Below are 55,050 nucleotides of genomic sequence, written 5' to 3' on the forward strand. Positions count from 1 at the left end.
AGCCGAGGCCGAAACTGTGGCCGGGCGACACCAGCGTGCCCTGGATCTTCACGCCGGCGCCGAGGTGATCGGAGGCCATGAATTCGAGCGTCTTGCGGCCGATGATCCTGGTGCCGTCGAGCGAGCCGCCGTTCAGCAGCATCTGCGCGAAGCGGGCATAGTCCATCGTGGTCGAAACCAGGCCGCCGCCGCCGGATTCCATCGCCGGCTTCTCCAGCATGTTGAACAGCTGCACCTTGTCGTTGGTCCAGGGATCGTTGGCAAAGGCCTCGGCGAGGCGGCCGGCATTGGCTTCTCCGGTGTGGAAGGCGGTCTCGGTCATCTGCAGCGGCGAGAGGATGTGCTCAGTGAGGTACGCGCCGAGCGTCTTGCCGCTGACGACCTCGATGATGCGGCCGAGTATGTCGGTGGAGCGGCTGTAGTTCCACTCGGCGCCGGGCTGGCAAACCAGCGGCATGCCGGCGAGCATGGTGGCGTGCTCGGCATTGGTGATCTTGCGGCTGCGCAGCCGCGACTGCTGGTAGAGCTGCTGCACCGGGCCGTTGCCGGTGTGGTCATAAGTAAGCCCAGACGTGTGGCGAAGCAGGTCCTGGATCGTCATCTGCCGCTGCACGGGTACCAGCTCGAGCTTGCCGTTGTTGTCGACGCCGACCTTGGTCTCGGCGAATTCGGGGATGAATTTCGCGACTGGGTCGTTGAGCAGGAAGTGGCCGTCCTCCACCAGCTGCATGATGCCGACCGAGACGATCGGCTTGGTCATCGAGAAGATGCGGAAGATCGTGTCATGGGCCATTGGCGCCGAGGCGGTCGGGCTTTGCCGGCCGATCGCGTCGAACCAGCCGATCTGGCCGCGCCGCGCCACCAGCACCGTCACGCCGGGCACGGTTCCCTTGTCGACCTCGCGGCGGAAGGTGTCGGACATCGCCTGCAGCCGCACGCTCGACAATCCGATCGATTCGGGCTTGGCGAGGGGAAGAGAGGGGGTGGTCGGGCTGGCGGCGTGCTTGGTGGCGGTTTGGGCGTTCATGGTCTCTCCCTGGTTCTTGATTCTTGCGGCGAGGTGCCGACACGGGGTGATCGCCGAAGTCTGGCGCAGAAGTTTTGCAATGAACAGAAGCTTCACCGCTTCGCCCTTGCAAACCGGCCATGCCCTGTGCTTGAAACGGCGCGAACCGGCGGCGACGCGGGTTCCCTGCAGGAGTGTAGCTCAATTGGTAGAGCACCGGTCTCCAAAACCGGGGGTCGCAGGTTCGAGCCCTGCCACTCCTGCCAGCCTTTTCCCAATCATTTGAATGCCTTGGCCGAGGTCCCGGACCCCGGCCATGATCCTGTTCGCCTACTTGATGAGCGGGCAGCCGCCGTCCTTCAGCGGCCGGAACGCCTGGTCGCCGGGCACTTCGGCGAGCACCTTGTAGTAATCCCACGGCGCCTTCGATTCCTCGGGCTTCTTGACCTCGAACAGGAACATTGAGTGCACCATGCGGCCGTCCTCGCGCACCAGGCCGTTGTCAGTGAAGGCGTCGCGGACCGGGGTCGCGCGCATCTTGGCCAGCACCGGCTTGGTCTCCTTGGTGCCGGCGGCCTTCACCGCGTTGAGGTAGTGCAGGGTGGCGCTGTAGGTCGCGGCCTGGTTCATCGTCGGCATCCGCTTCATGCGCTCGAAGAAGCGCTTGCCGAAGGCGCGGGTGCGGTCGTTGAGATCCCAGTAGTAGGCCTCGGTGATGATCAGGCCCTGCGCGAGCTTGAGCCCGAGGCTGTGGATATCCGAGATGAACATCACGATGCCGGCGAGGTTCTGCCCGCCCGCGACGATGCCGAATTCGGAGGCCTGCTTGATGGTGTTGATGGTGTCGGCGCCGCCATTGGCCATGCCGATGATCTTGGCCTTCGAGGCCTGCGCCTGCAGCAGGAAGGACGAGAAGTCCGGCGTGTTGAGCGGATGCCGCGCGCTGCCGAGCACCTTGCCGCCGGCGGCGCGGACCACGTCGCCGGTGTCGCGTTCGATCGAATGGCCGAACAGATAGTCGGCGGTGATGAAGAACCAGGTATCGCCGCCGTTCTTCACGATCGCGCTGCCGACGGTGTGGGCGTTGGCGTAGGTGTCGTAAGTCCAGTGCAGCGTGTAGGGCGAGCAGGACTTGCCGGTGATGTCGGAGCTCGCCGCATCCGTCACGATCATGATCTTCTCGAACTGCTTCGACATCTCCATGCCGGCGAGCGCGGTCGCCGAGGTCGGCAGGTCGATGATCATGTCGACATTCTCGGCCTCGTACCATTTGCGGGTGATGGTGGCGGCCACGTCGGCCTTGTTGAGGGCGTCGGCGGTGACGAGCTCGATCGGCTTGCCGAACATCGACCCGCCGAACTCCTCGATCGCCATCTTGGTGGCCTCGACATTGCCGGCGCCGCCGATGTCCGAATAGACCGACTGGAAATCCGTGAGCACGCCGATCTTGAGCGGCGCCTGCTGCGCGAGCACCGGCCCTGCCAGCACAGCCGCGATCAGGCCGGCGGCGGACAGACTCGTGACGATGGATTTCATGATGGTGTGCCTCCCCGAGGTGTTATGTCAGTTTGTCCGACAAAGCTAGATTTGCCCGGTTCCGGTGTCAATTCCGACCGCCCGGGTGCGACAATCAGGCCGAATATTGCCCGTTTGACGCCCCAAGGGCCTTCGCCTATCTTTTGTCCGACAAACGACAATCGGGGTCCGGGGGAGCTGAAGATGCCCACCACGCCGCTGTTCCGGCGTATCGATGTCGCGCCGGCCTATCAGAAGGTCGCCGACGCGATCGAACGCGAGATCATCAACGGGCGGATCAAGCCGGGCGAGCCGATCGGCACCGAGCAGCAGCTGGTTGCGCAGTTCGGCGTCAACCGCTCGACGGTGCGCGAGGGCATTCGCGTGCTCGAGGAGGGCGGGCTGATCCGCCGCGATTCCAGCCGCCGGCTGCAGGCCTGCCTGCCGCGCTACAACAAGCTCGCGACGCGACTGTCCCGCGCGCTGATCCTGCACGAGGTGACGTTCCGCGAATTGTTCGAGACCTCGATGACGCTGGAGGTCGCGAGCGTCGAGGGCGCGGTGGAGCGCGCGACCGAGGAGAACATCGCCGAGCTCGCCGGCAATCTCGAGCGCAGCGCAGCTGTCTTCGGCAATCCCGCGGCGCTGGCCGAGCTCGATGCGGAATTCCATGTGCTGATGGCCAAGGCTTCGCAGAACCGCGTGCTGCAACTGGCGCGCGAGCCCGCCGCGCAACTGTTCTTTCCGACCACCGAGATGATCGTGGGCGGCGTGCCCGAGGGCGGCGCGCGGCTGGTCGAGGCGCACCATCATCTGCTCGACGCGATCAAGCGGCGCGACAAGGAGGCCGGCGTGCTGTGGACGCGGCGGCACCTGCAGGACTGGCGGCGCGGTTTCGAGAAGATCGCCTCGCTCGATCGCTCGGTCGAGCACACCTACATGGAACACGCTTACGCCGCCCGGCAATAGCGACGGCGCGGCCAAGACAAGACGAAAACAACGACAACAAGCACATTTGGGAGGGACAAATGAGCGGAGACATCGCAGCAACCATCCAGCGCGCCCGCGGGCACAGCATCGGCGATCTGCTGCGCCGGTCGGCGAAGCGCTACCCCGGCAAGACCGCGCTGATCTGCGGCGCGGTGAGCTGGAGCTTTGCGGAGATGGACGCGATCTGCAATCGGCTCGGCCGTGGCTTGCTCGCGCTTGGCGTTGCGAAGGGCGATCGCGTCGCGGTGCTGTCGCGCAACTCGCACGGCTTCGCCGCGCTCCGCTTTGCGGTGGCCCGGATCGGCGCGATCCTGGTGCCGATCAACTTCATGCTCAATCCGGACGAGATCAATTTCATCCTCGCCAATTCCCGCGCCAAGCTGCTCGCGGTCGGCCCCGATTTCGTGGAGACGGCGCACGCTGCGGCCGCCAAGGGCTCGGTGGTCGAGACCTTGATCTGGCTGCCGGGCGAGGATCCGGCCACCGCACCCGACGGCATCACGACGTTCGACACCCTGCTGCACAGCGACGCCTCGGCGCCGGAGGTGTCGGTGGACAGCCGAGATCCCGCGCAGGTCATCTACACCAGCGGCACCGAGTCGCTGCCGAAGGGCGCGATCCTCACCCACGAAGCCGTTATGTGGCAGTATGTCAGCTGCATCATCGACGGCGGCATGGCGACCGACGATACGGTGCTGCACGCGCTGCCGCTCTATCACTGCGCGCAGCTCGACGTTTTCCTGGGGCCCGCGATCTATCTCGGCGCCACCAGCCTCATTACCGGCAAGCCGGTGCCCGACAATGTCCTGGCGCTGATCGCGGCCCACAAGATCAATTCGTTCTTCGCGCCTCCGACGATCTGGATCGCGATGCTGCGCTCGGGCGCGTTCGACCGCACCGACCTGTCGACCCTGCGCAAGGGCTATTACGGCGCCTCGATCATGCCGGTAGAGGTGCTGCTCGAGTTGCAGCGCCGGCTGCCCGAGGTGAAGTTCTGGAATTTCTACGGCCAGACCGAGATCGCGCCGCTCGCGACCGTGCTGTCGCCGGAGGACCAGCTGCCGAAGGCCGGCTCGGCCGGCAAGCCCGCGATCAATGTCGAGACGCGGGTGGTCAGGCCTGATATGACCGACGTCGGGGTGGGGGAGGTCGGCGAGATCGTGCATCGCTCGCCGCATCTGTTGTCAGGCTATTACAACGATCCGGTCAAGACTGCGGCCGCGTTCGCCGGCGGCTGGTTTCATTCCGGCGATCTCGCGACCATCGATGCCGACGGCTACATCACCGTCGTCGATCGCGTGAAGGACATGATCAAGAGCGGCGGCGAGAATGTCGCGAGCCGCGAGGTCGAGGAGATGATCTACCGGTTGCCTTCGGTGTCGGAGGTCGCGGTGGTCGGGCTGCCTGATCCGCGCTGGATCGAGGCGGTGACCGCGATCGTCGTGGTCAAGGCCGGCCAGAGCCTCGAGGCCGACGCCGTCATCAAGCATTGCGCGGCGTCGATGGCCCATTTCAAGGTGCCGAAGCAGGTCATCTTCGTGGATGCCTTGCCGAAGAATCCGAGCGGCAAGCTGCTCAAGCGCGAGCTGCGCCAGCGCTATCTCGGCGGCGCCACGCTCGACCAGGCGGTGCAGAAGAGCTTCGCCGGCTAGGCTGTCTATTGGCCAGCTGTCGCCGGCGCCTTGTCCGACCATTCCGGCGGCAAGCCGAGCTTGCCGGCGGCCATTCCGACCAGGCCGGGATTGCGGCCGAACGCCTCGCAGGCCGCGTATTTCGGCTTGCCGCCGAGCGTTGCGCCAATCTTGTCGAACGATGGCAGCTCCGGCGCCTTTCCGAATGGCGTCGCGCCGGTGACGACGAGCTTGCTGAAATCGTCGCTGAAGGAAGGGGCGAGATCGTAGGCGTCACCGGCGCTCGAGACCATCGGCGAGTTGGTGAAAGAATTCGCCCCGCGGGCCCAGATCATCGCCGCCTGCTGGCGGCTGGCCTGATCGCGCACCTCGGCTTCGACGGTCAGGCTGCCAAGCCCGACCGGCAACCGCGGCACCGGCACCGGCACGCCCGCGCCGAGCGCGCTCGGCAGGAAGCTGACCACCTTGGAAGTGCCCGCCGCGACCTCGTCGGTGGGCGCCGCCTGGGTGACAAGCGCGTGCAGGGACAGATCCGCAGGCTGATCGGGACCAACAACCTGCAGCCGCTCGCTCAGGCCGACGCACAGCGAACGATCGATCGCGTTGGCCACCAGGTGCCGCTGCTCCTGGGACAGCGTCGGCGACGCTGCCTGCGAGAAGTTCGTCGGGACGATCCGCACCGTCTTCGCGGCGAGGACCTCGTCCTTGTTGACGCGAACCAGCGATTTCGCCAGCACTCCGTCGGACGGCGTGAGATTGTCGTAGGATGCCAGTGACCCGCCTCGCGTCATCGGTGCGCTGGCACAGCCCGACAACAACACCATCGCAACCGCAGCGCCGGCAAGCAGGGATGACCGATTGGGCTGACCGTTGCGCGACGCCCGGCCCGTGCTCCGCGCATCAGTCGCAGCGCCCGGCAGAAATTCGATTCTCATGTACCCCTCGAACGACCGCTCACCCCACGAACGATCGAAGGTCACGATAGAGCAGGGCCGCCGGGGTCGGGATTAAGAGATATTAAGTCAGATGTAGCTCGCGAAACCGCGCGACCTATTTGAGCCACATTTGGCCGTGCAGGCTTAACAAAACGCTATATTTGCGTACTGCGCATCCGGGGCCGAGGCCTCTAAAATGCCGTGATGCAAATCCTGGAATACGACCTCGTGGCTTTCCCCGTCACCAACGCACGCATCCTCTGCGTCGAGGACGATGCCGATATCGCGCGCATGCTGGCTGAGGTGCTTGAGGACAACGGCTTCCGACCGGTGCTGGTCGGCTCGGCCGTGGAGATGGATGCGCTGCTCAAGCGCGAGAGCTTTGATCTCGTCGTACTCGACGTGATGCTGCCGGGCGAGGATGGGCTGAGCATCTGCCGGCGCCTGCGCATGTCGTCTTCGATTCCGATCATCATGGTCACCGCGCGGGGCGAGGACATCGACCGCATCCTCGGCCTCGAGCTCGGTGCCGATGACTACGTCACCAAGCCGTTCAATTCGCGCGAACTGGTCGCCCGCATCCGGGCGCTGCTGCGCCGCGTCGAGAGCGGCGCCACGTCGCGGTCACGGCCGCGTCCGCTGACCTTTGCCGGATGGCGCATCAACCCCACCACCCGTGAGCTGCATGACCCCGCGGGCGTCCGGATCACGCTGACCGGTGCCGAGTTCGATCTGCTGCTGGCGTTCTGCCGCAATCCTGGGCAGGTGCTGTCACGCGAGCAATTGATCGAGCAGGCCTTCGGCGGCCTGATCGCCTCAGTCGAGCGCAGCGTCGACGTTCATATCAGCCGCATCAGGCAGAAGATCGAACCGGATCCGAAGGACCGCTCGATGATCAAGACGGTGCGGCTCGGCGGCTACCTCTTCACGCCTGCGGTCGAGCAGATATGATGGGATGGGCGCAGCGGCTGATGCCGCGCAGCGTCGCTGCGCAACTCATGAGCCTCGTCGCGCTCTCGGAACTGATCGGCATCACGCTCGCGGCGGTGACCATCATTTTTCTGTTCGATTCTCCCTCGATCACCGACACGCAGAAGTTTCTTGCCGGGCGGGTCGCGGAGCTCACGCAGCTCGTGCGTTCCACGAAGACGCCGGCAGACGCGGATGAACTGCTGGCCGCAGCCAGGCGCGGCGGTCTCGACGTCAGGCGCGTCGCCTTGGGCGAACTGGTGCCTCGAACAGCCGCAGAGACGCGGTCGTTTTCCATGCGAGCGTTCCGGCAACTGGCTGCCGAGCCCGGAATTGAATTGATGGAGGATCTGCGCCATCCCGCAGGCTCGTCGTCACAGGTGATCGTGAGACTCGACGATGGCCACGCGCTGATGGCCGATGTTGCGGTCAAAGGCGGCCTTTGGTCCACTTTGCTCCGCCCGCTGGCCGGGGGGACGATCATCGTGCTGATCTCGATGCTGCTGCTGTCGGTCTATGCGGTGCGTTGGGTGATCGCGCCGCTGGCCGATGTCGCGCGTGCCGCGACCTCGTTCGGCCGCTCGCCGCGGGCTCCCGAGGTGCTGCGCCGGCGCGGTCCGCTCGAGATCGCCCAGGTCGCCGACGCGCTGAACGACATGCGCACGCGTATCGCAGCGCTGCTCGACGACCGCACCCGCATGCTCGCCGCCATCAGTCATGACCTGCGGACGCCGCTGACCCGGCTCAGGCTGCGCACCGAGCGCGTCGGCGACGACACCCTGCGCCCGGCGATGCTGGGCGATATCGCCAAGATGACGCGCATGATCAACGAGACCCTGGAGTATCTGCGCGAGGATGCCCGCTCGGAGGCGGCGTCGTTCATCGACCTGCCGAGCTTCCTGCAGACCATCTGTTCGGACTTCGCCGACATGGGCCACGCGGTATCCTATGCCGGGCCGGCGCGTCTGCCTTATGCCTGCCGGCCCCGCGCGCTGTCGCGCGCCGTCACCAATATCGTGGAGAATGCGGTCAAGCACGGCAGCAAGGTCGCGGTGACGCTTCGCCCCATGGAGGTCGGCCACATCGAGATCGAGGTGGCGGATGACGGTCCGGGCATCCCAACTGCGCTGCACGACAAGGTATTCGAGCCCTTCTTCAAGGCCGACAGCGCCCGGCAGGAGGGGGGCTTCGGGCTGGGGCTATCGATCGCGCAGGATATCGCCAAGCGCCATGGCGGCAGCATCGCTTTGAGGCTGCGGGAGCCGAGCGGACTGCTCGTATCGATGCTGCTGCCGCCAAAACCCGGCCTGGCCTAGAGGGGCGAGACGAACGACGCTGATCCCGCCAGGACGCCAGGGGATCGCAGGGCGCCGGCTAAGCCCTTGATTTGGAGAGACCAATGCCCGATCTCCCCGAACCGGGCGGGAGCCGGACCCGACCCCGCCGACCTTGACGTTTGGCCGGTCTCGCAGTAGATACTCGCCACTCGCAGCCGGCCCGCTTTGATGGCGGATATCCGGCGCGGCCTAATTCCCCGAACATTCGAGCTCGTTTATCGGCTCAACCTTCCAAACGAGGGCTGGGTCCGCAAGGTCGGCTGTTCGGATTCCTTGAAACGTTGCAATCGTCCGGAGACGGACGCGGATCTCACGATGGCTTTCAGCCCGTTCAAATTCCTGCAGGAAGTGCGCTCGGAGACCGCCAAGGTCACCTGGCCGACGCGCCGCGAGACGACCATCACCACCATCATGGTGTTCGTGATGGTGGCGCTGGCCTCGGTCTTCTTCTTCGCCGCAGATCAGATCATCCGCTATCTGATTACCCTGATACTGGGCATCCACTGATGAGCATGGGAACTCAATTGATGGACAAGCGCTGGTACATCGTCCACGCCTATTCGAACTTCGAGAAGAAGGTTCAGGAATCGATCCGCGAGCAGGCCAAGCAGCGTGGGCTGGAAGAACTGTTCGAGCAGATTCTAGTGCCGACCGAGAAGGTCACAGAGGTGCGCCGCGGCCGCAAGATCGACGCCGAGCGCAAGTTCTTCCCGGGCTATGTGCTGGTGAAGATGAAGCTGACCGACGAGGCGTTCCATCTGATCAAGAACACCCCGAAGGTGACCGGCTTCCTCGGCGCGGAAAACAAGCCGATGCCGATCTCGGAAGCGGAGGCGATGCGGATCCTGCACCAGGTGCAGGAGGGCGTGGAGCGTCCGAAGGCGTCGGTGTCGTTCGAGATCGGGGAGAACGTACGCGTGGCCGACGGCCCGTTCGCTTCGTTCTCCGGCGTGGTGGAAGAAATCGACGAGGCGCGCTCGCGCGTCAAGGTCGCGGTGTCGATCTTCGGCCGCGCGACGCCCGTGGAACTGGAATTCGGTCAGGTCGAAAAGGTGGTCTGACCGGACGGCGCGGGGTATATGCCTCGCGTCAAGTCGAGAGGCCGTGGGAGGGAGGAGGCGGTCGCCAGCCCCTTCAACCGAACCACGGAACCTGAAACCGCCGGCACGTCCGGCACAACAGGAGTGATAAATGGCAAAGAAAGTGACCGGATACCTGAAGCTTCAGGTCCCGGCCGGTGCGGCGAATCCTTCGCCCCCGATCGGCCCCGCGCTTGGTCAGCGCGGTCTCAACATCATGGAGTTCTGCAAGGCGTTCAACGCGCAGACCCAGAAGGAAGAGAAGAACACCCCGATCCCGGTGATCATCACCATCTATGCGGACCGGTCCTTCACCTTCGAGATGAAGACCCCTCCGATGTCCTACTTCCTCAAGCAGGCCGCCAAGATCCAGTCCGGATCGAAGGCGCCGGGCCGTGACAAGGCCGGCCAGGTGACCAAGGCGCAAGTGCGCGAGATCGCCGAGAAGAAGATGAAGGACTTGAATTGCGACACCATCGAATCGGCCATGAAGATGGTCGAGGGCTCTGCCCGTTCGATGGGTCTGGAAGTTGCGGGGTAACGGGCCATGTCAATCGGAAAGCGTTTGAAGAAGGCCCGCGAGGGCGTCGATCGCGAGAAGCTCTATCCGCTCGCGGATGCCATCAAGATGGTCAAGGAGCGCGCCAAGTCGAAGTTCGACGAGACGATCGAGATCGCGATCAATCTCGGCGTCGACCCGCGCCACGCCGACCAGATGGTCCGCGGCGTCGTCAACCTGCCGAACGGAACCGGCCGTACGCTTCGTGTCGGCGTGTTCGCGCGCGGCGCCAAGGCTGAGGAAGCCAAGGCCGCCGGTGCCGACGTCGTCGGTGCGGAAGACCTGGTCGAGAAGGTGCAGGGCGGCGCGATCGATTTCGATCGTTGTATCGCCACGCCCGACATGATGCCCCTGGTCGGCCGCCTCGGTAAGGTGCTCGGTCCGCGCGGCATGATGCCGAACCCGAAGATCGGCACCGTGACCATGGACGTCACCAACGCCGTGAAGGGCGCCAAGGGCGGCTCGGTCGAGTTCCGCGTCGAGAAGGCGGGCATCGTGCAGGCCGGCATCGGCAAGGCCTCGTTCTCCGAGGACAAGCTGGTCGAGAACGTCAAGGCGCTCGCGGACGCGGTCTCCAAGGCGAAGCCGGCGGGCTCCAAGGGCACCTACATCCAGCGCGTGGCGGTTTCCTCCACCATGGGCCCGGGCGTGAAGGTCGAGCCGGGCACGATCCTCGGCTGAGGTCTCTGGCCGTGACGAGATTAAAGAGGGGCGGGACCGGGCAACCGGTTCCGCCCTTTGTTTTGCCAAAGCGTTTTCGATCGAAGTGGCTACCGGTTCGCGTGAAGAAAACGCGCCAAGACAAGATCTGAAGCCTCTCGCAAGAAAGAACAACAATGCCCGATAAGGTCCTGGTCTATTCACGCTTTCCCAAGGCCCAGCTGATCCGCTTCGGCGAGCGCTATGAGCTGCTGAACGCGGCGGGCAAGCGATTGGATGAAGCGTTCCCGGCGGCCGAACTCGCCGATATCCGCGCCATGATCACCGCGGGCGGCACGGCGCTCGGCACGGAGGCCATGGACATGCTGCCGAAGCTCGGCGCAATCGTCTGCTACGGCACCGGTTATGACGGCGTCGATCTCGCCGCGGCCGCCAGGCGCGGCATCGCGGTCGGCCACAGCCCGGGGGCCAATGCGGCCTCCGTCGCCGACACGGCGGTGACCTTGATGCTGGCGTCGGTGCGGCGGCTGCTGGTGGCTGACAATTACGTGCGGAGCGGCGACTGGGCCGGTGCAAAGCCGTCGCCGATGATGCGGCCGCAGGCCGGCATGCGCGGCCGCAAGGTCGGCGTCTACGGCATGGGCGAGATCGGCCGCAAGATCGCCGCCCGCGTCGCGGCCTTCGAGACCGAGGTCGGCTATTTCAGCCGCTCGAAGCAGGACGTGCCCTATCAATACTTTCCGACGCTGGAGGCGCTCGCCGATTGGTGCTGCGTGCTGCTGGTGGCCGTCCGCGCCGGCGCCGAGACCGAGCATGCGGTCAATGCCGACATCCTGCGCCGGCTCGGCAGCGACGGGTTCGTCGTCAACATCGCGCGCGGCTCGGTCATCGACGAGAAGGCGCTGGTCGCAGCGTTGACCGACGGCGTGATCGCCGGTGCCGGCCTCGACGTGTTCGCGAGGGAGCCACATGCGCCCGATGCGCTGACGGCGTTGCCGAACGTGGTGCTGTCGCCGCATCTCGGCGGCCACACGCTGGAATCGCACGTCGCCATGCAGGATTGCGTGCTGGCCAATCTCGACGCGTTCTTTGCCGGCAAGCCGCTCGCCTATCCGGTGGCGACGGCGGCCTGACCGGAGCTTCAGCTCCGGCGCGGCGCGTGGCGCAGCTTGTCCGGGTTGCGGACGATGTAGATCGCCGCGATCCGGCCGGTCTCGCCGTCGATCGCCATGCTCAGTGTGTGGTCGACTTCGCCATCGAGGAAGATCAGCGCGCCCGCGCTGCCATTGACCATCATCGGTTCGATGCGAACCTCGCTGCCGGCGTTCTTGCCGGCGATACCGATGATGAAGCGGACGATCTTCTCTGCCCCCTTGATCGGCTTCAGCGCCGCCAGCTTGCGGCCGCCGCCGTCGGTGATCGCGGTGGCATCCTCGCGCAGCAGGTTGGCGAGGGCGGAGACGTCGCCGCTGGCCGCGGCCTTGCAGAATGCCGTCAGCAGCCGTGCGTGGCCTTCGGGCGGCTCGGCGGGAACAGGGCGGTTGTCGCGGACCGATCGGCGGGCGCGCGCGGCGAGCTGCCGGCAGGCCGCCTCGCTGCGCTCGAGGGTGCGGGCGACTTCCGCGAACGGCCGGTCGAACACGTCGTGCAGCAGGAACGCGGCGCGCTCGAGCGGCGTCAGGGCGTCGAGCGCCAGCATCAGCGCGAAGGAGAGATCGTCGGCGAGTTCGGTCGCCGCCTCGGCCGACAGCGCCTCGTCGAACACCGGCTCGGGCAACCAGGCACCGACATAGACCTCGCGCTGGGCGCGGGCGCTCTTCAGCCGGTCAAGACAAAGCCGGGTCACCACGGTGACGAGGAACGCCTCGGGATTGCGAACGTCGTCGACCGCGGCGAACCGCAGCCAGGCGTCCTGGACCACATCGTCGGCATCGCCGCGGCTACCGAGCATGCGATAGGCAAGCCCGGTCAGCCGCGCCCGATACGGCGCCAGCGGGTCGCGCTCAGGCAGCCTGCTTGATGACATCGATCTGATGGCCGGCCACGGTCACGCGGCGACACTCCCTGGCATATCCCAGCGCCAGCTTCATCATGGGGAAGATGCGGCCGATTTGTAGGGCCATGGCGAGGTCGATCACGCCTTTTTCGCCCCAGCGCGCGCGAACGGCGTCGCGGCAGGCGTCATCGTCGGTCGAGCGCTGCACGATGGCGTCGGCGAAGTGGAAGCCGAGCGCGGTGTCCGCGGTCATGGCGGCAACGTCACGACGGAGCACGGCGGTGACCTGCTGTTCCGCCATTCCGGCTCCGATCGCCATGTCCACGACCAGTTGCGCACAGGGACCGCAATCTTCCGCCAGCGCGCCGGTCAGCTTGGCAGCATAGAAGGCCTCAACCGGCGCGACCGCGCGGTAGGCGGCGGCCTTCATCGCGCCGGCGAATTTGAAGAACGCGGCGGGCGATTCCTTCAGCATGATCTCGAGATAGGTGGTGTCGTAGCCGTAGCGCCTGGAATAGGCGCGCAGCATGCGGCGCGCGATGAAGCTACGCATGTCGTTCTCCTTGATTTGGCAGGGCGGAATAGAGGGCAAGCGCCGCCGGCAGGACGACCGCCACCAGATCGGATGCGGCATGGCGGTCGTGGCCGCCGGCGATCATCACGAGATGCAGCAGGCCGTGGCCGGCCAGGAACGCGGCGCCCGCGACCGCTGCCGGCCACCAGGCCGGCCACAAGGCTCGCGCGGCCAGGCCGAGCCCGGCCGCGATGAAGGCAATGCCGACGTCCTGGGCCAAATGAGGGTTGAACGGACCGGTATCGGCGGCGCCGGGCACCAGCGACCACCAGAGGGAACCGGCCGACAGCATCACCAGACCATTGGCGAGGTTGAAGAGGGCGAGAATTCCTGCAATCCATCGTTTCATGCGAGCCTCCAGCGCCCAGACGAGCGACGGCATTGGAGCGTGACGCCTCCGGGAAGAAATTTTTCGCTGGGCCGGGCGGATCGCCGAACTGGTCTGAAATTTGCTCTTGGCAAGCAGGGCAGGACCGGCTACATAGCGCCTTCCGGGCGTGCTGGCACTTGCTGGCATGTCCGTGCTCGCAATCCGAAAACCTGAGATGATAGGAGATCATTCCTTTCCGCATGCCCGCAAGGATGCTCGAAAGGAAGGAGACCCATCGTCTCTGACGGAGTGAGAGCAGGGGCCTTCAGCGTGCTGAAGTGCCTCGATCCTGTCCAAGACTGCAGGCGCCCGCGAGAACTTCGTGTTTTCAATGGCTTAATCGCATGGCCTGCATAGACGGGTGAAGACCGGATTTTGCACTCCACGTCGCGATCAGTTCGCGGCCGGGAGGCTGGTTTGGTTCGAACCTCGACAGCCCATGGCCGCAAGGCTCTGGGAGGGCAGGCTTCTAGATGTCGTCTTGCCCGGCATGTCCGAAGGGTCTTGCGCCCCAAGGATCAGGTTTAGGGCGGGACGATGGGTGCAACCCGGCGGTCCTGCCTTCGCGGAAAGGCCGCCAACCGGAAAGAGCTTGCTGTGGAACGAGCGGCAAAAAAAGAGTCGGTCGAACAACTTAACGAGGTCTTCAAGACCACGTCGGTTGCGATCGTTGCTCACTATTCCGGCCTCACCGTGGCCCAGATGCAGAAGCTGCGCATGCAGATGAAGCAGGCGGGCGCGTCGGTGAAGGTCTCGAAGAACCGTCTCGCCAAAATTGCTCTTGAAGGCACTGACGTCGCTGCCATCGGCTCCCTGCTGAAGGGACCGACCGTGATCGCTACTTCGAACGATCCGGTTGCGGCGCCAAAGGTTGCCATCGAATTCGCCAAGGCGAACGAGAAGTTCGTCATCCTCGGCGGCTCGATGGGTAAAACCGTCCTGAATGTCGACAGCGTGAAGGCGCTTGCCTCACTGCCGTCGCTCGACGAACTGCGCGGCAAGATCGTTGGCCTCCTCGTGGCGCCGGCGACCAAGCTTGCTCAGCTCTCCAACGCGCCCGCGGCCAAGCTCGCACGCGTCATTCAGGCTCATGCCTCAAAGGGCGAAGCGGCCTGACCCTTCGCTAATCTCAAACCTGGTTCGAACCAAACGTTTAAGGAACTGAACAATGGCTGACTTGCAGAAAATCGTCGACGACCTCTCGAGCCTCACCGTGCTCGAAGCGGCCGAACTCGCCAAGCTCCTCGAAGAAAAGTGGGGCGTGTCCGCCGCTGCCGCCGTTGCGGTTGCCGGCCCGGCTGCTGGTGGTGGCGGTGCCGCTGCTCCGGCTGAAGAGAAGACCGACTTCACCGTCGTGCTGGCTGGGGCCGGCGACAAGAAGATCGAAGTCATCAAGGAAGTCCGCGCCATCACCGGCCTGGGCCTGAAGGAAGCCAAGGACCTCGTCGAAGGCGCTCCGAAGCCCGTCAAGGAAGGCGTCAACAAGGAAGAAGCCGACAAGATCAAGGCCCAGCTCGAGAAGGCTGGCGCCAAGGTCGAGCTCAAGTAATGCGCGATCCGGGAGTGTCGCAGGGCGCTCCCGGGCCATGCAAACGGCGTGCGACAGGTTGTCGCGTGGCGCGCCGGACACAAAAAAGTGTGGGGATCCGTGGACTTAACCCTCGAATCTCCTTTATTGCCATCCCATATCGGGTTGGCAGCGGAAAAACACGGTAGGCGGCGGGGACGGCAGGGTCCTCGGCGGAAGCCGTTGGGAGACAGTCAGATTTCGGGCTTTTTCAGTCCGTAAAGCGGAGCGTTTGGACGAGCGGGTGCAGTGATGCGCCCCGCGCGTTGTTTTGCGTTTTGGAGGTGGTCGGGGCCGGGACGGGGATTTAATTCCTGACTTAGCGCTTCGTTCCTTCGAGACGATTCGAAATTCAACCCGGGGCCGATGGCAGTCGCTCCCGGAAGGTTCGCCCCACAAAGGCGACGAAAATGAGAGGCCACGATGGCGCAGCAGACATTCACCGGTCGCAAACGCGTACGCAAGTTTTTCGGTCACATCAAGGAAGTCGCCGAGATGCCGAACCTCATCGAGGTTCAGAAGGCGTCCTATGACCAGTTCCTGATGGTCGACGAGCCGACCGGCGGTCGGCTCGACGAGGGCCTGCAGGCGGTGTTCCGCTCGGTGTTCCCGATCTCGGATTTCTCCGGCACCTCGATGCTCGAATTCGTCCGCTACGAGTTCGAACAGCCGAAATATGACGTCGACGAGTGCCGCCAGCGCGGCATGACCTTCGCTGCGCCGCTCAAGGTGACGCTGCGCCTCATCGTGTTCGATATCGACGAGGAAACCGGCGCCAAGTCGGTGAAAGACATCAAGGAGCAGGACGTCTACATGGGCGATATCCCGCTCATGACGATGAACGGCACCTTCGTCGTCAACGGCACCGAGCGCGTCATCGTCTCGCAGATGCACCGTTCGCCGGGCGTGTTCTTCGACCACGACAAGGGCAAGACCCATTCGTCCGGCAAGCTGCTGTTTGCCGCGCGCGTGATTCCGTATCGCGGTTCCTGGCTCGACATCGAGTTCGACGCCAAGGACATCGTGTTCGCGCGCATCGACCGCCGCCGCAAGCTGCCCGTGACCTCGCTGATGTACGCGCTCGGTCTCGACGGCGAGCAGATCCTGTCGACCTTCTACAAGAAGATCACCTACAAGCGGACCAAGGACGGATGGCGCGTGCCGTTCGATGCCAACCGCTTCCGCGGCTATTCGACCGTCAACGACCTGATCGACGCCGACACCGGCAAGGTGGTGCTCGAGGCCGGCAAGAAGCTGACCGTGCGCCAGGCGCGCCAGCTTCAGGAGAAGGGCCTGAAGGCGCTGCGCATGTCGGACGAGGAGCTCGTCGGCAACTATCTCGCCGAGGATCTCGTCAACCCGAAGACCGGTGAGATCTACGCCGAAGCCGGCGAGGAGATCACCGAGAAGTCGCTCAAGGTGCTGAACGAGCAGGGCTACAAGGACCTGCCGCTGCTCGACATCGACCACGTCAATGTCGGCGCCTACATCCGCAACACGCTGTCTGCCGACAAGAACATGACGCGCGAGGACGCGCTGTTCGACATATACCGCGTGATGCGTCCGGGCGAGCCGCCGACGCTGGATTCGGCGCAGGCGATGTTCCAGTCGCTGTTCTTCGACGCCGAGCGCTACGACCTCTCCGCGGTCGGCCGCGTCAAGATGAACATGCGCCTCGAGCTCGATGCGCCCGATACCCATCGCACGCTGCGCAAGGAAGACATCCTGGCGGTCATCAAGACGCTGGTCGACCTGCGCGACGGCAAGGGCGAGATCGACGACATCGACCACCTCGGCAACCGCCGGGTGCGCTCGGTCGGCGAACTCATGGAGAACCAGTACCGGATCGGCCTGCTCCGCATGGAGCGCGCGATCAAGGAGCGCATGTCGAGCGTCGATATCGACACCGTGATGCCGCAGGACCTGATCAACGCCAAGCCCGCGGCTGCCGCGGTGCGCGAGTTCTTCGGCTCCTCGCAGCTGTCGCAGTTCATGGACCAGACCAACCCGCTGTCGGAGATCACCCACAAGCGGCGCCTGTCGGCGCTTGGCCCGGGCGGTCTGACCCGCGAGCGCGCCGGCTTCGAAGTCCGCGACGTGCATCCGACGCATTACGGCCGCATCTGCCCGATCGAGACGCCGGAAGGTCCGAACATCGGCCTGATCAACTCGCTGGCGACGTTCGCGCGCGTCAACAAGTACGGCTTCGTCGAGACGCCCTATCGCAAGATCAAGGACGGCCGGGTCACCGACGAGGTGATCTATCTGTCGGCGATGGAAGAGGGTCGCTACCGCGTCGCGCAGGCCAACGTGCCGCTCGATGCCAAGGGCCGCTTCACCGACGACCTCGTGGTCTGCCGTCACGCCGGCGAAGTGCTGCCGGTGACGCCGGACAAGGTCGACTACATGGACGTGTCGCCGAAGCAGCTGGTTTCGGTCGCCGCGGCGCTGATCCCGTTCCTCGAGAACGACGACGCCAACCGCGCGCTGATGGGCTCGAACATGCAGCGCCAGGCGGTGCCGCTGGTTCGCGCCGAGGCGCCGTTCGTCGGCACCGGCATGGAAGGCGTGGTCGCCCGTGACTCGGGCGCGGCGATTGCCGCGCGCCGCTCGGGCGTGATCGACCAGATCGACGCCACCCGCGTCGTGATCCGCGCCACCGAGGATCTCGATCCGACCAAGTCGGGCGTCGATATCTACCGGCTGATGAAGTACCAGCGCTCCAACCAGTCGACCTGCATCAACCAGCGTCCGCTGGTGAAGGTCGGCGACATCGTCAAGAAGGGCGACATCATCGCCGACGGTCCGTCGACCGATCTCGGCGAGCTCGCGCTCGGCCGCAACGTGCTGGTCGCGTTCATGCCGTGGAACGGCTACAACTTCGAAGACTCGATCCTGCTCTCCGAGCGGATCGTGAAGGACGACGTCTTCACCTCGATTCACATCGAGGAGTTCGAGGTGATGGCCCGCGACACCAAGCTCGGTCCTGAGGAAATCACCCGCGACATTCCGAACGTCTCGGAAGAAGCGCTGAAGAACCTCGACGAAGCCGGTATCGTCTACATCGGTGCGGAAGTCCGCGCCGGCGACATCCTGGTCGGCAAGATCACGCCGAAGGGCGAGAGCCCGATGACGCCGGAAGAGAAGCTGCTGCGCGCCATCTTCGGCGAGAAGGCCTCCGACGTCCGCGACACCTCGCTGCGCGTGCCTCCGGGCGTGCAGGGCACCATCGTGGAAGTCCGCGTGTTCAACCGCCACGGCGTCGATAAGGACGAGCGTGCGCTGGCGATCGAGCGCGAGGAGATCGAGCGTCTCGCCAAGGACCGCGACGACGAGCAGGCGATCCTGGACCGCAACGTCTACAACCGCCTCGCCGAGTTGCTGGAGAACCGCCAGGGCATCGCCGGCCCGAAGGGCTTCAAGAAGGATACCAAGATCACCCGCGCGGTGCTCGACGAGTATCCGAAGTCGCAGTGGTGGCTGTTCGCCTCGCCGAACGACAAGCTGATGGCCGAGATCGAGGCCATGCGGAAGCAGTACGACGAGTCGAAGAAGGGCCTCGAGCAGCGCTTCCTCGACAAGGTCGAGAAGCTGCAGCGTGGCGACGAGCTGCCGCCCGGCGTGATGAAGATGGTCAAGGTCTTCGTCGCGGTGAAGCGCAAGATCCAGCCCGGCGACAAGATGGCCGGCCGTCACGGCAACAAGGGTGTGGTGTCGAAGATCGTGCCGATCGAGGACATGCCGTTCCTCGAGGACGGAACGCACGCCGACATCGTGCTCAATCCGCTCGGCGTGCCGTCGCGCATGAACGTCGGTCAGATCCTTGAGACCCATCTCGGTTGGGCCTGCGCCGGCCTCGGCAAGCGCATCGGCCAGACCATCGACGCCTATTATCACAAGCAGGATCTCAAGCCGCTGCGCGAGACCCTGAAGAAGATCTACGGCGAGGATGAAACCATCAAGTCGCTGAACGACAACGAGCTGGTCGAACTCGGCCGCAATCTGAGCCACGGCGTGCCGATCGCAACGCCGGTGTTCGACGGCGCCAAGGAAGCCGACATCGAGGAGATGCTGAAGCTCGCGGGCTTCGACGCCTCCGGCCAGTCGACCGTTTATGACGGCCGTACCGGCGATCAGTTCGATCGTAAGGTGACGATGGGCTATATCTACATGCTCAAGCTGCACCATCTCGTGGACGACAAGATCCACGCGCGTTCGATCGGTCCGTACTCGCTCGTCACCCAGCAGCCGCTGGGCGGCAAGGCGCAGTTCGGCGGCCAGCGCTTCGGCGAAATGGAGGTCTGGGCGCTGGAAGCCTACGGCGCCGCCTACACGCTGCAGGAGATGCTGACCGTGAAGTCGGACGACGTCGCCGGCCGTACCAAGGTGTACGAGGCGATCGTGCGCGGCGACGACACCTTCGAGGCCGGTATTCCGGAATCGTTCAACGTGCTGGTCAAGGAAATGCGCTCGCTCGGCCTCAACGTCGACCTGCACAATTCCAAGGTGGGACCGGCGTCGACGTCGGAAGCGGCCGAGTAACGCTGTGATCATGCCCGGCGCCAAACGCGCCGGGCCTTCGCACTCCGCTCGGACGTTGGGCGGGGCGCGCGCTGAATAAAAGTTTCGAATTTGCTGCCGGTGACGATCGGCACGCGAGGAGAAGACCATGAATCAAGAGATTATGAATCTTTTCAATCCGACGACCCCGGCCCAGGTCTTCGACCAGATCCGGATTTCGATCGCGTCTCCGGAGAAGATTCTGTCCTGGTCCTACGGCGAGATCAAGAAGCCGGAGACCATCAACTACCGCACCTTCAAGCCGGAGCGTGACGGCCTGTTCTGCGCGCGCATCTTCGGGCCGATCAAGGACTACGAGTGCTTGTGCGGCAAGTACAAGCGGATGAAGTACAAGGGCATCATCTGCGAGAAGTGCTCGGTCGAGGTGACGCTGTCGCGCGTCCGGCGCGAGCGCATGGGCCATATCGAGCTGGCGGCGCCGGTCGCCCACATCTGGTTCCTGAAGTCGCTGCCCTCGCGCATCGGCCTCCTGCTCGACATGACGCTGAAGGATCTCGAGCGGATCCTCTACTTCGAATACTACGTCGTGCTCGAGCCGGGTCTCACCGCGCTGAAGGACCGTCAGCTGCTGTCGGAAGACGAGTATCTGAAGGCGCAGGACGAGTACGGCCAGGATTCCTTCACCGCCATGATCGGCGCGGAGGCGATCCGCGAGCTGCTCAAGGGGCTCGAGCTCGAGAAGCTCGAGGCGACGCTGCGTGCCGACATGGCGGAGACCGACTCCGACATCAAGCACAAGAAGCTCGCCAAGCGTCTGAAGATCGTCGAGGCTTTCCGCGTTTCCGGCAACAAGCCGGAATGGATGATCATGACGGTCGTGCCGGTGATTCCGCCGGACCTGCGTCCGCTGGTGCCGCTCGACGGCGGCCGGTTTGCGACCTCGGACCTCAACGACCTGTACCGCCGCGTCATCAACCGCAACAACCGCCTGAAGCGGCTGATGGAGCTGCGTGCGCCCGACATCATCATCCGCAACGAAAAGCGCATGCTGCAGGAGGCCGTCGACGCACTGTTCGACAACGGCCGCCGTGGCCGCGTCATCACCGGCGCCAACAAGCGTCCGCTGAAGTCGCTCGCCGACATGCTGAAGGGCAAGCAGGGCCGGTTCCGCCAGAACCTGCTCGGCAAGCGCGTCGATTATTCGGGCCGTTCGGTGATCGTGGTCGGTCCCGAGCTGCGCCTACATCAGTGCGGCCTGCCGAAGAAGATGGCGCTCGAGCTGTTCAAGCCGTTCATCTACTCGCGGCTCGATGCCAAGGGCCTGTCCACCACGGTGAAGCAGGCCAAGAAGCTGGTCGAGAAAGAGCGTCCGGAGGTCTGGGATATCCTCGACGAGGTGATCCGCGAGCATCCGGTGCTGCTCAACCGCGCGCCGACGCTGCATCGCCTGGGCATCCAGGCGTTCGAGCCGGTGCTGATCGAAGGCAAGGCGATTCAGCTGCATCCGCTGGTCTGCGCCGCCTTCAACGCCGACTTCGACGGCGACCAGATGGCCGTGCACGTTCCGCTGTCGCTCGAAGCGCAGCTGGAAGCGCGCGTCCTGATGATGTCGACCAACAACATCCTGCATCCGGCGAACGGCCAGCCGATCATCGTGCCGTCGCAGGACATCGTGCTCGGCCTCTACTACGTCTCGATCATGCGCGAAGGCCTGCCCGGCGAGGGCAAGATCTTCGGCGACATGGCCGAGCTCGAGCACGCCCTGCATTCGAAGGTCATCCACCTCCACACCAAGATCAAGTACCGGTGGGAAGGCCTCGACGAGGAAGGCAAGCACTCCAAGCGCTGGATCGAAACCACCGCGGGCCGCGTCATGCTCGGCAACCTGCTGCCGAAGAACCCGAAGATCTCGTACGACATCATCAACAAGCTGATGACCAAGCGCGAGATCTCCGGCGTGATCGATCAGGTCTACCGGCACTGCGGTCAGAAGGAGACGGTGATCTTCTGCGACCGCATCATGGCGCTCGGCTTCTACAACGCCTTCAAGGCGGGCATCTCGTTCGGCAAGGACGACATGGTCGTGCCGGCGTCGAAGTGGAAGATCGTCGATCAGACCCGTACGCTGGCGAAGGATTTCGAGCAGCAGTACAATGACGGCCTGATCACCCATGGCGAGAAGTACAACAAGGTCGTCGACGCCTGGTCGAAGGCCGGTGAAGAAGTCGCCAAGGCGATGATGAAGGAGATCTCGTCCACCAAGAAGACGGCGGCGGGCGCGGATGCCGACATCAACTCGATCTACATGATGGCGCACTCCGGTGCGCGTGGTTCGCCGGCCCAGATGCGCCAGCTCGCCGGCATGCGCGGCCTGATGGCCAAGCCGTCGGGCGAGATCATCGAGACGCCGATCATTTCCAACTTCAAGGAAGGTCTGTCGGTGCTCGAGTACTTCAACTCGACCCACGGCGCCCGCAAGGGCCTCGCGGACACCGCGTTGAAGACCGCGAACTCGGGCTACCTGACCCGCCGTCTGGTCGACGTCGCGCAGGACTGCATCATCACGCAGACCGACTGCGGCACCACGCTCGGCATCAAGATGCGCGCCATCGTCGACGCCGGCACCGTGGTCGCCTCGCTCGGCTCGCGCATCCTGGGCCGCGTCGCCTGCGATGACGTGCGCGATCCCGCCACCAACGAGGTCGTCATCAAGCGTGACACCTTGATGGAGGAGAGCCACGTCGACGCGATCCAGCAGGCCGGCATCCAGGAAGTGAAGATCCGCTCGGCGCTGACCTGCGAGCTGATCAACGGCATCTGCGCCAAGTGCTACGGCCGCGACCTGGCCCGCGGCACCCCGGTCAACCACGGTGAGGCCGTCGGCGTCATCGCGGCACAATCGATCGGTGAGCCCGGCACGCAGCTGACGATGCGCACGTTCCACATCGGCGGCGCCGCCCAGCTCAACGAGCAGTCGTTCGTCGAATCGAACTTCGACGGCAAGATCGTGATCAAGAACAAGGCGATCGCCCGCAACAGCGAAGGCAGCCTGATCGCGATGGTGCGCAACATGGTCGTTGCGATCGTCGATGCCGACGGCACCGAGCGTGCGACCCACCGTATTCAGTACGGTTCGAAGATGCACGTCGACGAAGGCGATATGGTCAAGCGCGGCCAGCGCATCGCCGAGTGGGATCCCTATACCCGCCCGGTGCTGAGCGAGGTCGAGGGCACGATCGGTTTCGAGGATCTGGTCGAGGGACAGTCGATCTCGGAAACGCTCGACGAGTCGACCGGTATCGCCAAGCGCGTGGTCATCGACTGGCGCACGACGCGCGGCGGTTCGGACCTGCGTCCGGCCATCGTGGTCAAGGGCAAGGACGGCAAGGTGATGAAGCTCGCGCGTGGCGGCGATGCCCGCTACATGCTGTCGGTCGACGCCATTCTGTCGGTCGACACCGGCGGGAAGGTGATGCCGGGCGACATCCTGGCGCGTATCTCGACCGAGAGCGCCAAGACGCGTGACATCACCGGCGGTCTGCCGCGGGTGGCGGAACTGTTCGAGGCTCGCAAGCCGAAGGATGCGGCGATCATCGCGGAGACCGCGGGAACGATCCGCTTCGGCCGCGACTACAAGAACAAGCGCCGCATCTCGATCGAGCCGATGGACAAGACCGAGGAGCCGCGCGAGTACCTGATCCCGAAGGGCAAGCACATCCACCTTCAGGACGGCGACATCGTCGAAAAGGGCGATTTCATCGTCGAAGGCAATCCGGCGCCGCACGACATCCTGGCGATCAAGGGCATCGAGGAGCTCGCTGCCTATCTGGTCAACGAAATCCAGGAGGTCTACCGGTTGCAGGGCGTGCTTATCAACGACAAGCACATCGAGGTGATTGTCCGTCAGATGCTGCAGAAGGTCGAGGTCACCGATCAGGGCGACACCGACATGATCTCGGGCGAGCAGGTCGACAAGATCGAGTTCGACGCGCTCAACACCAAGGCCAAGGAGGAGGGCAAGAAGCCCGCCACGGGTACGCCGGTTCTGCTCGGCATCACCAAGGCGAGCCTGCAGACCCGCTCCTTCTTCTCGGCGGCGTCGTTCCAGGAGACCACGCGCGTGCTCACCGAAGCTGCCGTCAACGGCAAGGTGGACCCGCTCGAGGGCCTCAAGGAGAACGTCATTGTCGGCCGCCTGATCCCGGCCGGCACCGGCGCTTCGATGGCGCGGATCCGCGAGGTCGCGGTCAAGCGCGACAAGCTGATCCTCGACGAGCGCGAGAAGCAGCAGGCGGCGATCGTGCCGACGGCTCCGGAAGCGGAGCCGCTGGCGCTGCCGCCCGCCGAATAGGCATCCGCAAGACTACGGGTATGGCGAGAAGGCCGGCGTTTAGCCGGCCTTTTTGCTGCTTTCTTTGCTTGCTGCGGTGCAGGGACGCAGTTTGTTCATCTTTCCTTCAGGCAAAAAAGTGCCTTTGCTAGGGTGACTTAGACCGGTTGTTTGGCTCGCGCCGGAGACGACGGAATCCATATGCTCGACTTGGCTATCGTAGGCGGCGGCCCCGGGGGGCTGATGAGCGCCTGGTATTTGAAGCGCAAACTCGGCGACCTCTGCCGCGTTACCATCTTCGAGGCGTCGAACCGCCTCGGCGGCAAGATCGTCACGCGCAAATTCGACACCGCGCCCGCGATGTATGAGGCCGGCGTCGCCGAGATCTATGATTACTCGATGACGGGGCCGGACCCGCTGCGCGAGCTGATCCAGCATTTCGGCCTGCAGACGATCCCGATGGACGCCGAGCAGGTGCAGCTCGACGGCGAGTTGCTTGCCGACGTTCCCGGCATGCGCCGCAAATACGGGGCGAAGACCGCGGCCGCGATCGAGGCGTTCCGCAAGCGCTGCAGCGACCTGGTGTCGCCGATCGAATATTACGAGGGCGTCGGCGCCCACGACAACGAACACCCGTGGGCCTACAAGACCGCCGAGCAGGTCCTCGACGAGGAGGTCGAGGACGCGACCGCCAAGCGTTTCTTCAAGGTGATGGCGCGTTCCGACATCGCGACCGAGAGCCACAACACCAACGGCCTCAACGCGCTGAAGAACTACGTGATGGACGTCGACGGCTATATCGGCCTGTATTCGATCCAGAACGGCAACGAGCAGCTGATCGATTGTCTACGCTCGGAAGTCAGCGCCGACATCCAGCTCAACCATCGTGTGCTCAAGGTCGGCAAGACCGCTGGCGGCCGCTACCAGCTCAACATGATGAACGGCAAGGGGCCGGAGACGCGCGACTTCGATCTCGTGCTGGTCTGCCTGCCGCACTCCTGGCTCGCGACCATGCGCTGGGACGGCGAACAGCTGCGCAAGTCGATGGTCAAGCACGTCGCCTATTTCGACCGGCCCGCGCATTATCTGCGGGTCTCGATCCTGTTCGACGAGCCGTTCTGGGGCGAGAAGATCCCGGGCGCTTGGTTCATGTCGGAAGCGTTCGGCGGCTGCTGCGTCTACAATGAGGGCGCGCGCCACGATGTCGGCAAGCACGGCGTGCTGAACTGGCTGATCGCGGGCTCGGATGCGCTGGCCTTCGCCAATCTCAGCGACCAGGAGCTGATCGATGCCGCGTTGAAGTCGCTGCCGGCCTCGCTCGGCGATGCGCGCGAGCATTTCCTGGAAGGCAAGATCCATCGCTGGCTGTCGTCGGTCAACGCGCTGCCGGGCGGCCTGCCGGTGCGCGACGTCATGACCAACCACCGGCCCGAGCCGAAGGACCATCCCGGCATCGTGGTGGTCGGCGACTATCTGTTCGATTCGACGCTGAATGGACTGCTCGATTCCTCCGATGCCGCGACCGACATCATCGTCACCGAGATGATGCGGCTGCGCCGTACCCGCGCGCAGGACGAGAACTCGCTGTCCGACAAGATCGACCGCAGCTATTTCGACAATTATCGCGGCGTCGGCCCCTACAGCGAGGTCTGGCGCAACTTCACCGACCCGGCCTATCTGACGGACCTGATCAAGACGGTCTGGGGCAGGGCGAAGGGCTACAAGCTGCTGATCGCCGGCTCCGCCAGCGGCGAACTGGTCGGCGCGCTGCGCGAACGTGGCATCGATGCCTGGGGCATCGAGAACAACCGCTACATCCACGGCAAGACGCCGAAGGCGCTCAAGAAGTACAACAAGCTCGGCTCGATCGCCGACATGCCGTTCAAGGCCAACGAGTTCGACTTCGTGTTCGAGACCTCGCTGTGCCATCTCGGCGAAAAGCAGGTGGTGCGCGGGGTGCGCGAGCTCAACCGCGTAGTCAAGACCGGCGTCGTGTTCGCGTCGGTGACCTCCGACATGGCGGCGGCAGTGATCGATCGCTACGACCTGCTGCGCGGGGTGAAGAAGCTCGGCACCTGGTGGGAGTGGTCGGAATTGTTCTTCGGCAACGGCTTCGATCTGTCGATGCACCGCCGCGACTGCACCGATGCGCTGTGGACATTGACGCTGGCCGCCAACAAGGGGCCGGGGCAGTGGTACGCCGACTCCGACAGCCTGCGCTATTCCTTCTTCGACAAGGTCGAAGCCGACCTCGACGACTAGCGGGACCGACCGGAAGCTTTTGCCGCGAGCCGACCGGCCTCGTGTCAACCAGCTGTCAAACGGCGGCAATGCTTTGCTACGCGAATCCGCGCGAGCGCGCTGCGGCGCGTCGGCCGTTCCAAACGCTTTGCCGAATTCGTCGTGATCGCATAGGATTACGGGCGCAGTGTTATCAGCTGCGGTTTCGATTTGCGGTCATGCCGGCCGTGGAGCATCGGTTGGTTTCATGGCGCCAAGACCTCCTGCATCAGACGATCCGACGAGAGCGGCGGCCGACGATCCCGAGCTGAAGAAGAAGCCCGCGTCCGGTCCGCCCGCGGCGGCCGCCTCCACGAAGCCGTCCGCGGCGCCGGCTGACGACGAAGAGGAAGACGACGCGGACGACGAGTTCGAGCTCGATGACGACGATGATGACGAGGACCTCGTCGTCTTCACCGCCAAGGAAGCCGCCGGCGCGCTCTCCACGATCTTTGGCTTCGTCAGGCCGATCCTGGCGAACTACAGGAAGCCGTTCGCCTGCGTCGCCTTCGGCGTGCTGGTCGAGACGTTGTTCAACGTCATCATGCCGCTCAGCCTGAAATTCCTGATCGACGACGCGCTCGGCGAGGAGGATTTCGGGGCCCTCTACAAGATCCTCGGCGTGCTCGCGGTTGCCGGCATCGTCACCTCGATCATCGCGGTCTGGTACGAGCGCTGGGATGCGCGGCTGGGCGCCGGCATCATCGCCGACGTGCGGACGCGGCTGTTCGACCATGTCCAGAACCTGCCGTCGGCCTATTTCGCGCGCACCAAGCGCGGCGAGATCCTGTCGCGATTCTCGATCGATTTGTCGGCGTTCGAGGGCTCGGTCAAGACCTTCGCCAACAGCGCGGCGCTGCCGGGCCTCGAGCTGGTCGCAGGCATCATCCTGATGCTGTTCCTGAACTGGCAGCTTGCCGTGGTCGCCTTGCTGGTGTTTCCGATCACCCTGATCGGGCCGCGCATCCTGACGCCGAAGGCGGTGCAGGCCAATTACGAGCAGAAGCAGAACGAGGCCGCGCTGCTCGGAACCGTGCAGGAGAACGTCGCCGCGCAGGCGGTGGTGAAGGCGTTCAATCTGCAGCGCCGGGCGCTCGGCTGGTTCACGATGCGCAACCGCGACGTCCGGGCCAAGGCCGCGTCAGCCATGTTCCTGTCGACCATGGTGGAGCGCACCGTCACCATCGCGGTGCTGCTGCTCCACCTCGTGGTGCTGGCGATCGGCGCCTATCTCGCCACCAAGGGGCAGATCACCGTCGGCACCTTCGTGACCTTCGAGAGTGCGTTCTGGGAGGTGTCCTACAACATCGCCCATCTGATGCATTTTATCCCGGTGTCGATCCAGTCGGCGGCGGCGGTGCGTCACATCCAGGAACTGCTCGACGAGCCGACCCGCGGCGCCGATCGTCCCGGCGCGCCGGATCTGCCGCGCATCACCAACGACATCTCCTTCGACCGCGTCACCTTCCAATATGAGGGGGCGCAGACGCCGGTGCTCGACAATCTCAGCCTCAAGCTCAATGCCGGCAAGAGCATTGCGATCGTCGGTCCCAGCGGCTCCGGCAAGAGCACGCTGATCAACCTGATCCTGCGGCTCTACGTGCCGGACGAGGGCCGCGTCGCCGTCGACGGCGTCGATATCCGCCGGGTGACGCGCGAGTCGCTGCGGGCCAACATGGCGGTCGTGTTCCAGGAGAACATGCTTTTCAACATGTCGATCCGCGAGAACATCCGGCTCGGCAAGGAAGGCGCGACCGACGCGGAGGTCGAGGACGCTGCCCGCAAGGCCGAGATCCATCGCTACATCATGAGTCTGCCGCAGCGCTACGACACGCCGGTCGGCGAGCGCGGCGATACCCTGTCGGGCGGCCAGCGCCAGCGCATCGCGATCGCGCGCGCGATCATCCGTAACCCGTCCGTGCTGCTGCTCGACGAGGCGACTTCGGCGCTCGACCAGACCACGGAGGCTGCGATCAATCGCACGCTGCTCAAGGTCGCCGAGGGCCGCACCATGATCTGGTCGACGCATCGCCTGACTTCGGTGGTCGAGATGGACGAGATCATCGTGATCTCCGGCGGCAGGGCGATCGAACGCGGCTCGCACGAGGAGCTGCTGGCCCGCAATGGCGTCTATCGCAAGCTGTGGGACGACCAGGGACATCTGAATCACGACGAGGACGCCGACGGCGCGGATGATGACGATGATGACGATGAGGACGAAGACGAGGATGAGGAGGCGTGAGGCCCGCGTCGCGGGCGATGGTCGAGCGCCAGATTTTTCGTTACGCCCGGTCCGCGGCGTGCGGACGTTGCCGGAAGTGGTTGGCCGGCTGCGTCGTTGACGCCGCCGCCGCAGGGTTGTGCAGCCGGCGCAGCCAGCCGCGGCCGAGATAGCCGAAAAAGCGCGCCCAGCGCTGGGCCCGCCACGTGGGCCCGCTGCCGACCGACACCTCGCGGAAGCTGAATGCCTTGGCGTTCGACCAGGCGTCGCAGGCGGTCTTGACCGGATCGTCGTAGAACGCGGTGATCTTCTCCTCGCCCATGCCGTCGGTCGACAGCCAGGCCGGGATGTGGACGTTGCAGAGCTGGGCGACGTCGGTGAACACCTTGTCGGTACCGGTGCCGGTGACGGGGCAGGTGCTGGCGAAGGCATCACCGACCAGCACCACGCCGGCCTGCCGATAGCCGGTGCTGACAAAGATGTCGGCGGGCCTGATCTTGATATCGCCGGCGATGTCGAACTCGCCGGTGAGCCGGCGCAGCCGCGGCAGCGCGGCGTTCAGCGTCTCCACCGGATTGCGCCGCATCGCCCGCAGCCAGGGATCGTCGGCCTTGCGATAGGTGAAGAGGTTGGCGCGCATCCGGTTTCCGATCGGAAACAGCGTGATGTAGGGGATGCGGTCGCTCGGCCGCTCCGAGAAGTAGGTCATGGCCGCGAACGGGAAGGCGGGGCGGCCGACGGGGACGAAATCGAAGCCGAGCGAGATCGAGTGGCAGAAGCTCGTGACCAGCCGCTCGATGCCGAGCATCCGGCGCAACCCGACGTTCAGGCCGTTGGCAAGCACCACAAGGCGCGCCGAGATCTCCTCGCCATTGGCAAGCACGAGCCGCTGCCGCTCGGAACTGGTCGCGACATTGATCACCTTGTCGCAGATGAATTCCGCCGGCCCGGCGATTTCGTTCCGAATCGCCGCAATCAGCGCGTCGTACATGATGCCGTATTGCCGGCTCGGCTGCCGGTCGAGCAACCTGCCGAATCGCGCGATCCAGTTCTCGCCGTCCAGCGTCGCCGAGCGGAGCACCGACTCGGCGAGGCCGGTCCTGGCGAATCGCTCGAGCTGGAGGTCGCCGCCGATCTTTTCGACACGGAAATCGAACGGGTAGACCCGGTGGGGGTCGATCAGGATCGTCGGTATCCCGGCACGGCCGAGCATGGCGGTTGCGGTCGAGCCCGCAAGACCGCCGCCGATGATCGCGATGTCGGTGTACCGCATGAGAATTCCGTGGCTGTGACCCCGATTTTTGCGCTGCGAATGGCAAATAAAGGCTTAGTTTCGAAGTTTGCCTTCGGGACTAACTTGGGGAGAGTTGTTTCTAACCATATTTTACCCGGATGTAATATGATTCCGCACGCGCCCGAAGATTCGGATGAAGTGCGCGGGGAGGTCGGTCGGCCGTCACATTTCGCCTTGCGCCGAACCTCGGTGAAATGCGAAATCCGCAAGTGCCAGAGGCGTTTCTTCGCTTGTCGTTTTGCTTGACTTCACTATCTCTCGATTATACAAGGCGCCCACTTAACGACAGGCGGTGAGCTACGCCAGCGTCGGAACGGAACACCCGAAGGTCCTTTTTGAGGAGCCGGACGGGCACCAACCTCGACGAATGCCGCTCAAACGCTGTCGATGATAGCTAGGCAATGCCAGGACGATATTAGTTCTCTTGAGCACGTCCTCTTGAGAGTGAATTCGGATGCATGACCTCGGTGGCGGACCGAACAGCGCACGCTGAACGGTTCGGGATCGCGGTCCTCTGTGGCGTCGATGCGCTTTCCGCTCAGCGATGAGTGGTTGGCGCGATTTCGCTTTGCGCGGTTGTTTGTTCCGTGTCGAGCGAGGCCGTGCGGGACGGCTAGTCCTGAGAAGAAATTTGCGGAGCCATTCAAGGTTTTCGCGTGAACTAAAGGGTGAAGGCTGCATGCCGACGATCAACCAGCTGATCGCAAATCCGCGTGAAGTGCAGAAGTCGCGTAAGAAGGTGCCGGCGCTGCAGCAGTCGCCGCAGAAGCGCGGCGTGTGCACGCGCGTCTACACCACGACCCCGAAGAAGCCGAACTCGGCGCTTCGTAAGGTCGCCAAGGTGCGCCTGACCAACGGCTTCGAGGTGATCGGCTACATCCCGGGTGAGGGCCATAACCTGCAGGAGCACTCGGTGGTCATGATCCGCGGCGGCCGCGTCAAGGACTTGCCCGGTGTGCGCTACCACATCCTCCGCGGCGTGCTGGATACCCAGGGCGTCAAGAACCGTAAGCAGCGTCGTTCGAAGTACGGCGCGAAGCGTCCGAAGTAAGCGGGAACCGATCAGATGTCGCGTCGCCATTCTGCCGAGAAGCGTGAAGTTCTTCCGGATCCGAAGTTCGGGAACATCATCATTACGAAGTTCATGAACTCGGTGATGTACGCCGGGAAGAAGTCGGTTGCCGAAAACATCGTCTACGGTGCGCTCGGCATGATCGAGGCCAAGACCAAGCAGAACCCGCTCGGCGTGTTCGAGCAGGCGCTCGAGAACGTGATGCCGACCATCGAGGTTCGTTCCCGCCGCGTCGGCGGCGCGACCTACCAGGTTCCGGTCGAAGTCCGGTCGGTGCGCCGTCAGGCGCTCGGCATCCGCTGGCTGATCTCGGCCGCCCGCGAGCGCAACGAGAAGACCATGACGGAGCGTCTCTCGGCTGAGCTGCTCGACGCCTCGAACAATCGCGGCAACGCCGTCAAGAAGCGGGAAGACGTGCACCGGATGGCGGAAGCCAACCGCGCGTTCTCGCACTATCGCTGGTAAGGCGAACAACGGAATTTAAGGAACAGTCTCATGCCCCGCCAACATGCCATCGAGGACTACCGCAACTTCGGTATCATGGCGCATATCGACGCCGGCAAGACCACGACCACCGAGCGCATCCTGTATTACACCGGCAAGAGCCACAAGATCGGCGAAGTGCACGAAGGTGCCGCGACGATGGACTGGATGGAGCAGGAGCAGGAGCGTGGCATCACGATCACCTCGGCTGCGACCACCGCGTTCTGGAACGGCAAGCGCCTGAACATCATCGACACACCCGGCCACGTCGACTTCACCATCGAGGTCGAGCGTTCGCTGCGCGTGCTCGACGGCGCCGTTTGCGTCCTCGACTCCAACCAGGGCGTCGAGCCGCAGACCGAGACCGTCTGGCGCCAGGGCGACAAGTACAAGGTTCCGCGCATCGTCTTCGCCAACAAGATGGACAAGACCGGCGCCGACTTCTTCAAGTGCCTGTCCGACATCGTCGACCGCCTCGGCGCCAAGCCGATCGCGATCCAGCTGCCGATCGGTGCCGAGAACAACTTCAAGGGTCTCGTCGACCTCGTGAAGATGAAGGGCGTCATCTGGAACGATGAATCGCTCGGCGCCAAGTTCGACTATGTCGACATTCCGGAAGATCTGGTCGAGCAGGCCAAGGAATATCGCGAGAAGATGGTGGAAGCCGCCGTCGAGCTCGACGACGACGCTTTGGCTGCCTTCCTCGACGGCAAGGAGCCGGACGAGGCGACCCTGAAGCGCCTGATCCGCAAGGCCGTGCTGACCGGCGCGTTCTATCCCGTGCTGTGCGGCTCCGCGTTCAAGAACAAGGGCGTGCAGCCGCTGCTCGACGCCGTCGTCGACTATCTGCCGTCGCCGATCGACGTGCCCGCGATCAAGGGCACCGACGATGAGGGCAACGAAGTCGTGCGCAAGGCGGACGACAAGGAGCCGCTGGCGCTGCTCGCGTTCAAGATCATGGACGACCCCTTCGTCGGCACCATCACGTTCTGCCGCATCTATTCCGGCATCCTGCAGTCGGGCACCGGCGTGGTGAACTCGACCCGCGAGAAGAAAGAGCGTATCGGCCGCATGCTGCTGATGCATGCGAACAACCGCGAAGACATCAAGGAAGCCTATGCCGGCGACATCGTCGCGCTGGCTGGCCTGAAGGAAGCGCGCACCGGCGACACGCTGTGCGATCCCGACAAGCCGGTGATCCTCGAGAAGATGGAATTCCCGGAGCCGGTGATCGAGATCGCGATCGAGCCGAAGTCGAAGGCCGACCAGGAAAAGCTCGGCGTGGCGCTTGCCAAGCTCGCCGCGGAAGATCCGTCGTTCCGTGTGTCGACCGACCAGGAGTCCGGCCAGACCATTCTCAAGGGCATGGGCGAACTGCATCTCGACATCAAGGTCGACATTCTCAAGCGCACCTACAAGGTCGACGCCAACATCGGCGCGCCGCAGGTGGCGTTCCGCGAGCGCGTGACCAAGAAGGCCGAAGTCAAGTACACGCACAAGAAGCAGACCGGCGGTACCGGTCAGTTCGCCGAAGTGTCGATCGTCGTCGAGCCGAACGAGCCCGGCAAGGGCTATGAGTTCGAATCGAAGATCGTCGGCGGCGCGGTGCCGAAGGAATACATCCCCGGCGTCGAAAAGGGCCTCAACAGCGTGATGGGCTCCGGTGTCGTTGCCGGCTTCCCGGTGGTGGACGTCAAGGTGCAGCTGGTCGACGGCAAGTATCACGACGTCGACTCGTCGGCACTGGCGTTCGAAATCGCATCGCGGGCTGCGTTCCGCGAAGCGTTGACGAAGGGCAAGTCCGTTCTGCTCGAGCCGATCATGAAGGTCGAGGTGGTGACCCCGGAAGACTACACCGGTTCGGTCATCGGCGACCTGAATTCCCGGCGTGGCCAGATCCAGGGCCAAGACATGCGCGGCAACGCCAACGTCATCAACGCGATGGTGCCGCTCATGAACATGTTCGGTTACGTGAACAACCTGCGCTCGATGAGCCAGGGTCGCGCGACCTTCACCATGCAGTTCGATCACTACGCCGAAGCTCCGGCGAACGTGTCGGCTGAAGTCCAGAAGAAGTTTGCCTGATTGTCGTTGATGGCAGTCAACGATTGAACGGAGAGTCAAATGGCCAAAGCTAAATTCGAACGTAACAAGCCCCACTGCAACATCGGCACCATCGGTCACGTCGACCATGGCAAGACCTCGCTGACCGCAGCGATCACCAAGGTGCTCGCAGAAACCGGCGGCGCGACGTTCACCGCCTACGACCAGATCGACAAGGCGCCGGAAGAGAAGGCCCGCGGCATCACGATCTCGACCGCTCACGTCGAGTACGAGACGACCAACCGCCACTACGCCCACGTCGACTGCCCCGGCCACGCCGACTACGTGAAGAACATGATCACCGGTGCCGCCCAGATGGACGGCGCGATCCTGGTCGTGTCGGCTGCTGACGGCCCGATGCCGCAGACCCGCGAGCACATCCTGCTCGCCCGCCAGGTCGGCGTGCCCGCGCTCGTCGTGTTCCTCAACAAGTGCGACATGGTCGACGATCCGGAGCTGCTCGAGCTCGTCGAGCTCGAAGTCCGCGAGCTGCTCTCGAAGTACGAATTCCCGGGCGACAAGATCCCGATCATCAAGGGCTCGGCGCTCGCCGCCCTCGAAGACAAGGACAAGAAGCTCGGCCACGACGCCATCCTCGAGCTGATGCGCAATGTCGACGAGTACATCCCGCAGCCGGAGCGTCCGATCGACCAGCCGTTCCTGATGCCGGTTGAAGACGTGTTCTCGATCTCGGGCCGCGGCACCGTCGTCACCGGCCGTGTCGAGCGCGGCGTGATCAAGGTCGGCGAGGAAATCGAAATCGTCGGAATCCGCGACACCCAGAAGACCATCGTCACCGGCGTCGAAATGTTCCGCAAGCTGCTCGATCAGGGCCAGGCCGGCGACAACATCGGTGCGCTGCTCCGCGGCACCAAGCGCGAGGAAGTCGAGCGTGGCCAGGTGCTGTGCAAGCCCGGTTCGGTCAAGCCGCACACCAAGTTCAAGGCTGAGGCTTACATCCTCACCAAGGAAGAGGGCGGTCGCCACACCCCGTTCTTCACCAACTACCGTCCGCAGTTCTACTTCCGCACCACCGACGTGACCGGTGTCGTGCACCTGCCGGAAGGCACCGAGATGGTGATGCCGGGCGACAACATCGCGATGGAAGTGCACCTGATCGTGCCGATCGCGATGGAAGAGAAGCTGCGCTTCGCGATCCGCGAAGGCGGCCGCACCGTCGGCGCCGGCGTCGTCGCCGCGATCATCGAGTAACTACGCGAATAGGGAATGGCGAGTAGCGAGTGGGTCCCTCCATTCGCTATTCGCTACTCGCCACTCACTAAAGAAAGAATACGGCAATGAACGGCCAAAATATTCGCATCCGTCTCAAGGCGTTCGACCATCGAATCCTCGATACGTCGACCCGCGAGATCGTGAACACGGCGAAGCGCACCGGTGCGCAGGTTCGCGGACCGATTCCGCTGCCGACCCGCATCGAGAAGTTCACCGTCAACCGTTCGCCGCACGTTGACAAGAAGAGCCGCGAGCAATTCGAGATGCGCACCCACAAGCGCCTCCTCGACATTGTCGACCCGACCCCGCAGACCGTCGATGCGCTGATGAAGCTCGACCTGGCCGCCGGTGTCGACGTCGAGATCAAGCTCTAAGGTTTTGGATTTTTACGTCCGCCGCTTGCGGACAGAAAGACAGGAAGCACGCCGATGCGCTCCGGAGTGATCGCACAAAAGGTCGGGATGACGCGGGTCTTTACGGAGACCGGCGAGCATATCCCTGTGACCGTGCTGAAGTTGGGCAACTGCCAGGTGCTGGGCCACCGCACGACCGAGAAGAACGGCTATGTCGCTCTTCAGCTCGGCTCGGGCGCCCGCAAGACCGTGTACATGCCCAAGGCCGAACGTGGCCAGTTCGCGGTCTCCAAGGTCGAGCCGAAGCGCAAGGTCGCCGAGTTCCGCGTGTCCGAGGACGCGCTGATCCCGGTCGGCGCGGAAATCCAGGCGGACCATTTCGTGGTCGGCCAGTTCGTCGACGTGACCGGTACCTCGATCGGTAAGGGCTTCGCCGGCGGCATGAAGCGCTGGAATTTCGGCGGTCTGCGCGCCACCCACGGTGTGTCGATCTCGCACCGTTCGATCGGTTCGACCGGTGGCCGTCAGGACCCCGGCAAGACCTTCAAGAACAAGAAGATGCCCGGTCACATGGGCGTCGACCGCATCACCACGCTCAATCTGCGCGTGGTTTCGACCGACGTCGAGCGCGGCCTGATCCTCGTCGAGGGCGCCGTTCCCGGCTCCAAGGGCGGCTGGATCTCGGTGCGCGACGCGGTCAAGAAGCCGCTGCCGAAGGACGCCCCGAAGCCCGGCAAGTTCAAGGTTGCAGGTGGCGAAGCTGCCGAGGCTGTGGCCGAGAAGGAGGGCGTGTGAGATGGAATTGAAAGTCACGACCCTTGAAGGCAAGGACGCCGGATCCGTCGAGCTCTCGGACGCGATCTTCGGTCTCGAGCCGCGCGCCGACATCATCCAGCGCTGCGTGCAGTGGCAGCTGAACAAGCGTCAGGCCGGCACCCACAAGGCCAAGGGCCGCGCCGAGATCTGGCGCACCGGCAAGAAGATGTACAAGCAGAAGGGCACCGGCGGCGCCCGTCACGGCTCGGCCCGCGTGCCGCAGTTCCGCGGCGGTGGCCGTGCGTTCGGTCCGGTCGTTCGCTCCCATGCGACCGACCTTCCGAAGAAGGTGCGCGCGCTCGCGCTCAAGCATGCGCTCTCGGCCAAGGCCAAGGACGGCGGGCTGATCGTGATCGACAATGCGCAGCTCGAGGCCGCCAAGACCAAGGCGCTGCTCGGCCACTTCTCCGGCCTCGGACTGACCAACGCGCTGATCATCGACGGCGCCGAGCTGAACGCCGGTTTCGCGACCGCGGCCCGGAACATTCCGAACATCGACGTGCTGCCGATCCAGGGCATCAACGTCTACGACATTCTCCGCCGCCAGAAGCTGGTGCTGACCAAGGCTGCGGTTGATGCGCTGGAGGCGCGCTTCAAATGAAGAACATCGATCCGCGCCACTACGACGTCATCATCTCTCCCGTCGTGACGGAAAAGGCGACGCTCGCCTCCGAGCACAACAAGGTGATGTTCAAGGTCGCCGGCAAGGCGACCAAGCCGCAGATCAAGGAAGCGGTCGAGAAGCTGTTCGACGTCAAGGTGAAGAGCGTCAACACTCTCGTTCGCAAGGGCAAGACCAAGGTGTTCCGCGGCAATCTCGGCTCGCAGTCGGACACCAAGCGCGCGATCGTGACCCTGGAAGAGGGCCACCGCATCGACGTGACTACCGGACTATAAGGCGCAACGACGATGGCATTGAAAACCTACAATCCCACGACGCCGGGCCAGCGCCAGCTGGTCATGGTCGATCGTTCGGCGCTCTACAAGGGCAAGCCGGTGAAGACCCTGACCGAGGGCAAGCTCGGCAACGGCGGTCGCAACAACACCGGTCGCATCACCGTGCGTTTCCGCGGCGGCGGCCACAAGAAGGCCTACCGCACCGTCGACTTCCGCCGCGACAAGGTGGACATGCCGGCGGTCGTGGAGCGGCTCGAGTATGATCCGAACCGCACCGCGTTCATCGCGCTGATCAAGTATCAGGACGGTGAGCTGGCCTACATCCTGGCGCCGCAGCGCCTGGCGGCAGGCGACACCGTCGTCGCCGGCAACTATGTCGACGTCAAGCCGGGCAACGTCATGCCGCTCGGCAACATGCCGGTCGGCACGATCGTGCACAACATCGAGCTGAAGATCGGCAAGGGCGGTCAGCTGGCGCGCTCCGCCGGCACCTACGCCCAGATCGTCGGCCGCGACCAGGACTACGTGATCGTCCGCCTGAACTCGGGCGAGCAGCGTCTGGTGCACGGCCGTTGCCGCGGCACGATCGGCGCGGTCTCCAACCCCGATCACATGAACATCTCGATCGGCAAGGCCGGTCGTACCCGCTGGCTCGGCTGGCGTCCGCACAACCGCGGCGTCGTCATGAACCCGATCGATCACCCGCACGGCGGTGGTGAAGGTCGTACCTCGGGCGGTCGCCACCCGGTTACTCCGTGGGGCAAGCCGACCAAGGGCAAGAAGACCCGCACCAACAAGTCGACCAACAAATTCATTCTCCTCAGCCGCCACAAGCGGAAGAAGTAAGGAACGCCGGACATGGTTCGTTCAGTCTGGAAAGGCCCGTTCGTCGAGGGTTCTCTGCTCAAGAAGGCAGATGCCGCGCGCTCGTCCGGCCGTCACGACGTCATCAAGATCTGGAGCCGCCGCTCGACCATCCTGCCGCAGTTCGTCGGCCTGACGTTCGGCGTCTATAACGGCCACAAGCACGTGCCGGTGGCAATCAACGAGGAAATGGTGGGTCACAAGTTCGGCGAGTTCTCGCCGACCCGGACCTTCCACGGCCATTCGGGCGACAAGAAAGCCAAGAAGGCTTGAGGATTAACCGATGAGCAAACCAAAGCGCGAACGTAGCCTCGCGGACAATGAGGCCAAGGCCGTCGCCCGCATGCTGCGCGTCAGCCCGCAGAAGCTCAACCTGGTGGCGCAGCTGATCCGCGGCCGCAAGGCGTCCGCTGCGCTCGCCGACCTGCAGTTCTCGCGCAAGCGGATCGCGGTCGATGTCAAGAAGTGCCTGGAATCGGCGATCGCGAACGCCGAGAACAACCATGACCTCGAGGTTGACGATCTGGTCGTCGCCGAGGCGCATGTCGGCAATGGCATCGTGATGAAGCGTTTTGCTCCGCGCGGCCGTGGCCGTTCGGGCCGTGTGTTCAAACCGTTCTCGCACCTGACCATCGTGGTTCGTCAGGTCGAGGCCGAGGCAAGCGCCTAAGAAGGGCGCAGGAGAAGACGATGGGTCAAAAGATCAATCCAATCGGGCTGCGTCTCGGCATCAACCGGACCTGGGACTCCCGTTGGTTCGCCGGCAAGCAGGAATACGGCAAGCTGCTGCACGAGGACGTCAAGATCCGCGAGATCCTGCACAAGGAGCTCAAGCAGGCGGCCGTCGCCCGCATCGTGATCGAGCGTCCGCACAAGAAGTGCCGCGTGACGATCCATTCGGCCCGTCCGGGCGTCGTGATCGGCAAGAAGGGCGCCGACATCGACAAGCTGCGCAAGAAGGTTGCCGACATCACCTCGTCGGACGTCGTGATCAACATCGTCGAAATCCGCAAGCCTGAGCTCGACGCGACCCTGGTCGCTGAATCGATCGCCCAGCAGCTCGAGCGCCGCGTCGCGTTCCGCCGCGCCATGAAGCGCGCCGTGCAGTCGGCGATGCGTCTCGGTGCCGGTGGCATCCGCATCAACTGCTCGGGCCGTCTCGGCGGCGCCGAAATCGCGCGCATGGAGTGGTACCGCGAAGGTCGCGTGCCGCTGCACACGCTGCGCGCCGACGTCGACTACGGCGTTGCCACCGCGTTCACGACCTTCGGCACCTGCGGCGTCAAGGTCTGGATCTTCAAGGGCGAGATCCTCGAGCACGATCCGATGGCCCAGGACAAGAAGATGGCCGAAGGCGACAGCACGCCGCGTTCGCGCCGCGACGCCGCTTGAGGCAAAGCAGGAATTTGAGGGCTTAAAGCCATGATGCAACCTAAGAAAACGAAGTTCCGGAAGGCGCATAAGGGCCGTATCCACGGCGTTGCGACCTCTGGCGCGACGTTGGCGTTCGGCCAGTTCGGCCTGAAGGCGATGGAGCCTGAGCGCGTCACCGCCCGTCAGATCGAAGCCGCCCGCCGCGCGCTGACCCGTCACATGAAGCGCGCCGGCCGCGTCTGGATCCGCGTGTTCCCGGACGTGCCGGTGTCGAAGAAGCCCGCCGAAGTCCGCATGGGCTCCGGCAAGGGTGCCCCGGAATTGTGGGTGGTCCGGATCAAGCCGGGCCGCGTGATGTTCGAGATCGACGGCGTGCCGGTGCAGACCGCGAAGGAAGCGCTGTCGCTCGCCGCCGCCAAGCTGCCGATCAAGACGCGCTTCGTTGCGCGCATTGCGGAGTAATCGCCATGGCCGAGATGAAAGTTGAAGACATTCGCGCGATGAGCGACGACCAGCGGGAAGACGCGATCCTGAATCTGAAGAAGGAACGCTTCAACCTGCGTTTCCAGCGCGCCACCGGGCAGCTGGAGAACACCTCGCGGATGCGGGAAGCCCGCCGCGATATCGCTCGTATCAAGACCATCGCTGCCCAGCAGCGCGCGAAGAAGAAGTAAGGGGCCAGCTATGCCGAAACGTACTCTGCAGGGCGTGGTCGTCAGCGACAAGCAAGCCAAGACCATCGTGGTGCGCGTCGATCGCCGCTTCACCCACCCGATCTACAAGAAGACGATCCGCCGTTCCAAGAACTACCACGCGCACGACGAGAACAACCAGTTCAAGCCGGGCGACATGGTCTGGATCGAGGAATCGAAGCCGATCTCGAAGCTGAAGCGCTGGACCGTGGTCCGGGGCGAACACAAGAAAACGGCCTGATTACTTCGGCCTGGCCGAGGGAATTCAGGGAAATTTTGAGCGCGCTGAAGCGCAGAAAGAGGACGAGGTGCATCAATGATTCAGATGCAGACCAACCTCGACGTGGCCGATAATTCAGGCGCACGCCGTGTCATGTGCATCAAGGTTCTTGGAGGTTCCAAGCGCCGCTATGCCACCGTGGGCGACGTTATCGTTGTGTCGATCAAGGAAGCCATTCCGCGTGGCAAGGTGAAGAAGGGCGACGTGATGAAGGCCGTCGTGGTCCGGGTCCGCAAGGACATCCGCCGCGCCGACGGTTCGGTCATCCGCTTCGACCGCAACGCCGCCGTGCTGATCAACAATCAGTCCGAGCCGGTCGGCACCCGTATCTTCGGGCCGGTGCCGCGCGAGCTGCGCGCCAAGAACCACATGAAGATCATTTCGCTCGCGCCGGAGGTGCTGTGATGGCTGCCAAGATCCGCAAGGGCGACAAGGTGATGGTGCTCACCGGCCGCGACAAGGGTCGCACCGGCGAGGTGTTCGAGGTGCGTCCGGACGAGAACAAGGCTCTCGTTCGCGGCATCAACATGGTGAAGCGTCACCAGAAGCAGACCCAGACCCAGGAAGGCGGGATCATCTCCAAGGAGATGCCGATCGACCTTTCGAACATTGCGTATGTCGGCAAGGACGGAAAGCCGACCCGCATCGGGTTCAAGATTCAGGCCGATGGCAAGAAGGTTCGTGTTGCCAAGAGCTCGGGAGCAGAGATCGATGGCTGATACAGCTTACACGCCGCGTCTGCGCGCGGAGTATGACAAGAAGATCCGCGGCATGATGACCGAGAAGTTCGGTTATGCCAACGTGATGCAGGTGCCGCGCCTCGACAAGGTCGTGCTCAACATGGGCGTGGGCGACTCCGTCAACGATCGCAAGAAGGCCGAGACCGCCGCCGCCGAGCTGACCCAGATCGCCGGCCAGAAGGCGATCGTGACCTATTCGCGGATCGCGATCGCGACCTTCAAGCTGCGTGAGAACCAGCCGATCGGCTGCAAGGTCACGCTGCGCAAGACCCATATGTACGAGTTCATCGACCGCCTGGTGAACGTGGCGCTGCCCCGCGTCCGCGACTTCCGCGGCCTGAACCCGAAGAGCTTCGACGGCCGTGGCAACTATTCGCTCGGCATCAAGGAGCACATCATTTTCCCCGAGATCGACTTCGACAAGGTCTCGGAAGCGCGTGGCATGGACATCACGGTCTGCACCACCGCCAAGACCGACGACGAGGCGCGTGCCTTGTTGACCGCTTTCAATTTCCCGTTCCGGCAGTGAGTAGCTGAGCCAAAGCCACTCAAACGCGGATACCCAGGAGCCAAGCATGGCAAAGAAGAGTTCAGTCGAGAAGAACAACCGGCGCAAGCGGATGGCGAAGAACGCCGGCCCGCGCCGCGAGAAGCTGAAGGCGATCATCGCCGACAAGACCAAGCCGATGGAAGAGCGCTTCGCGGCGACGCTGAAGCTCGCCGAGATGCCGCGCAACTCGTCGCCGACGCGCATCCGCAACCGTTGCGAGCTGACCGGGCGTCCGCGCTCGAACTATCGCAAGAACAAGCTCTCGCGCATCGCGCTGCGTGAACTCGGCTCCAAAGGCCTGGTTCCCGGCCTCGTGAAGTCGAGCTGGTAAGGGAGGGTCGGAACAATGTCTACGCACGATCCGATCAGCGATCTCATCACCCGCATCCGCAACGCGCAGATGCGCTCCAAGTCCAAGGTCTCGAGCCCCGGCTCGAAGATGCGCGCCAACGTGCTCGAGGTGCTGAAGTCCGAGGGTTACATCCGCGGCTACGCCAGCGTCGAGCATGCCTCGGGCCGCAGCGAGCTCGAGATCGAGCTGAAGTATTTCGACGGCGAGCCCGTCATCCGCGAGATCGAGCGGGTGTCGAAGCCGGGCCGCCGCGTTTACGCCTCGGTGAAGAACCTGCCGCGCGTGAACAACGGTCTCGGCATTTCGGTGTTGTCGACGCCGAAGGGAATCATGGCTGACCACCAGGCGCGCGACGCCAACGTGGGCGGCGAAGTTCTCTTCACGGTGTTCTGAGGAAGGATTTTACGATGTCACGTATCGGCAAAAGGCCGGTGGCGATCCCGTCGGGTGTGACGGCGACCGTCGAGGGCCAGACCGTCAAGGTGAAGGGGCCGAAGGGCCAGCTTCAGTTCGTCGTGCATGACGACGTCGAGGTGAAGTTCGAGAACGGTCAGGTCAAGGTCGCTCCGCGGGTCAAGACCAACCGCGCGCAGGCGATGTACGGCACCGCGCGCGCGCAGGTCGCCAACCTCGTCGAGGGCGTCACCAAGGGCTTCGAGAAGAAGCTCGAGATCACCGGCGTCGGCTACCGCGCCGCGATGCAGGGCAAGAACCTGCAGCTCGCGCTCGGCTACAGCCACGACGTGGTGTACGCGATCCCGGAAGGCATCACCATCGCGGTGCCGAAGCCGACCGAGATCACGATCACCGGCAACGATCCGCAGCGCGTCGGCCAGGTCGCCGCCGAGATCCGCGCCTACCGTCCGCCGGAGCCCTACAAGGGCAAGGGCGTCAAGTACGCCAACGAATTCATCTTCCGCAAGGAAGGCAAGAAGAAGTAACGGAGCCGGTCATGTCACTCAAGGTTACGAATGCCCGGCGCAAGCAGCGCGTGCGCCTTGCGCTTCGCCGCTCGGCAGGCGGCCGTCCGCGGCTGTCGGTGTTCCGCTCGTCCAAGCACATCTACGCCCAGGTCATCGACGACCAGAAGGGCGAGACGCTCGCTTCCGCCTCGTCGCTGGAGAAGACCATGCGCGACGCCGGCAAGACCGGCGCCGACATCGATGCGGCGAAGGCGGTCGGCAAGCTGCTCGCCGAGCGCGCGGCGCAGAAGGGTGTCAAGGAAGTCGTGTTCGATCGCGGCGCCTACATCTATCACGGGCGCGTCAAGGCGCTCGCGGATGCGGCGCGCGAAGGCGGATTGAGCTTCTAAACTTTACGAACGATGACGAGGAAAGAGGCGCAAGGCCTCCTAGAGATTGGAAAACACCATGGCAGGTGAACGCGAACGCGGCGGACGCGAACGGAGCAGGGAGCGCGAGGAGCGCGACAGCGAGTTCGTCGACAAGCTCGTCCACATCAATCGCGTGGCGAAGGTCGTCAAGGGCGGCAAGCGCTTCGGCTTTGCGGCGCTGGTCGTGATCGGCGACCAGAAGGGCCGGGTCGGGTTCGGCCACGGCAAGGCGCGCGAAGTTCCGGAAGCGATCCGCAAGGCGACCGAATCGGCGAAGCGCAACCTGACGCGCGTCGCGCTTCGCGAAGGCCGCACGCTGCATCACGACATCGCCGGCCGTCACGGCGCCGGCCGCGTCTACCTGCGTGCCGCTCCGGCCGGTACCGGCATCATCGCCGGCGGCCCGATGCGCGCTGTGTTCGAGACGCTCGGCATCCAGGACGTGGTGGCGAAGTCGATCGGCTCGTCGAATCCCTACAACATGGTTCGCGCGACGTTCGATGCGCTGAAGCATCAGGATTCGCCGCGCTCGGTGGCGGCACGCCGCAACATCAAGGTCTCCACCCTGCAGTCGCGCCGCGTCGGCGGCGACGCCGAAGTGGTGGCGGAATAACAACGCGCGCTTCTCGAAGCGCTATTCGGAGTTACTGTCATGGCCAAGGCCAGCAAGACCATCAAGGTCGAGCAGATCGGCAGCGCAATCCGCCGCCATCACTCGCAGCGTTCGACGCTGATCGGCCTCAAGCTCAACAAGATCGGCCGGGTTGCCGAGCTGCAGGATACCCCTGAAGTTCGCGGCATGATCAGCAAGGTTCAGCATCTCGTCCGCGTCGTCGGCGAGTAAGCAGAGATAAGGAGAAGGGCGATGAAGCTCAGCGATATCGCCGACAACGCCGGCTCGCGCAAGAAGCGCATGCGTGTCGGCCGTGGCATCGGTTCCGGCAAGGGCAAGACCTCGGGCCGCGGCGGCAAGGGCCAGACCGCGCGTTCGGGCGTCCGCATCAAGGGTTTCGAAGGCGGCCAGATGCCGATGCATCGCCGTCTGCCGAAGCGCGGCTTCAACAACATCTTCCGGCTCGACTTCGCCGAGATCAATCTCGACCGTCTGCAGGAAGCGATCGACAACAAGCTGGTCGATGCGAGCGCGACGGTGAACGTCGAATCGCTGGTCAAGGCCGGCGTGCTGCGCCGCGCCAAGGACGGCCTGCGGCTGCTCGGCCGCGGCGAGATCAAGACCAAGCTGACCATCGAGGTGCACGGCGCTTCCAAGTCGGCCATTGCCGCGGTCGAGAAGGCCGGCGGCTCGGTCAAGATCCTGGCCCCCGCCAAGGAAGAAGGCGAGGCGGCGTAACATCTGCGTCATTGCCCGCGACGCGCGGGCAATCCGCGGATCGAATGATGGACTTATCGAGGCCGAGCACCAGATAATGTCCGGTGTCTGCCGGCGCCCAGGGAATTGATCTCTTTGGGGGCGCCGGCGAATGGGGCTCCGGGAGAAAGCCGAAACATGGTCTCAGCAGCCGAACAACTTGCCGCCAACCTCAATTTCGGACAGCTGGCGAAAGCCGACGAGCTGAAGAAGCGCATCTGGTTCACCCTGGGTGCGCTGCTTGTTTATCGGCTCGGCACCTACATCCCGCTGCCCGGCATCGATCCCAACATCTGGGAGCAGGTGTTCCGCAGCCAGTCCGGCGGCATCCTCGGCATGTTCAACATGTTCGCCGGCGGCGGCATCCACCGCATGGCGATCTTCGCGCTCAACATCATGCCGTACATCTCGGCATCGATCATCGTGCAGCTGCTGACCACCGTGTCGCCGCAGCTCGAGGCGCTCAAGAAGGAAGGCGAGGCGGGCCGCAAGACGCTGAACCAGTACACCCGCTATCTGACCGTGATCCTGGCGCTGTTCCAGTCCTATGGCATCGCGATCGGCCTCGAAGGCGCCGGTAATGTCGTCAGCGACCCCGGCATGTTCTTCCGGATCTCGACCGCGATCACGCTGACCGGCGGCACCATGTTCCTGATGTGGCTCGGCGAGCAGATCACCTCGCGCGGCATCGGCAACGGTATCTCGCTGATCATCCTGTCCGGCATCGTCGCCGAGCTGCCGTCGGCGCTCGCCAACATGCTGGAACTGGGCCGCCAGGGCGCGATGTCGACCGGCCTGATCCTGATCGTCATCGTGATGGCGGTCGCCGTGATCGCCTTCATCGTGTTCATGGAGCGCGCGCAGCGCCGGCTTTTGATCCAGTATCCGAAGCGCCAGGTCGGCAACAAGATGTTCGAGGGCCAGTCCTCGCATCTGCCGCTCAAGCTCAACACCTCGGGCGTGATTCCACCGATCTTCGCCTCGTCGCTGCTGCTGCTGCCGACCACGGTCGCGAACTTCAACGCCGGCAAGGGGCCGGAATGGTTCCAGTGGATCACGACCCAGCTCAGCCACGGCCGGCCGCTGTTCCTGTTCATGTATCTCGCGCTGATCGTGTTCTTCGCGTTCTTCTACACCGCGATCGTGTTCAATCCGACCGAGACCGCGGACAACCTGAAGAAGCATGGCGGCTTCATCCCGGGCATCCGGCCCGGCGAGCGCACCGCCGAGTACATCGACTATGTGCTGTCGCGCATCACGGTGCTCGGCGCGGTCTATCTCGCGATCGTCTGCCTGATTCCTGAAATTCTGATTTCCTACGCATCGGTCCCGTTCTACTTTGGCGGCACCTCGCTGTTGATCGTCGTCAGCGTGACGATGGATACGGTGTCGCAGGTGCAGGGCTATCTGCTCGCTCATCAGTATGAGGGGTTGATCAGGAAGTCGAAGCTCAGGGGAGGCCGCCGCCGCTGATCGCGGCTCGGCTTCGAACTCAAAACACAGGTGTGCGGACGTCGCCCACCTAGCCGGGGGGCGAAACAGATATGAGATTGATCCTTTTGGGGCCGCCGGGCTCGGGCAAGGGAACCCAGGCGCAGCGGCTGGTGCACAAGCACGGCATCGTCCAGCTCTCGACCGGTGAGATGCTGCGCGCTGCGGTCGCCGCGGGCACGCCGGTCGGCCTCCAGGCCAAGGAGATCATGGCCAATGGCGGCCTGGTTCCAGACGAGGTCGTGGTGGGAATCATCGCCGACCGCATCGAGGAGCCCGATGCCAGGAAGGGCTTCATTCTCGACGGCTTCCCGCGCACTGTGCCGCAGGCGGAGGCGCTCGACGATCTGCTCCGGAAAAAGCACCTCAAGCTCGACGCGGTGGTTGAGCTCCGCGTCAACGAGAGCGCGCTGCTCGCCCGCGTTGAGAAGCGTGCCGAGGAAACCCGCGCGCGCGGCGAGGAAGTCCGCCTCGACGACACGCCGGAAGTGCTGACCAAGCGCTTGGCGCAGTACCGTTCGCTGACGGAGCCGCTGATTCACTATTATTCGGAGCGGCGGAAGCTCCTGACGGTCGATGGCATGATGACCATCGAGCACGTCACCCGCGAGATCAACCGGATCCTGACCGCACTCGGCGCGCTGGAACCCAGGGAACACGAGGATCACGCCCCGAAGGCGGCTAAAAAGGCCGCCAAGGCGGCCATGAAGGCCAGCAAGAAGCCGGCCCGGAAGGCAGCTAAACCAGCCCAAAAGGCCGCCAAATCGGCCCGGAAGGCTGCCAAGGCGCCCTCCAAGGCCAAAGCGGCCAAGAAAACCGTGAAGAAAGCCGCGAAGAAGGCGGTAAAGAAGGCCGCCCGCGCCGCCAAAGCCCGCAAGGGAGCAAAGACCGCCAAAAAGGTGGCAAAAAAGCTCACGAAAAAGCGAGCTAAACGCTAGGAGCGGTTGACGAAACCGACATGAATCCTTTAATAAGCTCCGCATCCAAGTTGGATAGTTTGATGACGATGCCGGGCCCCGAAGGACATGAGGGGAGGGCGTCGTGTTCGCGTTTGTGGACACAAGCCCGAGAGAGCAAGCACTTGAGAAGCCCGTATCCGTGATGGATCGGCGACAGGAGAGAAGTCCGTGGCCCGTATTGCCGGCGTCAACATTCCCACCAACAAGCGCGTCCTGATCGCGCTTCAGTACATCCATGGCATCGGCCAGAAGAACGCGGCCGACATCATCGAGAAGGTCAAGATCCCGCTGGACCGTCGCGTCAACCAGTTGACCGACCAGGAAGTCCTGCAGATCCGCGAAGTGATCGACCGCGACTACCTGGTCGAGGGCGACCTCCGTCGCGAGGTCGGCATCAACATCAAGCGGCTGATGGACCTCGGCTGCTACCGCGGCCTGCGTCATCGCCGCGGTCTGCCGGTGCGCGGCCAGCGCACCCACACCAATGCGCGCACGCGCAAGGGGCCGGCCAAGGCGATCGCCGGCAAGAAGAAATAAGTTTTGCGAATTGCTAGTGGGGAGTAGCGAATGGAAATTCGCTACTCGCCATTTGCGTTTTGAGGTGTAGCCGCTGGCACTACGGCGGCGTCGAGATCACAGGAAAGGTTTGAAATGGGCAAGGAAGCCACCCGCGTACGCCGCCGCGAACGCAAGAACATCGCCTCCGGCATCGCGCACGTGAATTCGTCGTTCAACAACACGACCATCACCATCACCGACGCGCAGGGCAACACCATTGCCTGGTCGTCGGCCGGCACCATGGGCTTCAAGGGCTCGCGCAAGTCGACCCCCTATGCCGCGCAGGTCGCGGCCGAAGACGTCTCCAAGAAGGCGCAGGAACACGGCATGCGCACGCTGGAGGTTGAAGTGGCCGGCCCGGGTTCGGGCCGTGAGTCGGCGCTCCGTGCGCTGCAGGCTGCGGGCTTCACCGTCACCTCGATCCGCGACGTGACCACCATCCCGCACAATGGCTGCCGTCCGCGCAAGCGTCGGCGCGTTTGATCTGTAAGTCGTGGGCGGCCTCTGGCCGCCCTGCGATGGTTTTTGGAATTGACCGCGCGGACTGATCCGCGATCTCCAACGCCGGGTTCGGCCATTCGATTTGGCCCTGTGACCGGCAAATGGGTGAAACAGTGACGATCCAGAAAAATTGGCAAGAACTCATTCGACCGAACAAGCTGCAGGTGACGCCGGGCTCGGACGCGAGCCGGTTCGCCACCGTGGTCGCCGAACCGCTCGAGCGTGGCTTCGGCCAGACGCTCGGCAACGCGCTGCGCCGCATCCTGTTGTCCTCGCTGCAGGGCGCGGCGGTGCAGTCGGTGCATATCGACGGCGTGTTGCACGAGTTCTCCTCGATCGCCGGTGTCCGTGAAGACGTCACCGACATCGTCCTCAACATCAAGGACATCTCGATCAAGATGCAGGGCGAAGGCCCGAAGCGCATGGTCGTGAAGAAGCAGGGCCCGGGCGCCGTCACCGCCGGCGACATCCAGACCGTCGGCGATGTCACGGTGCTCAACCCCGACCTGCAGCTCTGCACGCTGGACGACGGCGCCGAGATCCGCATGGAGTTCACGGTCACGACCGGCAAGGGCTATGTCGCCGCCGAGCGCAACCGTCCCGAGGATGCTCCGATCGGCCTGATCCCGGTCGACAGCCTGTTCTCGCCGGTCCGCAAGGTGTCCTACAAGGTCGAGAACACCCGCGAGGGCCAGATCCTCGACTACGACAAGCTGACCATGACGATCGAGACCAACGGCGCGATCACGCCGGAGGACGCGGTGGCCTACGCCGCGCGCATCCTGCAGGATCAGCTCAACGTGTTCGTCAACTTCGAAGAGCCGCGCAAGGAAGTCACGCAGGAGATCATCCCCGATCTCGCGTTCAACCCGGCGTTCCTCAAGAAGGTCGACGAGCTCGAGCTGTCGGTGCGTTCGGCAAACTGCCTGAAGAACGACAACATCGTCTACATCGGCGACCTCGTGCAGAAGTCGGAAGCGGAAATGCTCCGCACCCCGAACTTCGGCCGCAAGTCGCTGAACGAGATCAAGGAAGTGCTGGCCCAGATGGGTCTGCACCTCGGCATGGAAGTGCCGGGCTGGCCGCCGGAGAACATCGACGAGCTCGCCAAGCGCTTCGAGGATCACTACTGATCCGATTCCACCGTCGTGGCCGGAAAACTTCCGGCCACGATTTTTTACGCAGCATGATCCCGGAAAAGCGCGGAGCGGTTTTCCGGCGAGGATCATGCTCAAACGAGATAGCAAAAGCGCGCTAAGGCGCTTTTGCGGGCGAACGCAGGATGCCCACCTGCAAAACTTGTCGCTGAACCACCGCGGCAGAATTGAAGAAGGAATAAGTCAATGCGTCACGGCAAGGTTCATCGGAAGCTCAACCGCACCGCCGAGCACCGGCGTGCGATGTTCGCCAACATGGCGGCCGCGTTGATCAAGCACGAGCAGATCGTCACCACGCTGCCGAAGGCCAAGGAGCTGCGGCCGATCGTCGAGAAGCTCGTCACCCTCGGCAAGAAGGGCGGCCTCGCCCTGCGCCGCCAGGCGATTTCGGAGCTGCGCGACGTCGACCAGGTCAAGAAGCTGTTCGACACGCTGGCGACCCGCTACAAGGACCGCCAGGGCGGCTACACCCGCATCATCAAGGCCGGCTTCCGCTACGGCGACAACGCGGCGATGGCCGTGATCGAGTTCGTCGACCGCGACGTCGACGCCAAGGGCCAGGACTCCGGTCCGGCGCAGGACAAGGAAGCCGAGGCGGCGTAAGCCCCGCTTCGAGCCAGGTTTTGAAAGCGGCGCCTTCGGGCGCCGTTTTTATTTGGTGGCCACGCTCCATCCCCGTCGTCCTGGCGAAAGCCAGGACCCATTACCCCAAATCTAAATTGTTGCGCGACGCTGGGGCTCAAATCCTTCTCATAATCACCTGCGGTGGTAATGGGTCCCCCTGGCTTTCGCCAGGACGACGAGGTGTGTTCTGCTTCCTCACGCATCGGTGAGATGCAATTGCGGCGCTGCATGCCGCGCCCGATATGTCCGTCGACATCAATGGAGATGACAGATGAAAATCGACCTTTCCGGAAAGACTGCGCTGGTGACCGGCTCGACCGCGGGCATTGGCAATGCCATCGCAAGGGGGCTGGCCGAGACCGGCGCCGAGGTCGTCGTCAACGGCCGCGGTCAGGCCAAGGTCGATGCCGCGATTGCCGCGATCACGAAGGCAGTACCGGACGCAAAGCTCCGCGGCATTGCCGCCGACGTCTCGACCGCGGCGGGCTGCAAGGCGCTGCTCGCGGCGCTGCCGGACGTCGACATCCTCGTCAACAATGCCGGCATCTTCGAGCCGAAGCCGTTCTTCGACATTCCCGACGAGGACTGGAGCCGCTTCTACGAGGTCAATGTGATGTCGGGCGTGCGGCTGTCGCGCGGCTACATGCAGGGCATGCTGAAGCGCAACTGGGGCCGCATCGTCTTCATCTCCTCCGAGTCCGGCCTCAACATTCCGACCGAGATGATCCATTACGGCATGACCAAGACCGCGCAGCTTGCGATCGCGCGCGGGCTCGCCGAGCTGACCAAAGGCACCGCCGTGACCGTCAACTCGGTGCTGCCCGGACCGACCATGTCCGAAGGCGTCGAGACCTTCGTCAAGGATCTCGCCAAGCAGAACGGCCAATCGGTCGAGGAGGCGGCCTCCAACTTCGTCAAGCAGCACCGGCCGACCTCGCTGCTGCAGCGCTTTGCCAGCACCGAGGAGATCGCCGATCTCGTGGTCTATGTCTGCTCCAGGCAGGCATCGGCGACCAACGGCGCCGCGTTGCGCGCCGAAGGCGGCATCGTCAACACCATCGCATGAGGCCGCATGCCGGCCTATGTGATCTCCGAGGTCGAGATGCGCGACGCCGCGGCGTTCGAGGCCTATCGGACGCTGGCGGCGAACACCATCGCACAATTTGGCGGCGCTACGTCGTGCGCGGCGGCACGGTCGAGGTGGTGGAGGGCGGTCCACCACCGAACGCGATCGTCATCGTCGAATTTCCGACCATGGCGCGCCTGCGCGAATGGTATGCGTCACCGGAATATGCCGAAGCGTTGAAGCTTCGCGCAACCGCGCTGGAGCGACGCCTGCTGTTCGTCGAGGGCGTGCCGGCGATCTAGAGCTTTTCCCGTTCCGATGGAATCGGAACGGGGCTCTAGATTCTTGCTTTGACGCGTTTTCTTCACGCGAACCGGTATCCACTTCGCTCGAAAACGCTCTAGCTATCCCTTCGCGCCGTCCAGGAACTCGCTGAAGCCTGCGGGACGGTAGGGACCGAAGCAAACCTGCTCCAGCACGCCAATTCCGGTCTGGCCGCCCTGGCGGGCGCGGACCACCTGCTGGACGTGCACATTCTCGCGGGCCAGCGGGTCGAGCGTCGATGGATCGAACGACTCGCCGCCGATCTCGAGCTCGCCCTTCCACATGCCCTGGCCCCACTGCGGATGGCCGTAGCCGAGCCCCTTCATCTGGAATTTGAGGATCGGGTCGAGCGCGATGGTCGTGGTGTGGCCGTCGATATCGACGAGGTCGATTTCAGCCGACTGCGCGAGCCGGGTGTGCGGCACGTATTTGACGCGATGCCGCGCGGTCGCCATGCGGCGGTCGAGGCCGTCGACCACGCCGGGAATCTCGGCCTCGCATCGGTAGAGCGGCGCGGTGATGCCCTCGCGGACCAGCGCCTCGCCCTGCGTCCCGTCGAAGAAGATCGTGTGCGAGATGTGGTCGTCCCAGACCAGCGGCGCCCAGAGGAAGAACACGCTCGGCGGCGGCATCGGCGCGCCTCCGACGTCGCGTTCGCCGACATTGCGCACGCCCCAGGAGCGATCCTTGGTGCCGTAGCAGGTGCGATCGTCGACCTTGATCCCGCCGTCGGGGTGGCTGATGACGCCGCTCCAGCGGCCGAACTGGTCGAACCGGGTCGAATCCATCGCGCGGCGGTCGCCCGACCAAAGCGTCTGGCGCGCTTCCTGGATCGCGGCGGTGCGCGCGGAGAAGGTCAGGTCGCAGGCGAGGCCCGTCGCATTGTCGTCGAGCACGACCCGGGTCCGCAGCATCGGCTCGAGCACTTCGAGCCTGAACGGACCGACCTGCATCTCGGTGCGCTCGAGCGGGGCGCGCCGCGAACCGTAAAAGCAGTGCTGCCGTCCGCCGCGCTCCACGACGCTGAAGGCGCAATCGAGGATCTTGCGGTGCGGGTAGATCGCAATGCCGATCCCGAAATAATACGCGCCGTCGGCGGTGTAGCCGTTGAACCAGGTCCGGTCATAGACATTGCGGTCGCTGGTCGAGGGAACCGCGATCGGCTCCGGCGTCTGGTGGATGGGGAAGTCGTCCAGTTTGTTGAGCACGCCGATCCCTTTCGATGTCCTGACGGGTTGTATCCACTTCGCTCGAAAGCGCGTCAGTCCTGCCAGTATGAAAAGCTGTCGTGGTCCAGGGCTTGCGCGCAGGCGCCGCGGGTCATTTTCAGGAACAGCGCGTCGCCTCGCTCGGAGCGCTGGACGCTGAGCGCGGAGACGACGCCCATCATGATGCCGTGCAGCGTGTAGCGCCGGTAATCCCGCCAGCAACGATCCCAGTCATAGTCCCGCACGCCGCGCCGGATCAGTTCCGAATGATAGAACCGCACCAGGTCGGCTTCATGAAGCCGCCGTTCGATCGGGTCGATGCCGGCCGAGAGGAAATAGGCGACGTCGACGATTGCCGGGCCCACTGTCAGCGTCTGCCAGTCCAGCGTCGCCATCGGATGGGTATTGCCGCGGACGTCGAACAGCATGTTGTCGAGCCGGAAATCTGCGTGCTGGAGCGTTCGCGGCGCCGATCGATCGGACTGGTAGCGCAATAGCGCGTCCGGAAGCCGGTCGATCAGATCAAGGAATTCCGGCTCGATCACGCCGCGATATCGCTCCTTGTAGTGACCGATGATGCCGGGCAGCACCGAGCGAAGGTCTCTGCGCCGGCTTGCGGCCATCACGAAGCATTGCACCGCATCGAGGCTCGGGTCATTCCATCGCGGCGCATGCAACGCCGCGGCCTCGGTCATGGCGATCTGGCTGTCGGCGATCGAGCATCCGGCGAGCTGATCGCCCGGACGTGCGGGCGCGAGGTCCTCCAGGATCAGGGTGAAGTCGTCGGTCGCCGGATCGATTTCGGCAAGAATCGGCCGCGGGGTGTGAATGGCGACGGTCGCCGCCAGTTCGCGATAGAACGCGACCTCGCGGACGTAAAGCGTGTGCGCGGAACCGGAGCGGCGGCTGTCGGGATCTGCGGCCGGGAATTTGCCGACGACGCTCAAGGGAGCGTTCGGCTCGTCGCCGTCATAGGTCAGGCGAAATCGATAGCTGTCGCCGACGAGGCCATTGCCGACCGGCTTGCAGGCGAGATCGACGACCCTGACCTGGTCGATCACACCGGCTTCGCGCAGCGCCCGCGTCATCCACTCCGGATCGATCCGCGACGGATCGGCCGTGAGCAAACTCATCGGTTTCCTCCCATCCCCGTGGGCGTCACCACCGCTCCGGCCGCGTCCTGCGCGGCCGGATTGAGGACGGGGTGATCGTTGCGCAAATCATACAGGCGATGCCGTGGCTTTGGCAAAAGCCACCCGCCGGCCTGTGGGGATATCATGCCCGGGATGTTGCCCGGGCATGAGGAAGCGGACGTGAGGAGCCTTACCAGCCTTCGAGCACGATCTTGCCGCGTGACTTGCCGCTTTCCAGCAAAGCGTGGGCGCGCTTGAGGTTGGCGGCGTTGATGGTACCGAAGGTCTGGTCGAGCGTGCTGCGCAGCACGCCCTTGTCGATCAGGTCGGCGACATCGTTGAGCAGATGGTGCTGCGCGATCATGTCGGGTGTCTGGAACGAGGAGCGCGTGAACATCGATTCCCAGTGCACCGAGACCGCCTTGCCCTTGAACGCGGCGACGTTGAATTCCGGCGGATCGTCGATCAGGCCGAACTTGCCCTGCGGCGCGATGAAGTCGGCGATCGACTTGTAGTGCTGGTCGGTGAAGGTGAGGCTGGCGACGAGGCCGACCGGCGGCAGCCTCAAGCTCTCGATCTGCTCCTTCATCGGCTGCGAGTGATCGATCACCGCATGGGCGCCGAGATCGCGGCACCACTTTTGCGACTCCGGCCGCGTCGCGGTCGCAACCACGGTCAGCCCGGTGAGGCGGCGCGCAAGCTGGATCAGGATCGAGCCGACACCGCCGGCGCCGCCGGTGATCAGCAGCGTGCGCGGATCGAGGCTCTTGCCCGGCACCGCGCCGAGCCGGTCGAACAGCAGCTCCCACGCGGTGATCGAGGTCAGGGGCAGGGCGGCGGCCTGCGCGAAGGACAGCGACGCCGGCTTGTTGCCGACGATGCGTTCATCGACCAGATGAAATTCCGAATTGGTGCCCTGGCGCAGGATCGAGCCCGCGTAAAACACCTCGTCGCCGGGCTTGAAGAGCGAGACGTCGGGCCCGACCGCGTCGACCACGCCGGCCGCGTCGAAGCCGAGGATCTTGTATCCGCCGTCGGTCGGCGCCGCGCGCTTGCGCACCTTGTAGTCGACCGGATTGGCCGAGATGGCCTTCACCGCGACGCGGATGTCGCGCCCCTTCGGCTCGGGCTTGGCGATCTCGAAATCGACGAGCGAATCCGCCGCCTCGATCGGCAGCGATTTTTGGTATCCGACGGCCTTCATGCCTGGTCTCCGTGGTGGGCGATTGCCTGCCGATTAACTGTCGCGCTGGCGTCCATTTGGCAAGTACTGTAAAAACAGGGAACTAGTCCCTGTTTGTATACTATTGGGAAAATACTGCATGAAACGGAAGAATTTCGCGCGCCGGCCGGGCTGCGCGGTCGAGGCGGCGCTCGACCTGATCGACGGCAAATGGAAGGGCGTGATCCTGTATCATTTGCAGGCCGGCACCCAGCGCTTCGGCGAGTTGCGGCGGCGGATGCCCGGCATCACCCAGCGCATGCTGACCAAGCAGCTGCGTGCGCTCGAGGACGATGGCCTCGTGATCCGCAAGGTCTATGCCGAAGTGCCGCCGCGGGTCGAATACACGCTTTCCGAACTCGGCGAGAGCCTGCGCCCGGTGATCGATATTCTGAAAGCCTGGGGCGAGGGCCATCAGGAGCGGCTGTCCTGCGCGCCGGCGCCGGAGGTCATTGTGAAGAA

58 protein-coding genes, 1 tRNA gene and 1 pseudogene (2 of these 60 cut by a window edge) are annotated in these 55,050 nt (G+C 64.1%); 50 read left to right on the forward strand and 10 right to left on the reverse strand.

Going from position 1 to position 55,050, the window contains the following annotated elements:
* Positions 1-1,027, reverse strand: the 5' portion of a protein-coding gene (locus J2R76_RS03755; protein WP_057019678.1) for a serine hydrolase. It extends 197 nt beyond the left edge of the window; 1,027 of the gene's 1,224 nt are visible here — the first part of the coding sequence; it begins with the start codon at positions 1,025-1,027; its stop codon lies beyond the left edge, outside the window.
* Positions 1,028-1,196: 169 nt separating this feature from the next.
* On the opposite strand from J2R76_RS03755, the gene J2R76_RS03760 reads away from it, so the two are divergent.
* Positions 1,197-1,272 (forward strand) — tRNA-Trp (locus J2R76_RS03760).
* Positions 1,273-1,336: 64 nt separating this feature from the next.
* Here the strand turns inward: J2R76_RS03760 and J2R76_RS03765 are convergent.
* Positions 1,337-2,542, reverse strand: a complete 1,206-nt coding sequence (locus J2R76_RS03765) for an ABC transporter substrate-binding protein (RefSeq protein WP_076831398.1) — start codon at positions 2,540-2,542, stop codon at positions 1,337-1,339.
* A gap of 183 nt (positions 2,543-2,725) precedes the next feature.
* On the opposite strand from J2R76_RS03765, the gene J2R76_RS03770 reads away from it, so the two are divergent.
* Positions 2,726-3,490: a FadR/GntR family transcriptional regulator gene (locus tag J2R76_RS03770; RefSeq protein WP_076831395.1), complete on the forward strand. Its 765-nt coding sequence runs from the start codon at positions 2,726-2,728 to the stop codon at positions 3,488-3,490.
* Between the two features lie 59 nt (positions 3,491-3,549).
* Positions 3,550-5,163: an acyl-CoA synthetase gene (locus tag J2R76_RS03775; protein ID WP_076831393.1), complete on the forward strand. Its 1,614-nt coding sequence runs from the start codon at positions 3,550-3,552 to the stop codon at positions 5,161-5,163.
* A 5-nt stretch (positions 5,164-5,168) separates the two neighbouring features.
* Here the strand turns inward: J2R76_RS03775 and J2R76_RS03780 are convergent, their stop codons facing one another.
* Positions 5,169-6,077 (reverse strand): DUF3313 domain-containing protein, encoded by a 909-nt coding sequence (locus J2R76_RS03780; protein WP_076831391.1) that lies wholly within the window; start codon positions 6,075-6,077, stop codon positions 5,169-5,171.
* Positions 6,078-6,281: 204 nt separating this feature from the next.
* On the opposite strand from J2R76_RS03780, the gene J2R76_RS03785 reads away from it, so the two are divergent.
* From J2R76_RS03785 to J2R76_RS03815, 7 genes are all read left to right on the forward strand, one after another.
* Entirely contained in the window at positions 6,282-7,028 is a 747-nt protein-coding gene (locus tag J2R76_RS03785) for a response regulator (RefSeq protein WP_057019557.1), read from the forward strand.
* Positions 7,025-8,362, forward strand: a complete 1,338-nt coding sequence (locus J2R76_RS03790; protein ID WP_143271117.1) for an ATP-binding protein — start codon at positions 7,025-7,027, stop codon at positions 8,360-8,362. The genes J2R76_RS03785 and J2R76_RS03790 overlap by 4 nt, the downstream gene beginning before the upstream one ends.
* Positions 8,363-8,698: 336 nt before the next feature.
* Positions 8,699-8,890, forward strand: coding sequence for a preprotein translocase subunit SecE (gene secE, locus J2R76_RS03795; RefSeq protein ID WP_028335448.1), 192 nt, complete (start codon positions 8,699-8,701; stop codon positions 8,888-8,890).
* Between the two features lie 20 nt (positions 8,891-8,910).
* Positions 8,911-9,444, forward strand: coding sequence for a transcription termination/antitermination protein NusG (gene nusG / locus J2R76_RS03800; protein WP_021081670.1), 534 nt, complete (start codon positions 8,911-8,913; stop codon positions 9,442-9,444).
* Between the two features lie 130 nt (positions 9,445-9,574).
* On the forward strand, positions 9,575-10,003 hold the full coding sequence (gene rplK, locus J2R76_RS03805) for a 50S ribosomal protein L11 (protein ID WP_016840552.1): 429 nt from the start codon (positions 9,575-9,577) through the stop codon (positions 10,001-10,003).
* 6 nt (positions 10,004-10,009) lie between these two features.
* Positions 10,010-10,702 carry a 50S ribosomal protein L1 gene (rplA, locus tag J2R76_RS03810; protein WP_018272150.1) on the forward strand — a complete coding sequence of 231 codons (693 nt, stop codon included), beginning with the start codon at positions 10,010-10,012 and terminating at the stop codon, positions 10,700-10,702.
* Positions 10,703-10,857: 155 nt separating this feature from the next.
* Entirely contained in the window at positions 10,858-11,814 is a 957-nt protein-coding gene (locus J2R76_RS03815) for a 2-hydroxyacid dehydrogenase (RefSeq protein WP_057019555.1), read from the forward strand.
* Between the two features lie 8 nt (positions 11,815-11,822).
* Here J2R76_RS03815 and sigJ read toward each other — a convergent pair whose 3' ends face one another.
* From sigJ to J2R76_RS03830, 3 genes are read right to left on the reverse strand one after another with little or no spacing between them, the layout of a single operon-like run.
* A complete protein-coding gene (sigJ, locus tag J2R76_RS03820; protein WP_076831385.1) occupies positions 11,823-12,707 on the reverse strand; it encodes an RNA polymerase sigma factor SigJ in 885 nt (294 codons plus the stop codon).
* Positions 12,685-13,230 (reverse strand): hypothetical protein, encoded by a 546-nt coding sequence (locus J2R76_RS03825; RefSeq protein WP_063790155.1) that lies wholly within the window; start codon positions 13,228-13,230, stop codon positions 12,685-12,687. Before J2R76_RS03825 ends, sigJ begins: the two co-directional genes overlap by 23 nt.
* Entirely contained in the window at positions 13,223-13,633 is a 411-nt protein-coding gene (locus tag J2R76_RS03830; RefSeq protein WP_083715139.1) for a hypothetical protein, read from the reverse strand. The genes J2R76_RS03825 and J2R76_RS03830 overlap by 8 nt, the downstream gene beginning before the upstream one ends.
* Positions 13,634-14,218: 585 nt before the next feature.
* Between J2R76_RS03830 and rplJ the strand changes: the two genes are divergently transcribed.
* The 6 genes from rplJ (at position 14,219) to J2R76_RS03860 (ending at position 28,561) form a co-directional block, all read left to right on the forward strand.
* Positions 14,219-14,737 carry a 50S ribosomal protein L10 gene (gene rplJ, locus J2R76_RS03835; protein WP_028335452.1) on the forward strand — a complete coding sequence of 173 codons (519 nt, stop codon included), beginning with the start codon at positions 14,219-14,221 and terminating at the stop codon, positions 14,735-14,737.
* Positions 14,738-14,789: 52 nt separating this feature from the next.
* On the forward strand, positions 14,790-15,170 hold the full coding sequence (rplL, locus tag J2R76_RS03840; protein WP_028335453.1) for a 50S ribosomal protein L7/L12: 381 nt from the start codon (positions 14,790-14,792) through the stop codon (positions 15,168-15,170).
* A gap of 441 nt (positions 15,171-15,611) precedes the next feature.
* Positions 15,612-19,730: a DNA-directed RNA polymerase subunit beta gene (gene rpoB, locus J2R76_RS03845; RefSeq protein ID WP_057019553.1), complete on the forward strand. Its 4,119-nt coding sequence runs from the start codon at positions 15,612-15,614 to the stop codon at positions 19,728-19,730.
* A 127-nt stretch (positions 19,731-19,857) separates the two neighbouring features.
* A complete protein-coding gene (rpoC, locus tag J2R76_RS03850) occupies positions 19,858-24,060 on the forward strand; it encodes a DNA-directed RNA polymerase subunit beta' (protein ID WP_057019552.1) in 4,203 nt (1,400 codons plus the stop codon).
* Between the two features lie 180 nt (positions 24,061-24,240).
* Positions 24,241-26,301, forward strand: coding sequence for an FAD-dependent oxidoreductase (locus J2R76_RS03855; RefSeq protein WP_076831382.1), 2,061 nt, complete (start codon positions 24,241-24,243; stop codon positions 26,299-26,301).
* A gap of 226 nt (positions 26,302-26,527) precedes the next feature.
* On the forward strand, positions 26,528-28,561 hold the full coding sequence (locus J2R76_RS03860; protein ID WP_253623754.1) for an ABC transporter ATP-binding protein: 2,034 nt from the start codon (positions 26,528-26,530) through the stop codon (positions 28,559-28,561).
* A 40-nt stretch (positions 28,562-28,601) separates the two neighbouring features.
* Here the strand turns inward: J2R76_RS03860 and J2R76_RS03865 are convergent, their stop codons facing one another.
* Complete coding sequence (locus tag J2R76_RS03865) at positions 28,602-29,813, reverse strand: NAD(P)/FAD-dependent oxidoreductase (protein WP_076831377.1); 1,212 nt, start codon at positions 29,811-29,813, stop codon at positions 28,602-28,604.
* A 700-nt stretch (positions 29,814-30,513) separates the two neighbouring features.
* Here J2R76_RS03865 and rpsL point away from each other — a divergent pair.
* The 33 genes and pseudogenes from rpsL to J2R76_RS04030 all read left to right on the forward strand — a co-directional run bounded on the left by rpsL (position 30,514) and on the right by J2R76_RS04030 (position 51,003).
* Positions 30,514-30,885 carry a 30S ribosomal protein S12 gene (gene rpsL / locus J2R76_RS03870; RefSeq protein ID WP_006611834.1) on the forward strand — a complete coding sequence of 124 codons (372 nt, stop codon included), beginning with the start codon at positions 30,514-30,516 and terminating at the stop codon, positions 30,883-30,885.
* Positions 30,886-30,900: 15 nt separating this feature from the next.
* A complete protein-coding gene (gene rpsG, locus J2R76_RS03875) occupies positions 30,901-31,371 on the forward strand; it encodes a 30S ribosomal protein S7 (protein WP_016843741.1) in 471 nt (156 codons plus the stop codon).
* A 30-nt stretch (positions 31,372-31,401) separates the two neighbouring features.
* Positions 31,402-33,474, forward strand: coding sequence for an elongation factor G (gene fusA, locus J2R76_RS03880; protein WP_057019548.1), 2,073 nt, complete (start codon positions 31,402-31,404; stop codon positions 33,472-33,474).
* Positions 33,475-33,513: 39 nt separating this feature from the next.
* Entirely contained in the window at positions 33,514-34,704 is a 1,191-nt protein-coding gene (gene tuf, locus J2R76_RS03885) for an elongation factor Tu (RefSeq protein WP_018272140.1), read from the forward strand.
* An 86-nt stretch (positions 34,705-34,790) separates the two neighbouring features.
* Positions 34,791-35,099 (forward strand): 30S ribosomal protein S10, encoded by a 309-nt coding sequence (gene rpsJ, locus J2R76_RS03890; RefSeq protein ID WP_002712302.1) that lies wholly within the window; start codon positions 34,791-34,793, stop codon positions 35,097-35,099.
* A gap of 54 nt (positions 35,100-35,153) precedes the next feature.
* A complete protein-coding gene (gene rplC, locus J2R76_RS03895; RefSeq protein WP_057019547.1) occupies positions 35,154-35,873 on the forward strand; it encodes a 50S ribosomal protein L3 in 720 nt (239 codons plus the stop codon).
* A gap of 1 nt (position 35,874) precedes the next feature.
* Positions 35,875-36,495: a 50S ribosomal protein L4 gene (gene rplD, locus J2R76_RS03900; protein ID WP_016843745.1), complete on the forward strand. Its 621-nt coding sequence runs from the start codon at positions 35,875-35,877 to the stop codon at positions 36,493-36,495.
* The gene (locus J2R76_RS03905) at positions 36,492-36,791 is read left to right on the forward strand and encodes a 50S ribosomal protein L23 (RefSeq protein ID WP_028339313.1); all 300 of its coding nucleotides are present in this window, start codon (positions 36,492-36,494) and stop codon (positions 36,789-36,791) included. The genes rplD and J2R76_RS03905 overlap by 4 nt, the downstream gene beginning before the upstream one ends.
* 12 nt (positions 36,792-36,803) lie before the next feature.
* Positions 36,804-37,637, forward strand: a complete 834-nt coding sequence (rplB, locus tag J2R76_RS03910) for a 50S ribosomal protein L2 (RefSeq protein ID WP_021081655.1) — start codon at positions 36,804-36,806, stop codon at positions 37,635-37,637.
* 12 nt (positions 37,638-37,649) lie between these two features.
* Positions 37,650-37,928 carry a 30S ribosomal protein S19 gene (gene rpsS, locus J2R76_RS03915; RefSeq protein ID WP_028335459.1) on the forward strand — a complete coding sequence of 93 codons (279 nt, stop codon included), beginning with the start codon at positions 37,650-37,652 and terminating at the stop codon, positions 37,926-37,928.
* Positions 37,929-37,938: 10 nt separating this feature from the next.
* Positions 37,939-38,325, forward strand: a complete 387-nt coding sequence (gene rplV, locus J2R76_RS03920) for a 50S ribosomal protein L22 (protein ID WP_016843750.1) — start codon at positions 37,939-37,941, stop codon at positions 38,323-38,325.
* Between the two features lie 20 nt (positions 38,326-38,345).
* Positions 38,346-39,047 carry a 30S ribosomal protein S3 gene (gene rpsC, locus J2R76_RS03925; protein WP_016843751.1) on the forward strand — a complete coding sequence of 234 codons (702 nt, stop codon included), beginning with the start codon at positions 38,346-38,348 and terminating at the stop codon, positions 39,045-39,047.
* 30 nt (positions 39,048-39,077) lie between these two features.
* On the forward strand, positions 39,078-39,491 hold the full coding sequence (gene rplP, locus J2R76_RS03930; protein ID WP_016843752.1) for a 50S ribosomal protein L16: 414 nt from the start codon (positions 39,078-39,080) through the stop codon (positions 39,489-39,491).
* A 5-nt stretch (positions 39,492-39,496) separates the two neighbouring features.
* Positions 39,497-39,703, forward strand: coding sequence for a 50S ribosomal protein L29 (rpmC, locus tag J2R76_RS03935; RefSeq protein WP_016843753.1), 207 nt, complete (start codon positions 39,497-39,499; stop codon positions 39,701-39,703).
* A 10-nt stretch (positions 39,704-39,713) separates the two neighbouring features.
* Entirely contained in the window at positions 39,714-39,962 is a 249-nt protein-coding gene (gene rpsQ, locus J2R76_RS03940; protein WP_016843754.1) for a 30S ribosomal protein S17, read from the forward strand.
* Between the two features lie 75 nt (positions 39,963-40,037).
* Entirely contained in the window at positions 40,038-40,406 is a 369-nt protein-coding gene (gene rplN / locus J2R76_RS03945; RefSeq protein WP_011473865.1) for a 50S ribosomal protein L14, read from the forward strand.
* Positions 40,406-40,720 (forward strand): 50S ribosomal protein L24, encoded by a 315-nt coding sequence (gene rplX / locus J2R76_RS03950; RefSeq protein WP_016843755.1) that lies wholly within the window; start codon positions 40,406-40,408, stop codon positions 40,718-40,720. The genes rplN and rplX overlap by 1 nt, the downstream gene beginning before the upstream one ends.
* Positions 40,713-41,270 (forward strand): 50S ribosomal protein L5, encoded by a 558-nt coding sequence (gene rplE, locus J2R76_RS03955; RefSeq protein WP_016843756.1) that lies wholly within the window; start codon positions 40,713-40,715, stop codon positions 41,268-41,270. The genes rplX and rplE overlap by 8 nt, the downstream gene beginning before the upstream one ends.
* 46 nt (positions 41,271-41,316) lie before the next feature.
* Positions 41,317-41,622 (forward strand): 30S ribosomal protein S14, encoded by a 306-nt coding sequence (gene rpsN, locus J2R76_RS03960; protein WP_016843757.1) that lies wholly within the window; start codon positions 41,317-41,319, stop codon positions 41,620-41,622.
* A gap of 15 nt (positions 41,623-41,637) precedes the next feature.
* A complete protein-coding gene (gene rpsH / locus J2R76_RS03965) occupies positions 41,638-42,036 on the forward strand; it encodes a 30S ribosomal protein S8 (protein ID WP_018272133.1) in 399 nt (132 codons plus the stop codon).
* Positions 42,037-42,050: 14 nt separating this feature from the next.
* Positions 42,051-42,584: a 50S ribosomal protein L6 gene (rplF, locus tag J2R76_RS03970; RefSeq protein WP_024578581.1), complete on the forward strand. Its 534-nt coding sequence runs from the start codon at positions 42,051-42,053 to the stop codon at positions 42,582-42,584.
* Between the two features lie 11 nt (positions 42,585-42,595).
* Positions 42,596-42,955 carry a 50S ribosomal protein L18 gene (gene rplR, locus J2R76_RS03975; protein ID WP_016843760.1) on the forward strand — a complete coding sequence of 120 codons (360 nt, stop codon included), beginning with the start codon at positions 42,596-42,598 and terminating at the stop codon, positions 42,953-42,955.
* A gap of 58 nt (positions 42,956-43,013) precedes the next feature.
* Positions 43,014-43,589: a 30S ribosomal protein S5 gene (gene rpsE, locus J2R76_RS03980; protein WP_016843761.1), complete on the forward strand. Its 576-nt coding sequence runs from the start codon at positions 43,014-43,016 to the stop codon at positions 43,587-43,589.
* Positions 43,590-43,628: 39 nt separating this feature from the next.
* Entirely contained in the window at positions 43,629-43,820 is a 192-nt protein-coding gene (gene rpmD / locus J2R76_RS03985) for a 50S ribosomal protein L30 (protein WP_028335461.1), read from the forward strand.
* A 21-nt stretch (positions 43,821-43,841) separates the two neighbouring features.
* On the forward strand, positions 43,842-44,327 hold the full coding sequence (gene rplO, locus J2R76_RS03990) for a 50S ribosomal protein L15 (RefSeq protein WP_028339310.1): 486 nt from the start codon (positions 43,842-43,844) through the stop codon (positions 44,325-44,327).
* A gap of 156 nt (positions 44,328-44,483) precedes the next feature.
* Positions 44,484-45,818 (forward strand): preprotein translocase subunit SecY, encoded by a 1,335-nt coding sequence (gene secY, locus J2R76_RS03995; protein WP_057019546.1) that lies wholly within the window; start codon positions 44,484-44,486, stop codon positions 45,816-45,818.
* Between the two features lie 71 nt (positions 45,819-45,889).
* Positions 45,890-46,774 carry an adenylate kinase gene (locus J2R76_RS04000; RefSeq protein WP_076831374.1) on the forward strand — a complete coding sequence of 295 codons (885 nt, stop codon included), beginning with the start codon at positions 45,890-45,892 and terminating at the stop codon, positions 46,772-46,774.
* 189 nt (positions 46,775-46,963) lie between these two features.
* Entirely contained in the window at positions 46,964-47,332 is a 369-nt protein-coding gene (gene rpsM, locus J2R76_RS04005) for a 30S ribosomal protein S13 (protein ID WP_057019544.1), read from the forward strand.
* Positions 47,333-47,446: 114 nt separating this feature from the next.
* Entirely contained in the window at positions 47,447-47,836 is a 390-nt protein-coding gene (gene rpsK, locus J2R76_RS04010; protein WP_006021048.1) for a 30S ribosomal protein S11, read from the forward strand.
* Positions 47,837-47,955: 119 nt separating this feature from the next.
* Positions 47,956-48,987: a DNA-directed RNA polymerase subunit alpha gene (locus tag J2R76_RS04015; protein WP_035631062.1), complete on the forward strand. Its 1,032-nt coding sequence runs from the start codon at positions 47,956-47,958 to the stop codon at positions 48,985-48,987.
* A 210-nt stretch (positions 48,988-49,197) separates the two neighbouring features.
* Positions 49,198-49,614 carry a 50S ribosomal protein L17 gene (gene rplQ / locus J2R76_RS04020; protein WP_016843769.1) on the forward strand — a complete coding sequence of 139 codons (417 nt, stop codon included), beginning with the start codon at positions 49,198-49,200 and terminating at the stop codon, positions 49,612-49,614.
* Positions 49,615-49,906: 292 nt separating this feature from the next.
* Positions 49,907-50,701: an SDR family NAD(P)-dependent oxidoreductase gene (locus J2R76_RS04025; protein ID WP_253623755.1), complete on the forward strand. Its 795-nt coding sequence runs from the start codon at positions 49,907-49,909 to the stop codon at positions 50,699-50,701.
* A gap of 6 nt (positions 50,702-50,707) precedes the next feature.
* Positions 50,708-51,003, forward strand: a pseudogene (locus tag J2R76_RS04030) (DUF1330 domain-containing protein).
* Between the two features lie 102 nt (positions 51,004-51,105).
* Here J2R76_RS04030 and J2R76_RS04035 read toward each other — a convergent pair.
* From J2R76_RS04035 to J2R76_RS04045, 3 genes are all read right to left on the reverse strand, one after another.
* Positions 51,106-52,233 (reverse strand): hypothetical protein, encoded by a 1,128-nt coding sequence (locus tag J2R76_RS04035; RefSeq protein WP_076831368.1) that lies wholly within the window; start codon positions 52,231-52,233, stop codon positions 51,106-51,108.
* Between the two features lie 53 nt (positions 52,234-52,286).
* Positions 52,287-53,366, reverse strand: a complete 1,080-nt coding sequence (locus J2R76_RS04040) for a phosphotransferase (RefSeq protein WP_076831366.1) — start codon at positions 53,364-53,366, stop codon at positions 52,287-52,289.
* Positions 53,367-53,556: 190 nt separating this feature from the next.
* Positions 53,557-54,570, reverse strand: a complete 1,014-nt coding sequence (locus tag J2R76_RS04045) for a zinc-binding alcohol dehydrogenase family protein (protein ID WP_076831363.1) — start codon at positions 54,568-54,570, stop codon at positions 53,557-53,559.
* 118 nt (positions 54,571-54,688) lie between these two features.
* Here J2R76_RS04045 and J2R76_RS04050 point away from each other — a divergent pair, with 118 nt between their 5' ends.
* On the forward strand, positions 54,689-55,050 hold the 5' portion of the coding sequence (locus tag J2R76_RS04050) for a helix-turn-helix domain-containing protein (RefSeq protein WP_057019538.1). 19 nt of this gene lie beyond the right edge of the window; only the first 362 of its 381 coding nucleotides appear in the window; its start codon is at positions 54,689-54,691; its stop codon lies beyond the right edge, outside the window.

The organism is Bradyrhizobium sp. USDA 4532 (assembly GCF_024171315.1).
In the GTDB taxonomy this organism is placed as follows: Bacteria; Pseudomonadota; Alphaproteobacteria; order Rhizobiales; family Xanthobacteraceae; genus Bradyrhizobium; species Bradyrhizobium australafricanum.

Excerpts from the sequence above, each read along its gene's own strand:
- J2R76_RS03765 (WP_076831398.1), bottom strand. The coding sequence starts at position 2,542 with ATGAAATCCATCGTCACGAGTCTGTCCGCCGCCGGCCTGATCGCGGCT.
- J2R76_RS03770 (WP_076831395.1), top strand. The coding sequence starts at position 2,726 with ATGCCCACCACGCCGCTGTTCCGGCGTATCGATGTCGCGCCGGCCTAT.
- J2R76_RS03775 (WP_076831393.1), top strand. The coding sequence starts at position 3,550 with ATGAGCGGAGACATCGCAGCAACCATCCAGCGCGCCCGCGGGCACAGC.
- J2R76_RS03780 (WP_076831391.1), bottom strand. The coding sequence starts at position 6,077 with ATGAGAATCGAATTTCTGCCGGGCGCTGCGACTGATGCGCGGAGCACG.
- J2R76_RS03785 (WP_057019557.1), top strand. The coding sequence starts at position 6,282 with ATGCAAATCCTGGAATACGACCTCGTGGCTTTCCCCGTCACCAACGCA.
- J2R76_RS03790 (WP_143271117.1), top strand. The coding sequence starts at position 7,025 with ATGATGGGATGGGCGCAGCGGCTGATGCCGCGCAGCGTCGCTGCGCAA.
- secE (WP_028335448.1), top strand. The coding sequence starts at position 8,699 with ATGGCTTTCAGCCCGTTCAAATTCCTGCAGGAAGTGCGCTCGGAGACC.
- nusG (WP_021081670.1), top strand. The coding sequence starts at position 8,911 with ATGGACAAGCGCTGGTACATCGTCCACGCCTATTCGAACTTCGAGAAG.
- rplK (WP_016840552.1), top strand. The coding sequence starts at position 9,575 with ATGGCAAAGAAAGTGACCGGATACCTGAAGCTTCAGGTCCCGGCCGGT.
- rplA (WP_018272150.1), top strand. The coding sequence starts at position 10,010 with ATGTCAATCGGAAAGCGTTTGAAGAAGGCCCGCGAGGGCGTCGATCGC.
- J2R76_RS03815 (WP_057019555.1), top strand. The coding sequence starts at position 10,858 with ATGCCCGATAAGGTCCTGGTCTATTCACGCTTTCCCAAGGCCCAGCTG.
- sigJ (WP_076831385.1), bottom strand. The coding sequence starts at position 12,707 with ATGTCATCAAGCAGGCTGCCTGAGCGCGACCCGCTGGCGCCGTATCGG.
- J2R76_RS03825 (WP_063790155.1), bottom strand. The coding sequence starts at position 13,230 with ATGCGTAGCTTCATCGCGCGCCGCATGCTGCGCGCCTATTCCAGGCGC.
- J2R76_RS03830 (WP_083715139.1), bottom strand. The coding sequence starts at position 13,633 with ATGCCGTCGCTCGTCTGGGCGCTGGAGGCTCGCATGAAACGATGGATT.
- rplL (WP_028335453.1), top strand. The coding sequence starts at position 14,790 with ATGGCTGACTTGCAGAAAATCGTCGACGACCTCTCGAGCCTCACCGTG.
- rpoB (WP_057019553.1), top strand. The coding sequence starts at position 15,612 with ATGGCGCAGCAGACATTCACCGGTCGCAAACGCGTACGCAAGTTTTTC.
- rpoC (WP_057019552.1), top strand. The coding sequence starts at position 19,858 with ATGAATCAAGAGATTATGAATCTTTTCAATCCGACGACCCCGGCCCAG.
- J2R76_RS03855 (WP_076831382.1), top strand. The coding sequence starts at position 24,241 with ATGCTCGACTTGGCTATCGTAGGCGGCGGCCCCGGGGGGCTGATGAGC.
- J2R76_RS03860 (WP_253623754.1), top strand. The coding sequence starts at position 26,528 with ATGGCGCCAAGACCTCCTGCATCAGACGATCCGACGAGAGCGGCGGCC.
- J2R76_RS03865 (WP_076831377.1), bottom strand. The coding sequence starts at position 29,813 with ATGCGGTACACCGACATCGCGATCATCGGCGGCGGTCTTGCGGGCTCG.
- rpsL (WP_006611834.1), top strand. The coding sequence starts at position 30,514 with ATGCCGACGATCAACCAGCTGATCGCAAATCCGCGTGAAGTGCAGAAG.
- rpsG (WP_016843741.1), top strand. The coding sequence starts at position 30,901 with ATGTCGCGTCGCCATTCTGCCGAGAAGCGTGAAGTTCTTCCGGATCCG.
- fusA (WP_057019548.1), top strand. The coding sequence starts at position 31,402 with ATGCCCCGCCAACATGCCATCGAGGACTACCGCAACTTCGGTATCATG.
- tuf (WP_018272140.1), top strand. The coding sequence starts at position 33,514 with ATGGCCAAAGCTAAATTCGAACGTAACAAGCCCCACTGCAACATCGGC.
- rpsJ (WP_002712302.1), top strand. The coding sequence starts at position 34,791 with ATGAACGGCCAAAATATTCGCATCCGTCTCAAGGCGTTCGACCATCGA.
- rplC (WP_057019547.1), top strand. The coding sequence starts at position 35,154 with ATGCGCTCCGGAGTGATCGCACAAAAGGTCGGGATGACGCGGGTCTTT.
- rplD (WP_016843745.1), top strand. The coding sequence starts at position 35,875 with ATGGAATTGAAAGTCACGACCCTTGAAGGCAAGGACGCCGGATCCGTC.
- J2R76_RS03905 (WP_028339313.1), top strand. The coding sequence starts at position 36,492 with ATGAAGAACATCGATCCGCGCCACTACGACGTCATCATCTCTCCCGTC.
- rplB (WP_021081655.1), top strand. The coding sequence starts at position 36,804 with ATGGCATTGAAAACCTACAATCCCACGACGCCGGGCCAGCGCCAGCTG.
- rpsS (WP_028335459.1), top strand. The coding sequence starts at position 37,650 with ATGGTTCGTTCAGTCTGGAAAGGCCCGTTCGTCGAGGGTTCTCTGCTC.
- rplV (WP_016843750.1), top strand. The coding sequence starts at position 37,939 with ATGAGCAAACCAAAGCGCGAACGTAGCCTCGCGGACAATGAGGCCAAG.
- rpsC (WP_016843751.1), top strand. The coding sequence starts at position 38,346 with ATGGGTCAAAAGATCAATCCAATCGGGCTGCGTCTCGGCATCAACCGG.
- rplP (WP_016843752.1), top strand. The coding sequence starts at position 39,078 with ATGATGCAACCTAAGAAAACGAAGTTCCGGAAGGCGCATAAGGGCCGT.
- rpmC (WP_016843753.1), top strand. The coding sequence starts at position 39,497 with ATGGCCGAGATGAAAGTTGAAGACATTCGCGCGATGAGCGACGACCAG.
- rpsQ (WP_016843754.1), top strand. The coding sequence starts at position 39,714 with ATGCCGAAACGTACTCTGCAGGGCGTGGTCGTCAGCGACAAGCAAGCC.
- rplN (WP_011473865.1), top strand. The coding sequence starts at position 40,038 with ATGATTCAGATGCAGACCAACCTCGACGTGGCCGATAATTCAGGCGCA.
- rplX (WP_016843755.1), top strand. The coding sequence starts at position 40,406 with ATGGCTGCCAAGATCCGCAAGGGCGACAAGGTGATGGTGCTCACCGGC.
- rplE (WP_016843756.1), top strand. The coding sequence starts at position 40,713 with ATGGCTGATACAGCTTACACGCCGCGTCTGCGCGCGGAGTATGACAAG.
- rpsN (WP_016843757.1), top strand. The coding sequence starts at position 41,317 with ATGGCAAAGAAGAGTTCAGTCGAGAAGAACAACCGGCGCAAGCGGATG.
- rpsH (WP_018272133.1), top strand. The coding sequence starts at position 41,638 with ATGTCTACGCACGATCCGATCAGCGATCTCATCACCCGCATCCGCAAC.
- rplF (WP_024578581.1), top strand. The coding sequence starts at position 42,051 with ATGTCACGTATCGGCAAAAGGCCGGTGGCGATCCCGTCGGGTGTGACG.
- rplR (WP_016843760.1), top strand. The coding sequence starts at position 42,596 with ATGTCACTCAAGGTTACGAATGCCCGGCGCAAGCAGCGCGTGCGCCTT.
- rpsE (WP_016843761.1), top strand. The coding sequence starts at position 43,014 with ATGGCAGGTGAACGCGAACGCGGCGGACGCGAACGGAGCAGGGAGCGC.
- rpmD (WP_028335461.1), top strand. The coding sequence starts at position 43,629 with ATGGCCAAGGCCAGCAAGACCATCAAGGTCGAGCAGATCGGCAGCGCA.
- rplO (WP_028339310.1), top strand. The coding sequence starts at position 43,842 with ATGAAGCTCAGCGATATCGCCGACAACGCCGGCTCGCGCAAGAAGCGC.
- secY (WP_057019546.1), top strand. The coding sequence starts at position 44,484 with ATGGTCTCAGCAGCCGAACAACTTGCCGCCAACCTCAATTTCGGACAG.
- J2R76_RS04000 (WP_076831374.1), top strand. The coding sequence starts at position 45,890 with ATGAGATTGATCCTTTTGGGGCCGCCGGGCTCGGGCAAGGGAACCCAG.
- rpsK (WP_006021048.1), top strand. The coding sequence starts at position 47,447 with ATGGGCAAGGAAGCCACCCGCGTACGCCGCCGCGAACGCAAGAACATC.
- J2R76_RS04015 (WP_035631062.1), top strand. The coding sequence starts at position 47,956 with ATGGGTGAAACAGTGACGATCCAGAAAAATTGGCAAGAACTCATTCGA.
- rplQ (WP_016843769.1), top strand. The coding sequence starts at position 49,198 with ATGCGTCACGGCAAGGTTCATCGGAAGCTCAACCGCACCGCCGAGCAC.
- J2R76_RS04025 (WP_253623755.1), top strand. The coding sequence starts at position 49,907 with ATGAAAATCGACCTTTCCGGAAAGACTGCGCTGGTGACCGGCTCGACC.
- J2R76_RS04040 (WP_076831366.1), bottom strand. The coding sequence starts at position 53,366 with ATGAGTTTGCTCACGGCCGATCCGTCGCGGATCGATCCGGAGTGGATG.
- J2R76_RS04045 (WP_076831363.1), bottom strand. The coding sequence starts at position 54,570 with ATGAAGGCCGTCGGATACCAAAAATCGCTGCCGATCGAGGCGGCGGAT.